This window comes from Corallococcus caeni (assembly GCF_036245865.1).
Taxonomy (GTDB): Bacteria; Myxococcota; Myxococcia; order Myxococcales; family Myxococcaceae; genus Corallococcus; species Corallococcus caeni.
The window spans coordinates 114,354-170,923 of record NZ_BTTW01000001.1 but is presented as its reverse complement, the minus strand read 5'-3'; the positions used below and the strand labels follow the sequence as shown (position 1 = coordinate 170,923).

Genomic DNA, 56,570 nt, shown 5'->3' with positions numbered 1-56,570 from the left:
GCGGCCATTCCCGTGCCCGCGCGCCGCTCGGTGTCCATGCCGGCGGTGGCCCCCCTCTCCGCGGCGCCGGTGGTCGTGCCGCCGCCGGCCATGCCGCCTCCACCCGCGCCCGTGCGCGCGGAGCCCGAGGTGGCGGGGATGTTCGGTGGGCTCGCGCCGGGACAGTTCCTCAGCGATGAGTCGGAGGATCAGGACGCCGACGCGGACCTGGCCGAAGCGGCCATCGTCGGCGAGGAGCTTCCGGACATCGTGATGGGGGAGCCGGTGCGTGCGCCGCCTGTCGTGGAGATGGCTCGGCCCGGGGGGAGTCCTCCGGCCGGGCCGCCCCGGTTGGCCATGTCGCCGCAGCCTCCGGGCATGGTGGCCCGCCAGGGTGGGGTGCCTCCGGCTGGGATGGGCGGGCCCGTGGCTCCGGGGGTGCCGTCGGCGCCTGTGCCCGGCGTCCCTGCGCAGGCGGCGGGTCTCCCGAGTGTGCCTCCGCACGGGGCCGCGCCGTCGGCCGCTGCTCCGGGCATGCCTCCGCATGGGGCCGCGCCGATGGGCGCTCCTCCGGGGGGGCCTCCTCCTGGAGCCGGAGCGCCTCCGCGCGCGGCGCCTCCGCCGGGGGCTCCGGGCGCACAGCCTCCTGGGATGATCGGGCGGGGTGGGCCGGTGCCGCCGGGGGCTCGGCCTTCAGCGACTGGGATCCCTACCGTTCCGAAGACGCCGCCTCCGGGCATGCGTCCCGCCGGGCCGGGGACTCCCGGTGCACCGGGGCCGCGTCCGGTGGGCCCTCCGGGGGCGCCGATGCCGCCGGGGATGGTCCGGGCCGGACCTCCGCCGGGAGCGCCCGGCATGCCTCCGGGTGCGGCGCCTCGGCCGCCTCCGGGCATGCCTGGGCCCGCGATAATGGCTCCTGCTGGCGCGGGGCCCGTGCCTCCGGGGCAGCGGCCTCCGACCGCTCCGGGTGTCGCACCCGTGGGCGCGCGTCCGATGGGGCCTCCCGGTGTGCCGGGTGCCGCACCGCCGAATGCCGCGCAGGGAAGGCCTGGAGGCCAGCCGCCTCCACCTGGAACTCCACCGCGCCAGGGGCCTCCGTCTGGAGCCATGCCCCCGGTTGCCGTTGGCGCCATGGGCGCCGTGCCTCCTCCGGGTGTCCCGGCGTCCGTTCCGCCGCCGCGTCCAGGTGCGGCGGGTCCCGTCGCTGTGCCTCCGCCGGGGAACCCGGCTGCGATGGCTCACGGCGCGGCGGGAGGCCCGTCTGCTGTGTCTGTCCAAGGACATGCTGGCCCCATGACCGCCGCTCCCGGGAGCGTGCCGCCCGCCATGGCTGACGGCTCGGTCGGGGCGACGAATGCCTCTCACGGTGGTGTTCCAGTCATCGCGCCTCAAGGCCTGTCTGGCGGAACGAATGCCACGCTGGGGCCTGCTCCAGACGTCCAGGCTTCGTCCGAACCCATCACTGACCTCGCGAAGGCTCCGGTAGGGATTGCCGGGGCTGAGACGGCGGCCCCGAATCCTGTCGTCGAGCTGTCTTCAGGTGCAGCCCAGCCCCCCGTGGCTCAAGCAGTCACGGCCTCGGACGTCCCGGCCGCCAGTGGAGGGGGGCTGGACCTTGGAGGAACGTGGGCGGATGCATTCTCGGACGCCCCGTCGAATACGAAGGCGGACGCTCCCACCGCTCGGCCTTCCCAGACCTCATCGCTGTCCGAGCTGGTGCTGGATGCCGAGTTCGTCGAAGACGCCGACGTCAGCCTGAGCCCCGAGTCGTTCGATTCCGCGCCCGTCGCAGCCGCAGCCGTGAAGGCACCCGAAACCGCGGCGGTCCCGACCGGTGATGATCTCTCCGACGACGACATCCTCGAAGACGTGGATGCTGTGTCGGCGGAGCCGCCCAAGGCCGCCGTTGCCGAGGCCTCGGATGTCCTCGAAGACGTGGACGTGATGTCCGCGGAGCATCACGAAGAGGCAGCGGCCCCCGAAGCCACGGACGTCCTCGAAGACGTGGACGTGATGTCCGCCGAGCCGCACGAGACCCCGTCGATTCCCGAAGCAGAGCCGGTCCTGGCCTCAGCTCCCGAAGCACTCACGCCCGCGGCTGAATCGAAGGACGCCCCTCCGCCGGAGCCCATCTCCACGCCGGCCATCGCTGACGCTCCAAAGTCCGATGGGCTGCTGGAGGCGATGGAGTTCAAGGACCTCCCGGAAACGCCCGCCGCTGTCGAAGCCGCGAAGCCGGAGCGCGTGGAGGCTGCGACGGCGTCTGTCATTGCCGCACCCGTCAAGCAGGACGCCGAAGCGGACGCGCTCGAATTCAGCCTGGCGGGAGACTCGCCCAGGCCCTCCGCCACGCCTGCTGAAACCGCCGAGTCCTGGCAGGTCGCCGCCGCCCCCAAGGCCGACGCAGTGTCCCCCGCGCCTCTGGAGGAGACCCCCAGCCCCGCGCCCACCGAGGAGCGCCGGACCGACCTCCCTCCGGAGTTCGAGGTCGCCCTCGTCTCCAGCGCGGAACCCGCCCTCAAGCCCGTTCCGGAGCCCGCGCCCGAACCGGCCTCCCCGTCCGCGGCCGACGCGACCCCCACGGAAGCAGCGGAGCCCGCGGCCCCACCCAAGCCGCGCCTCGTGGCCGCCCCCCCGGCCCCGGTCCGCGACCGGACGCCCATCGCCCTCGACGACCTGCCCACCTCCACGGAAGAACCCATGCAGCTCGCCTCCACGTGGGAGTTCGTGGGCTGGCAGGGCGGCGGGGAAGGGGAGGGCGCCGTGGGCCACAGCCCGGAGACCACCTGGGCCGACCGTGTCGTGGACCTGGACGTCCCTGCCGCCGCGCCCGCCACCTCCGAGGACGGCGTGGCCCTGGCCTCCGCGTGGGAGTTCATGCAGCAGCCGTGGCAGCCGCAGGCCGTCGCGAACATCGACCCGGCCCAGGCCCTGCTCGCCGCCGCCAGCGCGTCCACCGACACGCCCGTTGACGGCCCCGCCGTCACCGCCGAGCAGGTCCTCTCCGCGCTCGACACCGCGGACTCGCAGGGCATGGTCGGCAAGGTGCTGCTGGCCTACAGCGCGGGCCGCTTCCGCCGGGCCTTCCTCCTGGGGGACAGCTTCGGCCTCGCGCGCGTGGGCCGCGCCTGGGGCCCGGGCAGCGACCGTCCGGAGGTCTCCGCGCTCAAGGTGGACCTGGACACGCCGTCCCTCTTCACCTCCGCGCTGAACGGCCCCAGCCCCAGCGTCTTCAGCGCTCCGCAGGCCCCCCAGGACGAGGCCATCTTCTCCGCGCTGTGCGGCGAGTCCGAGCACCACCTGCTCGTCTTCCCGCTCCACTCGCGCGGGCAGCCCGTGGCCTTCTTCGTCGCCGAGCACGGCCCCGCGCCCGTGGACGTCGCCATGCTGGAGGAGCTGGGCCGCATCGCGGATCGCGCGGTGGAGATCTGCACGCGCCTGCACCGCTTCCCCTGAAACACGAAGGGCCCCGGAGCCTTGAAGCCCCGGAGCCCTTCTTCACTTCACCCTACGACCGCGGCGGCCTTCAGCTGCAGCCGCTGGTCGTGCCGCAGTTCGCGCACTTGTAGCAGGCGCCGCTGCGCACGGTGATGGCGCCGCACTGGTGGCAGGGCGGAGCGTCCGCCTGGTTCAGGTACGTGTTGCGCGAGTTCATCGCGGACAGCTGCAGCGTCCCCGCCTGGGCCGGCACCGCCGCCTGCGTCACCGGCTCCGGACGGGCCTCCTCCACCGGCGTCACCTCCGCGTCGTCCGCGCAGGGCTCCGTGGGCAGGAACTTCAGCGACAGCCACCGGAAGATGTAGTCGGTGATGGACTTGGCGATGGGGATGGCCGGGTTGCCCGTGAAGCCGCTCGGCTCGTAGCGGGTGTGGCAGAACTTGTCCGCCAGCACCTGGAGCGGCACGCCGTACTGGAGCGCCAGCGACACGCTGGTGGCGAAGCTGTCCATCAGGCCGCTCACCACCGAGCCCTCCTTCGCCATCACGACGAAGAGCTCGCCCGGCTTGCCGTCCTCGTACATGCCCACCGTCAGGTAGCCCTCGTGGCCCCCGATGGAGAACTTGTGCGTGATGGACTGCCGCTCGTCCGGCAGCCGGCGGCGGAGCGCCTTGGGCTCGGGCATCACGGCGGGGATGGGCTCCGCGGCCACCGCGCGCTTCGCCTCCGGGGCCTTGTCCTGCGACGTGTTGAGCGGCTGCGTGCGCTTGCACCCGTCGCGGTACACGGCGACGGCCTTCAGGCCGCTGCGCCACGCCTCGATGTACGCCTTCTCGATGTCCTCCACCGTGGCGTCATTGGGCAGGTTCACCGTCTTGGAGATGGCGCCGGAGAGGAACGGCTGCGCCGCGGCCATCATCTCGATGTGGCCCATCCAGTGGATGCTGCGCTGGCCCTTGGACGGCTTGAACGCGCAGTCGAACACCGGCAGGTGCTCCGGCTTCAGGTGCGGAGCGCCCTCGATGGTGTCGTGCTTGTCCAGGTACGCGATGATGTCCTGCGCCTGCGTCTGCGGGTAGCCCAGCTTCTCCAGCGCCAGCGGCACCGTCTGGTTGACGATCTTCAGCATGCCGCCGCCCACCAGCTTCTTGTACTTGATGAGCGCGATGTCCGGCTCGATGCCGGTGGTGTCGCAGTCCATCATGAAGCCGATGGTCCCCGTGGGCGCCAGCACCGTCACCTGGCTGTTGCGGTAGCCGTGCTCCATGCCCTTCGCGAGCGCGTCGTCCCACGCCTCCTTCTGCGCCGCGTGCAGCTCCGCGCTCACGCCGTCCGCTGGCAGCTGGTACGCCGCCTTGCGGTGCTTGCGGATGACGCCGAGCATGGGCTCCGCGTTGTTGCCGTAGCCCGCGAACGCGCCCTGCTTCTCCGCGATGCGCGCGCTCGTCGCGTACGCCTCGCCGCACATGAGGGACGTGATGGCCCCCGCCAGGTTGCGGCCAGCGGGGGAGTCGTACGGCAGGCCGGACGCCATCAAGAGCGCGCCCAGGTTCGCGTACCCCAGGCCCAGCGGCCGGTAGTCGTGGCTGTTCTTCGCGATGCGCTCGGTGGGGTAGCGGCTGAAGCCGACGATGATCTCCTGCGCCAGCAGCACCACGGACACCGCGTGCTTGAAGGCGGCCACGTCGAAGCCACCCTCCAGCGTGCGGAAGTGCATCAGGTTCAGCGACGCCAGGTTGCAGGCCGAGTCATCCAGGAACATGTACTCGGAGCAGGGGTTGGACGCGTTGATGCGCGCCGTGCCGGAGCACGTGTGCCACGCGTTCACCGTGGTGTCGTACTGGAGGCCCGGGTCGCCGCACAGGTGCGCGGCTTCGGCAATCTCCCGGAACAGCTCGCGGGCCTTGTACGTCTCCATCACCTGTCCGTCGCGCACCGCGCGCGTCTGCCACGGGCCGTCGTTCACCACCGCCTTCATGAAGTCGTCGGTGACGCGCACGGAGTTGTTGGAGTTCTGGAAGAACACCGACCCGTAGGCCTCGCCGTTGAAGGACGGGTCGTAGCCCGCTTCAATCAGCGCCCAGGCCTTCTTCTCCTCGTTCGACTTGCAGCGGATGAACTCGAGGATGTCCGGGTGCTCGGCGTTGAGGATGACCATCTTCGCCGCGCGCCGCGTCTTGCCGCCGCTCTTGATGACGCCCGCGAACGCGTCGAAGCCGCGCATGAACGACACCGGGCCGGACGCGGTGCCGCCGCCCGCCAAGAGCTCCTTGCTGCCGCGGATGCTGGACAGGTTGGAGCCCGTGCCGCTGCCGTACTTGAAGAGCATGCCCTCCGTGCGCGCCAGCCCCAGGATGGACTCCATGTTGTCGTCCACGCTGTTGATGAAGCACGCCGAACACTGCGGATGCTCCTCCACGCCCACGTTGAACCAGACGGGCGAGTTGAAGGCCGCCTTCTGGCGCAGCAGCAGGTGCGTCAGCTCCGCGTGGAACGCCTCGCGGTCCACTGCCGACGCGAAGTAGTGCCCGTCCTCGCCCCAGCGGGTGAGGGTGTCCACCACGCGCGCCACCAGCTTGCGCACGCTCGTCTCACGCTCCGGCGTGCCGGGCGTGCCCCGGAAGTACTTCGACGCCACGACGTTCGTCGCCAGCATCGACCAGGACTTGGGGACCTCGATGTCCTTCTGGTCGAAGACGACCTTGCCGTCCTCGCCCTTGATGCTCGCGCTGCGGTACTCCCACGCCAGCTCGTCCGCCGGATCCACGCCGGGCGTCGTGAAGAACCGCTCGACGGTCAGCCCCGTGGAGGCCGTCGCCGCCTTGCCCTTCGCGCGGCCTCCGCGACGCGGCTCCCTGCCTCCGACCACCGGCTTCCCACTCAGTTCCTTCTCCATGACGCCCACCTCCAGATTCACTGAGAGTGATGATGCAAAGTTTGCAAAATGGCCAACGCCGCGAGATCCCAGGGGATCCGTTGATCAGTTCCAGGCACAGGGACGGCAGCGTTGAGAATGTCGGGGACGGGCAGAGACGAGGGGACGCACCCCTGGAATCCGGGCCCGGGCCTGACTGCCCTCCCGCCGGGCGGGCGGATCCATATGATCGCTGGTGGGGTCCGTCAACATCGCCTGCGCCCCCATATCTAGTGTCAGAATCCTGCTTACACACTTCATTTGGTACACATTTCGACACGGCCTGATCTTGCGCCCAAGGCTGATCTAATAACCCTCTGCCCGGTGGCAATGGCAGCTGTGGCTGGCAATGTATCGTCATGGCCATGCAAAATCGGCCCATGAGGGAAGGGGGCCTGTCCAAGCGCTTGTGATCACTCGCGGATGTTTGCTGTCAGTCCGTGTAGCGAGCGTAGGAGCGCTCCCGGGCCCACGCGACAAACGGGCCGGGTGGGGTGGGCCTGGACGGTCGCCTGCTGAACGGGGGCATCGATTTCGACGCTCGGCCGCGTTAGGAGGCGAACCATGCCGCCTCCCTTCGAACGCCACGTCTTCGTCTGCACCAACCGCCGCCCGGACGGACACCCCAAGGGGTGCTGCGCCACCAAGGGGGGAGAGGAGGTGCGGGCCGCCTTCAAGGAGGAGCTCGACAAGCGCGGGCTCAAGCGGAGCATGCGCGCCAACGCGGCGGGCTGCGTGGACACGTGCGCGTTCGGCGTCTCCGTGGTCGTCTACCCGGAGGGCACCTGGTACGGCGGCGTGAAGGTGGAGGACGTGCCCACCATCGTGGAGGAGCACCTGGTGCAGGGCCGCCCCGTGGAGCGGCTGCTGATGCCCTTCAACAAGAAGGCGGAGCGCTGAAGGCGGTTGCCCGCCTCGCGCCCCGCCCTCGGGGAACTCCGTTGAGCCCTACCGCCCGAAGCTAGTCGCGGCGGTTGCCCAGCAGGCGCAGCAGCGACAGGAACAGGTTGATGAAGTCCAGGTAGAGGGTGAGCGCGCCCACGATGCTCACCGCGGTCGTGCTCTTGAAGCCGGTGCCCGCGTGGTACTCGCGCAGCTTCTGGACGTCGTACGCGGTGAGGCCCGCGAACACGAGCACGCCCGCGCAGGCGGTCACGAACGACACGGCGCTGCTCTGGATGAAGAAGTTCACCACGCTGGCGATGACGATGCCGATGAGCCCCATGAAGAGGAACGTGCCCCAGCCGCTCAGGTCCTTCTTCGTGACGGTGCCGTAGACGGCCATCGCGCCGTAGGTCGCGGCGGTGATGAAGAACACCTGGCCGATGGAGCTGGCCGTGTAGATGAGGAAGATGACCGACATGGTCACGCCGGTGAGCGCCGCGTAGCCCGCGAACATGACCGCGGCCACCGGACCGGACAGCCGGGGCGCCAGGATGGACAGGCCGAACACCACGCCCAGCTGCACCAGGAACAGCACCATCCGGTTCTGCACTGCCATGCGGAGCAGCGTCTCATTGGCCAGCGTCACCATCGCCATCACGCCGGTGAGCGCCAGGCCCGCGAACATCCAGCCGTGCACGCGCGACATGAACGCGCGCTGCGACTCCTGCACCAGGACGTCGTCTACCCGGGCCGCCTGCCCGCCCTGCCAACCACCTGATGATTCCCACGCCATGTGTTCCGTTTCCTTTCGGGCCGGGCCCCGCTGCGCCCTGGCCTCTGTCTAACGAGGAGCCTTGGGGGACGCCTTAAAGGGCCTTCCAGGCCAACAAAAGCTTTGAAGCCACTTCCGTCGTGATGAGCGGCAGGACACCCCCGCCGCCCACGATGTTGACGATCTCCGACATGGACCCACGGCACACCCCGCCCCACGCGGGCTGCTTCGCGAGCCCCACGGAGGCATACGCCGAGTAGTCCACGAAGAAGGAGGTCGGCAGCACGCTGTTCTGGCCGCAGAGCAGGTGCTCCTCCGGCTGCGTGTCCACCACCTCCTGCACCACGTAGCCGCCACCCTGGGGGGCCGTGGCGGCGAGTTCGCACAGCTCGGCCCACGTCTTGGACTCGCCGAAGGCGCCCTTGACGCGCTCCTCGTAGGGCACGGTGCCCACGGAGCGGCCCAGGAAGACGGCCTTGCCGCCGTAGTCCCACGCGCGCTTGAGCACGAAGCGCGCGGGCTCCTCCGCCACGCGCGCCACGATGTCGTCCACCGGCGCGCCGTCGGGGCCCACGCCGGGGCCGTGGCGGAAGGGGCGCGTCCACGGCACCGCCGCGCGCACCGCCTCCAGCTCGTCGGGGGTGAGGTCCGCGGCCTGCGCGAGCGCCGCGTCCGTCACCGCCTGGGACAACAGCGCGAACGTCGTCTTCACCTCCACCTGCGAGGCGGGCGGGTTGAGGAACACGGCCTTCTTCCCGGGAACGACGCCCAGGAAGTCCTCCACCCACGGGGCGGGGTTCTGCTCCAGCCGGCGCACGAAGAGGTGGCGGTAGACCAGGTCGTACTTCTTGCCGTTCACCGTGAAGGCGTCGTCCCCGGACACGTCCTCCGGGTGCACGATGTCCGCGTCCGCGCCGAACTCGCGGAAGCGCTCGCACAGCCAGCGCAGCTCCGTGATCTGCGCGTCGTTCTTGCGGCAGAGCAGCGCCACCGTGTCCGGCATCTTCCCGTCGCGCTCGGCCGCGTAGCCGTCCAGCAGCGCGCGGTAGAGCGCCAGCGCGTTGTTGCCGTTGAGCGTGATCAGCGCCGCGAGCGCCTTCTCCGGGTAGCGCAGGTGCTGCGCCACGACCTCGATGAAGGTGCGCGCCGCGATGTCCGAATAGCCCTGCATGGCCGGGATGGTGGCGTTCACCTCCAGCGCCCAGGGCCGGCCCGCGGACACGAAGTAGTCCACGCGCGTGGTGACGAGCTTGCGGCTCGCCTCCCAGGTGGCCTGCGCCAGGCGGCGCTCCAGCGGCGACAGCGCGCCCAGCAGCACCTCCGCGTCCGGGCCGCCCAGCATGGCGCGCGCCATCTTCATCGTCGCGGAGGCCAGCGTCGCGGACAGCAGCGCGCGGCGTTTGATCTCCTCCGCGTCCAGGATGACGGGCGTGGCGGTGATGGGGATGGGCTGGGTGCTGCCATCCGGCTTCGTCACCGCGAGGCCGCGCTGGTAGGCGGTCTTCGCCAGCTCCGGTCCGAAATAGTGTGCCTGCCTGCGCAGGACATCCATGAGCTCGTGCACGCGCGGAACCTACGACCCCAGGGGCTCGTGGGTCCACAACCCGCGACCCGCGCCGTTGTTCCCCATGTCCGCCACCTCGCCCTGCGGCCCGGGTCCTCTCTGCGTCCAGGCTTGCACCAGGGCCGCGAGGTCGCTTAAAACAACTCAGTTGCTTTACGAGACCGGGTAGACGTGAGCCGCCTCCGCCGCCACCCCAGCACGATCCGCTCCCTGCCGCGCCTGCTGGCGCTGCCGTGGGTGCTCGTGTGCGTGCTGGTGTACGTGGGCAGCGTGCTCCACTTCGCGCTCGTGCAGCACACCACGTGCCTGGAGCACGGGGACGTGATGCACGTGAGCGAGGCCTCGCACGCCGGGCCGTTGGAGGAGGAGCTCTCCTTCGACGATGCGCGCGTGGCGCGGGCGCCGGTGGCGAAGGCCGCGCCCCACGGCACGGAGGCCCACTGCCACCATGCCTTCTTCCGCCGTGAGGCTCCGCCTCCGGCCGGGTCCGCGCCCGTCGTGGCTGCGGTCTCCACGCGCTCGAGCCCGGCGCTGGCGGTGTTCCGCTTCCACGCGGCCCCCGTCGCGCTGCTGAGGCTCGCGCCCAAGTCGTCGCCGCCGCGCGCCTAGCCTCCGCCGTCGAAGCCCGCCCTCCCGGCCCCACGTGTGTTCGTGGGACGGGGTGCGCCGTGGCCACCGGAGTCCGGGTCGTGCGCGTTCCCGTTCACTGAACGGATCCGCCGCACGCGCGCGGGCGCTCCATCGCCGCGCGCACCCGCGCGCTTCGTGCCGCGGTCCCTCCTTCCAGTCCCGCCCGGTCCTTGCGCGCTCCCTCCTCTTGGGAGCGGTGCGCGTGGGGGCCGGGGGCTGGAGTTCCCGCAGTCCATCCCCGTGTCCATGGAGTCCCCATCATGAAGAAGAAGCTTCTGTCCGCGCTGCTGCTGTCCACCGCCCTCCTCACCGCCGGTTGCGGTGGTGACGACGAGGAGGCCCACGTCGACGAGGAGGGCTGCGAGCACCTGCAGAAGGGCCCCGCCGTCAGCGTCACCGCAGCCACCAGCGGCAACGGCCCGGCCGTGAGCAACGATCACAAGCGCTACGACATCGCGCTGGTGGACGTCGCTGGCGGCAAGGGCGGCGCGGTGTCCTTCGCCGTCTCCGAGGCCACGGACTACGTCCTCTATGCCAGCGCCCCGGTGCCGGTGAAGGTCACCAACGGCAGCGGCGCGGCGGTGGAGTTCGAGGAGAGCGCGACCAGTTCCTCGCTCTGCACGGACATCCAGGGCCGCTACGTCGTGCCGCTCACCGTGGGCACGCACACGCTCACCTTCGGCCCTTCGACCCTCTCCTCGGTGTCGCTCGTCATCGAGGAGTCGGGCGAGCACGACCACGACCACGAGTAGCCACCGCTTCACCTCTTTCCAATGAAGCCCGAGGCGCCCCATGTCCAAGGCCTCTTCTGGCAGTGCTCCATCCCTGCTTCCCTGCGACGTGCGCCGCGATGGCGACCGTCTGTTCGACGTGGCCATGTGGTGCCTGGGCCAGGACGTGCGTTGCCCGGACGGCAACGTGCTGCTCCGTCATGGCCTGGTGCGCGAGGCGCGTCCGCCGGGCGTGGAGGGACAGAGCGCGTACCAGGGGAGGCTTGGGGACGGGGGGCGCCTCACGCTGTGGGGCTTCGGCGCGCTGTGTGACGTGTGCGGCGCCGCCCTCTTCGTGCCGCGCGACGGCTTCGTGCCCCGGTGGGTGGAGGGCGCGCGCGGCACGGCCTTCCGCGTGGAGGACGTGGGCTTCCGGCGGGACGTGGCCACGGGGCCGGAGCGCAGGGCGGCGCGGGCGGGGCTCGCGCTGCTGGCGGACTGGCTCGCGGAGTACGAGGCGTGGGTGGCCCGCGACGTGGGCCTGGCCTGGCGGCGCGAGTGTCTGGCGGCGCGGCGCAAGGCCTCTCCCATCCCCGCGGAGGAGCTGTCCACCGCCTGGAGGCGGCTGGCCGTGCGAGTGCGCGCGACCGACGCCTCGGTACAACACCCTGTCGCTCCGATGACCGGAGCGTGAGGAGGACACCATGCTGGCACGTCTGTTCCGAGCCGATGCCCCGTCCGTCCATGCCCACGTCGCGTGGGAGGACCTGCCGGACGAAGCCCTTCCCACGCCGCCGCTGCGAGACGGACTGGGAAGCGCCCACCTGCGCGTGACGACGCGGGTTCCCCTGGCGCAGGCGTACTTTGATCAGGGCCTGCGCCTGCTGCACCTGGGCTGGGCGCTGGAGGCCCGGCGCGCCTTCGCGGAGGCCGCGCGGCAGGATGCGTCCCTCGCCATGGCGTGGTGGGGGCTCGCGCTGGCCCGGGGCGTGGGGCAGCGCTTCGCGGCGGACCGCGCGGAGGCCATCCGCAAGGCGCTGACGCTGGCGGAGGGCGCCACCGACGTGGAGCAGCGGCTGGTCGTCGCCGCCAGCCTCCTCGCGGAGAAGGGGCCCGCCAATGGCAGACACGCCTTCGTGCGTGAGATGGAGTGCCTCGTCGACCGCTTCCCCGAGGAGCCCGAGCCGCGCCTGCTGCTCGCGGGCTTCCTGCTGGACGGGTACGAATCCGACGGACGTCCCGGGCAGGGACAGCCCTATGCGCAGATGCTCCTGCGCGACCTGCTGCGCACGCACCCGGACCACGCGGGCGTGCACGTGGCCTGGGTGCAGGCGTGGCTGCCCAGCGCCCGGCCGGAGACGGCGCTGGAGAGCGCGGAGCTGCTTCCGTCGCTCGTGCCCGCGGGAAGCCCCGCGCTGCTCGCCGCCGGACGGCTGCTGCTGCGCGTGGGCCGGGCGGCGGAGGCGAACCGCATCCTGGAGGCCGCGGTGACGGCGGACGACGCGTACCTCGCGCGGGAGTCGCTGCCGCTGGACGTGGCGCCGAGCGCGGACACCGCCCTGCGCCTGCTCAGCGAAGGCTGCGTGGAGGTGGGGCAGTACCGGGGCGCGCAGGTCTGGGCCCGCAAGCTGCGTCAGCGCGTGGAGGCCTCGGGAGGCCAGCCGCAGGCGGTGCTCTTCGCCGCCACCACGCTCGTCGCCGCGCACCTGCGCTTCGGCTTCAGCCGGGCGGCGGCGGAGGTCCCCATGGAGCTGGGAGACAAGGCCACCGTCGCGGAAGCCGGGCTGCGCGACGCCGTGCGCCTGTACACGCGAGGCGTCTGTGCCCTGGAGACGGGACGGCTGGGCGACGTGGAGCGCGCGTGCGGAGCCCTGGACGCGCGGGTGCTCACGCTGTCGGAGGCGCCGCGTTCAGAAGGCCGCGCCCTGTGCCCTCGCGACGTGGCGCGCACGGTGGAGGTGGCCGCGCAGGAGCTGCGGGGCACGCTGGATGCGCGGCGCGGAGACTCCGGCCGCGCGGAGGCCGCGCTCACGCGAGCGCTGCGCCTGGAGCGCCGCCTGCGTCCGGTGGGCCCCGCGCTCTTCTGCCGTCCGCCCCGTGAGACGCTGGCCCGCGTGCGCCTGCGCTCCGGCCGCGAGGAGAAGGCCCTGGAGCTGGCGCTGGAGCGGGCAGGGGAGCGGCCCGGATGTGGCCACTGCATGTTGCTGGTCGCGGAGGCCCACGTCGCCTGCGAGTGCATGTCCGAGGCGGCGCGGGACTTCGCCGTGGTGCTGGACCTGTGGCGCGACGCGGATCCCCACCTGCCGGGCCTGCAACGCGCGCGAGGCTTCGCGGCCCATCCGGGTCGGGGCCGCGCCGCGCTCCGCGGGGTGCCGGACGCACCGGTGGACACCGCGCCCGCACCCCGGGGCGGGAAAGCGACCTGGACCGTTCACGGCGGCTGAGCGCACGCGCCGCCGCGCTTGACGGGAGGCGCGGCGTTCGCGTCACTAGGGGCCATCCTCCAAGGAGCCGCCCATGCCGTCGTTCCGCCTGAAGCCCGAGCAGGCCGCGCTGCTCGTCGTCGACATCCAGGAGCGCCTGTGCGCCGCGATGGACCGCGACGCCCTGGACCGCATGCTCGCGCGCACCGGCGCCGCCGTCGAAGGCGCGCGGGCCCTGGGCCTGCCCGTCATCGTCACGGAGCAGTACCCGCAGGGGCTGGGCCGCACGCACTCGCTCCTCAAGCTGCGCCTGGGGGAGTTCAAGCCGCTGGAGAAGATTGAATTCTCCGCCGCCACGCCGGACGTGCTCTCCGTGCTGGGGGACCGCAAGCAGGTGCTGATCACCGGCATGGAGACGCACATCTGCGTCTTCCAGACGGCGCGCGACCTGGCGGACAGCGGCCGGGAGCCGTGCCTGCTCGCGGACGCCGTGCTGTCCCGCGCGGAGGAGGACCGCCGCGTGGGGCTGGAGCTGTGCCGCGACGCGGGCGCCCGCATCCTCACCGTGGAGTCGGCCCTGTTCGACATGCTGGGCCGCGCGGGCACGCCCGAGTTCAAGAAGGTGTCCGCCGCCGTCCGCTGAACCCCGGGACGACGGCGGAACCGCCGCTCACGCCCTGCGCTTGAAGGGCACCTGCACCAGGCGCACGAGCATCATCAGCAGCACCAGCACCCCGGACAGGACGGTCTGCGAACCGCCCACCGGGAAGTCGTAGAAGTACGCGAACAGGTACCCGCCCGCGCCCGCGATGCCGCCCAGCACGGTCGCCGTGAAGAAGGTCCACGGCAGCCGCAGGTCCAGCACCAGCGCGGCGATGGCCGACAGCGTGGAGAACGCGAAGACAGGCAGGGCGCCCAGCGCCCGCGCGCACACGCCCACCATGATGCCGATGGACACCATCAACACCGTGTCCAGCAGCTTCACCGGCAGCCCCTGCACGGTGGCGCCGATGCGGTCGAAGCTCACGAAGGCGATGCCCCGGAACCACCACAGGTGCAGCACCATCAGCACCGCGCCCGCCACCGCCACCGCCTGGAGTTGATCCGGCGTCACCAGCACCGCGGTGCCGAAGAGGATGCCCTGGATGTCGTGCGCCTCCTGCGCGATGCGGTCGCCCACCAGGATGGCCGCGCCGCCCGCGAAGGCGAACGCGCACCCCAGCAGGCTCTCCCGCGACAGCCGCAGCCTCGCGGGCTCCACCATCAACAGCAGCGTGGCCGCCACCGACAGCACCACCGCGCCAATGAGCGGATCCACGTGCACGCCCAGGTGGATCTCCGCGAAGAAGGCCAGCGCCACGCCCAGGCCGGCGGTGTTCGTCACCGCCGCGCTGACGAACACCATGCGCCTGAGCACGACGTAGACGCTGAGGAAGCCCAGCACGCACCCGGCGATGAGCGCGCAGAGGATGGGGTCGCGGAACAGCTCCCAGCCCGCCTGGAACTGTTCCCACTTCGAGGGCTCAAGCAGGGTTGTTTCCACGGTGGGGTCCCTGGGGCGCGCTGTGGCAGTAGTCGTCGCCGTACTGGCGGCGGAAGGCGGGGTGGCAGAATACGGTGCGCGCATCGCCCATGACGAAGCAGCGGTGCTCGCGGTCCACGAAGAGGATGACGTCGGCGTGCTCGGCGGCGACGGACATGTCGTGGCTCACCACCACCACGCCCAGGCCCCGGTCGTGCGCGAGCGCGCACAACCGCAGCATCGTCTGCTTCTCCGCCACGGCATCCATCGCGGCGGTGGGTTCATCCAGCAGCACCACGTCCGCCTCCGTGGCGATGACCCGTGCCAGCAGCGCGCGCTGCTTCTCGCCGCCGGACAGGTCGCGGAAGGGCCGCTTCGCGATGCCGCGCGCGCCCGCTGTGTCGAGCGCCGCCTCCACCTTCTGCCGGTCCGTCTTGCTGGGGAAGGGCCGCAGGAAGTTCCATCCGGACAGCCGTCCCCAGCTCGTCAGCTCCCGCGCATGCACGGGCAGCAGCGAGTCGATGGCCGACATCTGCGGCACGTACGCGCTGCGGATGTTCGGCCCGGCCAGGGTGATGCGGCCGGACACCGGAGGGATGAGCCCCAGCAGCGTCTTGAACCAGGTGCTCTTGCCGGAGCCGTTGCGGCCCACCACCGCCACGAACTGGCGGCGGCGCACCACCAGGTCCATGGGCGGCAGGATGTCCTTGCCCCCGTAGCCGATGACGAGCTGCTCGCACTTCAACAGCGGCTCGCCCGGCTCCACTGGCGCCGCGGCGCGGTGTCCCCGGTCCAGCTCCGTCTCGTGCTCACCGTGAGCCACGGTTCACCTCCGCGGTGGGGCTCAGTGCGGCCACCTTCTCCAGGAGCGCGGCGCGCACCGCCGCGTTCACGGGCGCGTCCAGGTCCACCACGCCGTCGGCGCCCGGCGTCGCGGCGGCCCAGTCCACCGCGTCGAAGAGGGCCGGCGTCAGCTCCAGCTTCAGGCCCAGCTCCACGCGTGGGGCGTTCTCGCGGTCGGACGGCACGTCCAGGTCGCCGGTGAGCACCGCCACCGGCGTGGCCTCCGCGCCCGCCACCGTCGCGGTGAGGCGGAAGGGCAGGGCCCCGGCGAAGCGCGCCGGGACGCGGCCATCGCGCACGCTGCCCGTCATGCGCAGACCGGTGACGGACCAGCGCCCGCGCGACAGCGTCGTCCTCCCCAGCTCGCACGCGGGCTCGCAGGTGAGGCCGCGCGCCGCGGGCGACAGCAGGTCCAGCTCCGCGTCCACCGGCAGGTTGGCCACCGTGACGGTGGTGCTGCCACCGCCGCCCAGCTCCGCCTCGATGTCCTCGTAGTCCACGAGCGCCCCGGAGTCGCTGTGGCAGTGCCCGTTGTGGCACAGCGTGTAGCCCGGTGGCGGCGAGGAGGGGTCGAACGTCGTGCTGCCGCCCCCGCCGGAGCTGGCCAGCAGGTCGATGCTGCCCAGGCTCACCGTGCCGGTGTCCATGCGCACCTGGAAGTCGGAGGCGAGCGCCTGGTAGCCGTCGCCCGCGTTCCGGCCGGACAGCGGCGTGTACGCGGCCTCGACGGAGGGCTCCAGCACCGCGAAGCCTTCGCCCGCGTCGAACGCGCACCCGGACACGAGCGCGAAGGGGAGCAACCATGCTCTGGAAGAGAAGCGCTTCATGGCGTCATCCCCCCTTCCCGGCGAGGCCCTGCTCCAGCCGGGTCACCATCAGCTCCATGCGCTGCACGTACGTCTGGCTCGAGCGGAAGTCGGTGCCGCCGGGCAGCGTGACGAGCGCGGCGGGGATCTTCGACGCCACGAGCTTCGCGATGTTGTCCGGGTAGTAATCCTCCCGGACCACCAGCTTCACATTGCTCGCCTTGCCCTTCGCCAGCACCTGCGCGACGTGGGACGGGTTCGGCGGGATGCCCGGCTTGGGCTCCAGGTACGCGAGGGTGTTGAAGCCCAGCCAGTCCTGCAGGTACGCCGTCGTGCGGTGGTACGCGATGACGGGCACGCCCTTGAGGCCCGCCAGCCGCTTCTCCCAGCCCGCCTGCGCCGTCTGCACCTCCTGCGTGAACTTCGCGAGGTTGGCCTTGTAGGCGGCGGCGTTCTTCGCATCCAGCTGCGACATGCGCGCCTCGATGGCGGCCGCGACCTTCAGGGCCTGCCGCGGATCATAGAGGTAGTGCGGGTTGCCGCCGGGGTGCACGTCACCCTGGCTGCGGTCCACCTGCCCCGCGGGCACCTCCTGGAGGTTCACGGAGCGCGACGCGTCCAGGTAGCCCGGGTTGCCCGTCTGGATGCGGCTGTTGCGCGCGCCGAGCTGGAGCGTGGGCAGCCAGCCGATCTCCAGGTCCAGGCCCGCGGCGATGAGCAGGTCCGCGCGGTTGAGCGCGAGCGCCAGGTTCGGCTTGGCGTCCACGAAGTGCGGGTCCTGCGTGGACAGCGCGAGCGCGGTGACGTCCGCCTTGTCCCCGCCCACGGCCCTGGCCAGCGCGGCCAGGTCCGGGAGGGTGGCGACGACCTTCAGGTCCGCGCGGGCGGGAACGGCGGTGAGGCTGACGACGGCGGCGCACACGGCCGCGAACAGGCGAAGGGAACGCATGGAAGGGCTCCGGAAGAAGGGGTCAGAACGCATGGGCACCGTGGGCGCCGGTCACGACTTCAAGGGCGAGGAAGGCCGAGTAGTCCGGCGAAGTGCGCCAGCCCACGCGGTCCGTGGCGGCCTGCAGGCGCAGGCGGGAGAACTCCGTGGGCCAGAACGTCACCTCCGCGGTGATGCGGTGGCGGTCGGAGATCCACTCGGGGTCGAGCGGATCATTCGCGACGCGGCCCTCCTGCGTCTTCGCGGCCGAACCGAACTCGTAGCGCAGACCCGTGGCCCAGCGGTTGGAGAAGCGCCACACCGTCTGCGCATAGCCGCCCCAGTCCGACAGCACGTCCTCCGGGACCTGCCGGCGGCGGTAGAGCACCTCCGCCTGGAGCACCAGCTGCTGCGCGCTCTGCGACGTGATGGGCCGGAACTTCAGGTAGACGTCCGTGCCGTAGAGGGTGGTGCTGTTGCGGTAGCCCGTGGCGTTGGGGCCCGTGGCGGCGGACAGGCCCCACAGGAGCGACAGGTCATCCGACAGCGCGAAGAACTGCTTCACCGCGCCGGTGAGCTGGAAGTCCAGCGGCGACAGCACACGCTCGTTGGCGGCGCCGAAGAAGCTGCGTGCGGTGGCCTCGCCGTTCGCGTCGGTGGCGCTGCCCACCACCTCCACGTACCAGGGCAGCGGCGTGAGCCACGAACCCTCCACGCCCAGCCCGCGGTTGCCCTCCGCGCCGAAGTAGCGGCTCATGATGAAGGGCTGGTCCACGAAGTCCCACGCGTGCGGGTGCGTGGCGTTGATCCGGCCGAAGCGGGTGAGGAACTGGCCCGCGCGCACCTGGAGGTTGGCGGGCAGGTCCAACGTGGTGACGTAAGCCTCCTCGATTTCGACGCCGAACTGGCTGAAGACGAGGTTGCTGTCGAAGCGGAAGTACGGGTCGACCACGGAGCCGACAGACAGCTCCAGTTGCTGGAGGTTGAAGCCGTTGCGCGTGGGGTCGTGCGCGCCGCCCTGCAACGGCTCCTTGGCGGTGAAGGCCGCCAGCGCCATGTCCAGGATGAAGCTCAGGTTGAGGAAGTTCGTCCCACCGGAGATGGCGTTGGGCAGCTTGAGCGGCGTCACGCCGGAGTCGTTCGTCGCGGTGGGCGACGCCGGGGAGGTGTCGCCGGACGGACGCGCGCGCGTGCTCGTGTCCGTGCCCAGCGCCTTCTCAATCTCCTCCATCTCCTCCGGACTCAGCGCCGGTGCGTCCTCGGCGGGCGCGGCCTGGGCAGGGGCAGGGGATTCAGCGGGAGGGGGAGACGCGGTGGAGGGAGGCGATGACTGCTGGGCCCAGGCGGCGGTCGCGGACAACTGTGCGGCGAGCACGACGGCGAGGGCGCGGGGATTCCTGCGCGGAAGGGATGACACGGGGGGTTGCTCCTCATGACCGGCCGGTCGAGGAGCATGCGCATGCGCGCTCCACGACGACCGTCGACCTGATGACCTGCTTCACGGACACGACACGCGGGCACTACGCGTGCGTCGGAGGCGAGGCCTTGGGCGCGATGTCGAGGACGGCGAGCGGCGCGAAGGAGCGAGGCGGCGCGGTGGCTGGGTGCTGGCTCTCCACGCACACCGAAGCGGAGGCGACGGCAGCGCCCGCGAGCGCCTCCACCTGCGGGGCGGCCGTGAGCAGCGGGCACGTCTCGTGGTTGAGGCCCGTCGCATCCGCCACCGCGGGCGGCACGGACGCGATGACGGGGGCGCGCTCGGTGAAGCGGGACAGCGCCGGGTTCGCGCGCCGCGCGTCCTCTTCGAACGTCTGGTGCTGCGGACAGAACCGGTGCGCGTGCTGCTCCACGTGCAGCGCCAGACCCAGCGGCTGGGCACCCCAGAGCGCGACGAGCAGCATCGCGGTGAGGCGGGCAAGGGTGTGGGCGCGCGAGAGCATCAGTGGGTCCCGGCTGGCTTACTGTCGCCCCCCGGGAGTGTCAAGGCAGGCAGGGGCATCCCTCTTTCTGACGGGTATGTCTGACACGGACGGGTCGTTTTCATTCCGGACGTCCCTCGTGGCCGCATCGGTTAGGTTGAAAGGGCTCCACCGTCACCGCCCCCGCGCCAGGAGTTCCGCCGCCCGTGCCTCCCTCCCGCCCCCGCCGCCGCGCTCCTGTCGCCAAGGCCCCGGCCCCTCGCGCCGTGCGCCCCGATCCCGCCGCCATGGCCCGGGCGGTCCGCGACTTCCTCACCGCCGCGGGGCTCGACCTCCAGGACGTGAACCTGGTGGACACGCCCACGCGCGTGGCCGACGTGTGGGCGAACGGCTTCCTCGACGGCTACGGCCGCACGCCCGAGGAGGCGCTCGGGAAGACCTACCCCGCGCCCGCGGACTCCTCCGGGGAGCTGGTGGTGGTGACGGACCTGCGCTTCCATTCCATGTGCCCGCACCACCTGCTGCCCTTCACCGGCCGCGCGCACGTCGCCTACGTGCCGGGTTCGCGCGTGGTGGGCTTCGGGCGCATCGGGGCGCTGGTGGACTCCTTCGCGCACCGGCTCATCCTCCAGGAGGACCTGGCCCGGCAGGTGGCGCGCTCGCTCGCCCGCGTGCTCGGAAGCCCCGCCACCGCCTGCATCCTGGAGGCGGAGCAGGCCTGCTTGCGGCTGAGGGCCGACCACCAGCGCGACGCCGTCACCCACGCGGAGGCTTATGAAGGGCGCCTGCGGCGCGACGGCCCGCTGCGCCGCGAGCTGTGGGCCCGCCTGGGGGCGCGGCCGGGGGCGGGAAGATGAACCCCGCGGCCCAACGCTTCGACCGGGTGGCGCCCGAGCGCGTGGCGGAGGTGCTGGAGGCCCTGGCGGGCGTGCTGTCCGAAGGCCAGGTGAAGCGCGACGCGGACACGCTCGACGCCTACGCGCGCGACGAGTCCGACAGCGGCGTCTACCGGCCCGACGCCGTCCTCCTTCCGGAGACGACCGCGCAGGTGTCCGCCATCTTCAAGGCGTGCCAGGCGCACGGCGTGCCCTTCACCCCCTGCGGCGCGCGCAGCGGCAAGAGCGGTGGCTCGCTGCCCCTCAAGGGCGGCATGGCGGTGAGCCTGGAGCGCATGAACCGGATCCGCTCCATCTCCACGGAGGACCTCACCGCGGTGGTGGAGCCCGGCGTGGTGACGGGCGACCTGATGAAGGCCGTGGAGGCCCAGGGCCTCTTCTATCCGCCCGACCCGAACTCCTGGGAGTTCTGCACCCTGGGCGGCAACGTGGCGGAGAACGCCGGCGGCCCGCGCGCCCTGAAGTACGGCGTCACGCGCGACTACGTCATCGGCCTGGAGTGGGTGATGCCGGATGGCGAGGTGCTGCGCGTGGGCCGGCGCACCATCAAGGGCGTGGCCGGCTATGACCTGGTGGGGCTGTTCGTCGGCTCCGAGGGCACGCTCGGCGTGGCCACCGAAATCACGGTGCAGCTGATTCCGCTGCCCCGCCAGGTGATGACCGCGCTGGTGGTGTTCCCCTCCGTGCTGGAGGCGGCGCGGGGCGTCTCCGCGGTGCTCGCCGCCGGCATCCTGCCGCGCTGCCTGGAGCTCATCGACGAGGTCGCCGTCCAGGCCATCGTGCACCGGGGCAGCTTCCAGTTCCCCCCGGGCGCGGGCGCCGCCCTCATCGCCGAGGTCGACGGCAACACGCCCGAAGGCGTCTTCGCGGAGCTCCAGCTGCTGGGGGGCATCTGTGAACGGCACGGCGCCACCCAGACCCTGGTGGCCCAGGACGAGTCCCAGCGCGAGAAGCTGTGGGCCGCGCGGCGCGTGATCTCCCCGGCCCTGCGCGCGCTCAAGCCAGCCAAGATCTCCGAGGACATCGTGGTGCCCCGCTCGAAAATTCCCGAAATCATCGAGCGGCTGAAAAAAATGGGCGGAGAGCTGGGGCTCACCGTCGCCACGTATGGCCACGCCGGGGACGGCAACCTGCACGCCAACATCCTCTACGACGGCCCCGCCCAGCGCCCCCTCGTCGACGAGGCGCTGCGCCGCATGCTGATGCTCACCGTGGAGTTGGGCGGCACCATCACCGGAGAACACGGGGTGGGGCACGCGAAGCGGGAATATCTGGCGCTGGAGCAGTCGCCCGCGCTGCTGGAGCTGCAGCGCCGCCTGAAGGCCTTTTTCGACCCATCAGGCCTGCTCAACCCCGAGAAAATCTTCCCCGCCGCCAAGCGTTGAAAGCTTCGTGGCCGGAAACGTAGGTGCTGTCCCACCCGTCGCGTCGCACGCCCTCAAAGGCCCGGAAGGGCAGGTGCGTGACGGGCTTTTGACAAGGGTAAGCGGGCGAAATGCCCTTCTTGGAAGGAATGAGAAACCCTTTCCGTCGTTGCGCGTCCTAGTGACAGATGGACGCGGTTCGTCGGGGGATTCATCGCGTCCGGCAGTTACGAACGGAAGGACGGGAAATCATGGCCAACTCGACGAAGTACGCGGCAGAGGGCCTTTCGCATTACCTGCGTCACCTGGGCGGGCACCAGCAGCTCACGCGTGAACAGGAGTACGAGCTGGCCCGCCAGGCCCGCAAGGGTGACGAGAGCGCCCGACAGACGCTCGCCAGCTCCAACCTCGCTTTCGTGGTCGCCGTGGCGAAGAAGTTCGCCAACCGCGGGGCCCGCCTGGACGACCTCATCCAGGAAGGCAACGTGGGCTTGATGAAGGCCATCGAGCACTTCGACCCGAAGAAGAACGTGCGCTTCGCCACCTATGCCGTGTGGTGGATCCGCGCCTACATCACCCGCTACCTGAAGGACAACCGCAGCCAGGTGCGCGGAGGTGAGGCGGAGCGCGGCAGCATGGTGGACTTCTCGCTGGACGCCACCATCGACGAGGAGGGGGAGACGACCTTCCTCGACCGCATCGAGGACGGCGGTCCCTCGCCGCAGGAGACCTTCCTCTCCCGCGAGCAGGACACCGAGATCCAGGAGGCCCTGGCCAAGGTGCGCAAGCGCATTGGCGACCTGGGCTGGGACATCCTCCAGGAGCGCCTCACGCAGGACAAGCCGCTGACGCTGGAGGAGCTGGGCCAGCGCTGGGGCGTGTCGCGCGAGCGCGTGCGCCAGGTGGAGCTCAAGACGAAGAACTTCCTGGAGCGCTACCTCATCGCGTTCAACGAGAACGAGGAGCACACCGCCACGGCCGACGCGGCCTGAAGCGGCCCGGGATGTGTTGCTCCGGTGACGGGGTCTGGCGGGGTGTTCGCACCTTGCCGGCCCCGTCTTCTTTTTTGCCGCGCCGCGTCTGGCGCGTTCGGTTGATGGTGGGCGAGCGTGCGTGCTAAGGCATTTCGATGCGCTTGAAATTGCTTGCCCTTTGGATGCTTTGGGCGGTCCCGGCACACGCCGCGGATCCCGCGCTGCTCGACCAACTCGACGCGTTGTACGCCAAGCGTGGCGACGCTGAGTCGGTGAAGGCGCTGGACAAGGAGGTGTCCGAGGCGCTGAAGGCCGCGCCGGACGACTTCGACCTGGCGTGGCGCAAGGCGCGCGTCCTCCAGTGGCAGGCGGACGGCGCCACGGAGAAGAAGCTCAAGATGGTCCTGGGCAAGCAGACCTGGGAGGCCGGGGACAAGGCCGCGAAGCTCCAGCCCGCGCGCGTGGAGGGCTACTACTTCGCCGCCTGCGGCATCGGTTCGTACTCGCAGGCCGTGGGCATCATGAAGGCGCTGGGGGACGGCCTGGAGGGCAAGTTCAATGAGCGCCTGGACACCGCGCTGAAGATCGACCCCACGTACGAATACGGCGGTCCCTGGCTGGTGAAGGGGCGTTACTTCTACGAACTGCCCTGGCCGAAGCGCGACCTGGGCAAGTCCGTGGAGTACTACCAGAAGGCCATCGCCAAGTTTCCGCAGTCGCTGCGCGCGCACTACTACCTTGCCGAGACGCTTCTGAAGGACGGCAAGGCGAAGGAAGCGAGCGCGGCCATCGAGAAGGTCAAGCAGGGAAGCACCGCGTACAACCCCGCGGAGGGGCAGCGCGTGCAGCAGTGGGCCAAGAAGGTGGATGCCGACATCCAGGAGGAGCTCAAGTGAGGGCAGAGAGTCAGGTCACGACGGCTCCCGCGGCGGGCGGGACGCAGGAGCAGAACCTCGTCCAGTTGCTCGTTCAGCGGGCCCAGAACGCCTCCAAGGTGGGCGTCACCCACAAGAAGGACGGGCGCTGGCAGGACGTCACGTACGCGCAGGTGCTGGAGGACGTGAAGGCGCAGGCGGCGGGCCTCATCGCCCAGGGTGTCCAACCCGGGGACCGGGTGGCCATCTTCGCCAACACCAGCCTCCAGTGGATCATCGCGGACCTGGCCATCAGCGCGGCCCAGGCCATCACGGTGCCCATCTACGGCTCCAACACGCCGGATGAGTGCCACTACATCCTGAACCACTCGGAGACGAAGCTGCTGCTCGTCGACTCCGACGAGAAGGACGCCAAGCAGGCTGGACGCCTGTCGCGCGTGCGCTCCAAGCTGGCGAGCATCCCGGCGCTCCAGAAGATCGTCGTCTTCGAGGGCCCCATCTCCGGCGACAAGGAGATGACGCTGGCGGACATGGTCGCCTCCGGCAAGGGCCACCCGCAGGCCACCGAGGCCGCGTTCGCCGAGCGCGTGGGGCAGGTGAAGTCGGACGACACCAACCTGCTCATCTACACCTCCGGCACCACGGGCGCCCCCAAGGGCGTCATCCTCACCCACGGCAACTGGGCCTATGAAGCGAAGGCCACCCAGGCCATGGGCATGATGAAGCCCGAGGACTCCGTCATGCTGTTCCTGCCCCTGGCGCACGTGTTCGCCCAGGTGGTGAAGGCCGCGTGGCTGTCCATGGGCTTCCGGCTCATCATCGCGGAGTCGGTGGACAAGCTGCTGGCGAACCTGGCGGAGACGCGCCCCACGGTGCTGCCGTCCGTGCCGCGCGTGTTCGAGAAGGTCTACAACAACGTCGTGGCCAACGGCTCCGCGGCCCCCGGCATGAAGGGCAAGCTCTTCAAGTGGGCCTTCGGCCTCTTCGACGAGTACGCCGAGGCCAAGGGCCAGGGCCGCGAGTACAGCTCGCTCCAGTTCTCCCTGGCGAAGAAGCTGGTGTTCTCCAAGGTGCGCAAGACGCTGGACGAGAAGCTGGGCGGCAACATGCGCATCTTCATCTCCGGCGGCGCGCCGCTGTCCCGGAAGATCGCCTACTTCTTCGACCTGCTCGACCTCAAGGTGCTGGAGGGCTACGGCCTCACGGAGACGAGCGCCCCGTGCAACGCCAACCGGGTGGAGAAGATCAAGATCGGCACCGTGGGCCCGCCGGTGCCGGGCACGGAGATCAAGATCGCCGCCGACGGTGAAATCCTGGTGCGTGGCCCCTGCGTCATGAAGGGCTACTACAAGAACGAGGAGGCCACCAAGGAGGTGCTGGATCCGGACGGCTGGTTCCACACCGGTGACATCGGCGAGGTGGACTCCGACAACTACCTGCGCATCACCGACCGCAAGAAGGACATCATCGTCACCGCGGGCGGCAAGAACGTGGCGCCGCAGAACATCGAGAACACGCTCAAGACCTTCCCGCTCATCAGCCAGGCCATGGTGTACGGCGACAAGCAGCCGTACCTCGTCGCGCTCGTCACGGTGTCGGAGGATCCGGCGCGCAAGCTGCTGGAGGACAAGGGCGCCCCGGTGGGCAGCTACGAGCAGAACTCCCAGCGCCCGGAGATCCGCGCCGCCATCGAGGAGATCTTCAAGAAGGTGAACGCGGAGATCCCTCCGTACTCCACCATCAAGAAGTTCCAGGTGATGACGGCGGACTTCACGCAGGAGTCCGGCGAGCTCACTCCCACCCTCAAGGTGAAGCGCAAGGTGGCCAGCCAGAAGTACATGAAGTTCATCGACGCCATGTACGCCAGCGGCAAGGGCGGCGGGGACTGAAGCACGCCCCAGGCGCACCCCCGTGACTTGAGGTCGCGGGGGGCGCGTCCGGCTGAAACGCCCGACGCCCGTCCATGGCCGCTTGAGAGCGGACCAGGGTACGGGCGTCACGGGTGAACGGCGGTGATGTTTTCTTCCGTCAGGGGCGGGGCCTTCCCGGGCCCACCCGGACGGCGTCAGGCGTGGTGGCTGGGCGACTTGGCGGCGACGTCCTTGTCCACGCTGGTGGACGCGGACAGCGTGCCGGGCTTCTTGTCGCTGGCGTCGTCCTTGTCGTCGTCGCTGGAGAAGCCGCGCTTGAAGTTGCGCAGCGCGCTGCCCAGGGACGAGCCCAGCTGCGGCAACCGCGAGCCGCCGAACAGCAGCAGCAGCGCCGCGAAAATCAGAAGAATCTCAGGAAGCTTCAAACCCATGGCTTCGCTCCTCGCGAAATGCGCGGGGGAGCATACCGGTGGGAGGTGGGTCGCGCTAGCAACTCCCGCTTCCGCGACTCACGCCTGCCAGCCCGCTGGATGCCCGACTTCTTCCTCCAATGACACCGGCAGCGTGAGGAAGAGGGTGGTGCCGCCCACGTCCGCCTGGGCACCGACCTGGCCGCCATGCGCCTCCACCTCCTGCCGGGCCAGGAAGACGCGCAGCGGATCCTCCAGCTTGCGCTCGCGGAAGGCGCGCTCCTCGCACTGGAAGACGGCGGTGATGTCCTCTTCCGGAACGGCCGCGCCGTCGCGGCGCACCTCCACCCGCACCTGATGTCCCAGCCGCGCGGCGCGCACGTGGAGCGACTCACCGGGCTGCGCGCGGCCCAGCAGGTGGTGCACGAAGGCCTCCACCGCGTGCTGGATGCGGCCCGCGTCCACCTGCACGTCGGGCAGCTCCGGCAGCTCGTCCAGCACCAGCCCCACGCTGGCGGCGGAGGCGGCGGCCCGCGTGCGCTCCACCGCGGCGTCCAGGATGGGCAGGAGCGGCTGGCGCTCGCGCTCACACGCGAGCGCGCCCAGGTCCGCGCGGCTGGAGTCGAAGAAGTCCTGGGCGAAGGAGAGCGCCCGGTCCGCGTTGCGCAGGATGGTCTCCAGCCCGCGCTGCGCCTTGGGCTCCAGCGGGATGCGCCCGTTGAGCAGCAGCGCCGCGTACGAGCGGATGTTGGCCAGCGACCCGCGCAGGTCATGCGACGCGAGCGACAGGTAGCGCACGCGGTCCGCCACGCGCTCGCCCGTCAGGGACGCCTGGGACGTGGCCTGCCCCGCGCTCCAGGGCACTGGCAGCGCCCACACCAGCCGTCCGCCGTCCTCCAGCGGCTCCTCGCCCACCAGCAGGGTGCGGTCCTCGCGCTCCCACAGGTTCCGCTCGCCTTCGCGCCGGCGGAAGCCCGCGGCGGCCATCAGCCCGTCAATGCCCGCCACGCCCGGAGCGGGCGGCAGGGCCTCCAGCCCCAGGTAGTCCAGCAGCAGGGGACCGAGCAGGCGTGGCGTCCCCTGGCGGGGCAGCAGCGCGAGCCCCGGCGCCGCCTCGTTGCTCCCAGGTGTCTCCCCCATCCACGTCACGCGGACCTCCCCTGCCCGTGCCACGAATCACCGGAAGGGTGGGCAGTGACTGTCGGTTTTGCAACGGGCTCCCGCTCTGGGGAGAACGCCCTTAATTTCTTGCGCCAGGAGGGCCGCTGATGGTGGATGATCCCCCCTTGGTAGCGGTATCGAGGAGACACCTCTGACCTCGCTCAACGCACAGCACACTGGCGCACCCGTGGTTCTGGTCGTGGACGATGATCCCGACATCCTGGAGGCCCTGTCGGAGATCCTCGAAGCCGAGGGCTTCGAGATCCGCCGGGCCCGCAACGGCAAGGAGGCCCTGGAGCGCCTGGAGCCGGACCCTCCCCACCTCATCCTGTTGGACCTGATGATGCCGGTGATGGACGGCTGGGAGTTCGCCCAGCGCATGCGCCAGAAGCCGGCCTTCGCGGGCATCCCCATCATCGTCCTCAGCGCGGACCGCAACGTCGGCAGCAAGGCGAAGGACATTGGCGCCATGGGCCACCTGGCCAAGCCCTTCGAGCTCAACGACCTGCTGTCGATGGTGCGACAGTCACTCAGCCCCCCGGTGGACACCTCGCGCGTCTGAGGACGCCGCACAGGGCCGTGCTTGACCCGACGGTGGGGCGCCATTACGGTCCGCGCAGGCTTGATTCACCAATCAACGCTGATCAAAGGAGCGAGTCATGGCGACCGCGAAGGAAATCATCGAGACGGAGATCCCCAACCGGCTGCAGGCCAAGCCTGAGCTGGCGAAGGAGATCAACGCCGTCATCCACTTCGACGTCTCGGGTGAGGGCGGCGGCAAGTGGACGCTGGACACCACCAAGTCCGAGGGCTGGGTGTCCGAGGGCATCAACGGCGCGTCGAAGATGACGGTCTCCGTCAGCAACGACGACTTCGTGAAGATCACGGAGAAGAAGCTCAACGCGCAGATGGCCGCCATGCAGGGCAAGCTCAAGTTCAAGCCCATGGACATGGGCCTCGCCATGAAGCTGGCGAAGCTGCTGGGCTGAGCCTCTCCGTATCGTGTCGTACCGACGGCGCGTCACCCTCGAGGGGACGCGCCGTCCGCATGTCTCCACCTCCCCCTGGAGCCCCCTTTCATGCCTGAGCCGTCTTCCCCCCTCGCCGGCCTGCGAGTGCTGGACCTGTCGCGCCTGCTGCCTGGCCCGTACGCGACGCTGGTGCTGGCGGACCTGGGCGCCACGGTGGACACCGTGGAGGATCCGGACGTGGGGGACGCCACCCGCCACATGCCGCCGCACCGCGACGGCGAGGGTGCGCTCTACTACGGGCTGCATCGCAACAAGCGCTCGCTCACGCTGAACCTCAAGACGCCGGAGGGCCGCGACGCGCTCTTGCGCCTGGTGTCCCGCTACGACGTGCTGGTGGAGAGCTTCCGCCCCGGCGTCATGGACAAGCTGGGCGTGGGCGAAGCGGTGCTGCGCCAGCGCAACCCGCGGCTCATCTACTGCGCCATCTCCGGCTACGGCCAGACGGGGCCGGACCGGCTCAAGGCCGGGCATGACCTCAACTACGTGGCCCGCGCGGGCCTGCTGGGCTACGGCGGCGAGGCCGGCGGCGCGCCCGCGTTCCCGGGCGTGCAGATGGCGGACATCGGCGGGGGGAGCCTCTTCGCGCTGGTGGGCATCCTGGCCGCGCTCTACGAGCGCGAGCGCACCGGCGTGGGCCGCTTCGTGGACGTGTCCATGACGGACGGCGCGCTGGCGTTCCTCCACCTGCACCTGGCCTCGCGCCTGTTCATGGGGAAGGAGGGCGCGCCGCTCCAGCGCGGAAGCGAGCCGCTCAACGGCGGCTATCCCAGCTACGGCCTGTACCGCACCGCGGACGACCGCTGGCTCGCGGTGGGCGCGCTGGAGCCCAAATTCTTCGGCGCGCTCTGCGCGAAGCTGGGCCGCCCGGAGCTCATGGACGACGCGTACACCGGCGGTGAAGCCAGCGCGCGCGTGAAGGCGGAGCTCACCCGCGTCTTCGCGGGCCAGCCCCTGGCGCACTGGCGCGAGCAGCTCTCCGGCGCGGAGTTCTGCGTGGAGCCGGTGGCGGAGGGTGACGAGGTGCTGGCGGATCCGCAGCTGCGCGCGCGCGGCCTCTTCGTGGAAGTGGATGATGCGCAGCGCGGCATGCGCGTTACGCACCTGCTCACGCCGCTGCGCATGGGCGACGTCGCACTGCGTCCACCGCCCACGCTGGGCCAGCACTCGCGTGTCATCCTGGAAGACGCGGGTTTCACGGCCGAGGAAATCTCGCGCCTGATTGCATGAGTACCGCGTGATACGACCCGTGAAGGCGGGTTCGTACGCGGATCCGAAGTGACCCGTTGCTGATTGACAGCTCTGGGGCCACAGTTAGATCTTTCCTGTTTTCTGACTGGAAAATCGACTTTCAAGCCCTGGGAAGGAAGGTCCCCCGTGCCCGACGCGCAGGAGCTCGAGTCCTACATCCGAAGGAAGTTCGCAGAAAACGTGGGTCTCACGGAGGCAGAGCTTTTCTCCGAGGACCTGAGCCTCTCGGCGCTGATTACACGCTCCGAGCGGATGACCAACAGCGTGGACTTGATGGAGGCCTTTGCCCGCACGTCCAACGGGCTGCGCAAGGACTTTGGACTGCGGGTGCGGCTGCCCGCATTGTCCCTGGATACCCCCGTGTCGAAGGTCCTGGCGGTATTCATGGGCGAAGTCACGAACCCGGAGCGAAAGTCGGCATGAGCGTCCTGGCGCGAAGCCTCGAGCACGAAGAAGCGACCGTCGCCTCGTCCCCCCTCCCGCCGTCCGAAAGCCGCCCGGCCATCCAGTTGGAGCTGTACGAAGCCTTCACGCAGCGCGGCCTGTCGCTGGTGGACGTCACCTGGGAGCAGCAGCGGCTGCACGAGTCGCGGCGCTGGAGCGTGGTGGAGCTGCTCTCCCAGGTGGACTTCACGCAGATCGGTGAAGCCGACCGGCACCTGGTGTGGAACGCGGGGCGCGCGGAGCTGACGACGAAGCCGGGCGCGGACCGGCTGGAGCGGCTGGCGGACCTGGAGTGCCGCCGGTGGCAGGAGACGAACCCCACGGTCGCCGCCATCATGCAGGCGTGTGGCACGTGGAGCCGGTACTGGAACGAGGAGGAGGCGCACCACGAGACGGCGTTCAACCGCCTGTCCACGGTGCTGCGGCTGGAGCCCGTCTCCGACGCCACCTTCATCGAGTTCCGCAAGGTGTTCCCCGACGACGACATGCTGCGCACGCTCACGCTGCTGGCCATCTCCGAGGTGGTGGCGGCGGTGGACTACGGCCAGTGCTCGCAGATGGTCCAGGACCCGGGCCTGCGGGCGCTGTTCAAGCAGGTGGCCGCGGACGAGGTGCAGCACATGACCTACTTCATCGCCTTCGCGAAGGCGCTGGTGGACAGCGGCGCGTACAAGGCGAAGGAGGCGTTCGCGGTGGCGCACCTGTTCCTGCGCGACGGCGGCGAGGTGCACGGCAGCAAGCGCGAGCGCGTGGAATCCCGCGACACCCACGTCAACTGGTGGGATCAGCTGGAGCACCGCGAGGGCTTCTACGCGCCGGACGCGCTGCGCAAGAAGGAGCAGCTCATCTTCCACGCCCTCAAGCGCATCACCGGCATCACGGTGACGTCGCGCGAGGAGGTGGAGGACACCTGGATGGACCTCGTCGGGTGCTGATGGGCCTGGGCCACGACCTCCAGTCCATCACGGAGCTGGAGGCCGCACGGGCCCTGCGGGAGCCGGACGTCTTCTTCACCGCCGCGGAGCTCGCCCACTTCGAGCGCGCGGCGAACCCGGAGCAGAGCCTGGCGGCGGGCTTCAGCGCGAAGGAGGCCCTCTTCAAGGCGCTGCCCGCCGTGGACGGCTGGTTCTGGACCGACGCCGAGCTCGTCCACGACGCGCGGCACGCGCCGCGCTTCCGGTTCCACGGCACGCTCGCGGCGCACGTGGCGCGCGAGGGCCTGCAGGTCGCTGTATCGCTGTCGCATAGCGGAGGGTTCGTCTCGACCGTGGTCCTCGTGACGCGCGCTCCGTCCCCCTGAAGTCGCTGCCACCCCCCCGGCAGCCAGAAGGACATCTCCCCGTGCACTTCGAAGAGTCCTCCCTCACGTTGCGCGTGCGTCCCAACGACCTGGACGTCCTGGGGCACGTGAACAACGCCACCACGCTGGAGTACCTGGAGGCCGGCCGCTGGGCCTGGCTGGAGCGGCAGGGGCTGACGCGCGGCGGTCCGGTGGTGGCAGTGGTGTCGCGCGTGGAGGTGGACTACCGCCGGGAGATTCCCCCGGGCGACGTGGTGGTGCACACGGAGCTGGAGTCGCCCGCCGCGGACGAGCTGGAGGCGGACGGCCTCAACTACCGCGCCCGGTTCCGGCAGCGCGTGTTCCTGGCGGCGGACGGGCCGCTGGCGGTGGAGGCCCTGGTGAGCGTGGCCTTCCTGGACGCGCGGGCCCGGTCGCTCGCGTCGCTGCAGCAGTTCCTGGACGGCGCGCGCGTCCCGGCGGCCACCTCCGCCCAGGAGCCTCTCCCATGAGCACGAACGCGAAGCCGGAGTTCGCCTCGCAGGAGCTCTGGGTCCCCACGTCCCAGGCGCACGCGCTGCACGTCGTGGAGGCGCGCACGTCCGCGACGCCCGCGACCGCGCCGGGCATCCTCTTCGTCCCGGGCCTGTTCTCCGACGGCCGCTTCTTCCTGGGCGGGCAGGGCGATGGGCCCGCGCGCTACTTCGTGGACGAGGGCTGCGTGGCGTATGTCGTGTCCCTGCGCGGCCATGGCAAGAGCCGCTGGCCCGCGAAGCGCGCGTATGACTGGAGCTTCGACACGTACGTGCGCCACGACATCCCGGACCTGGTGCGGGCCGTGCGCGCGCGCCACACCGGGCCGCTGTTCCTCCTGGCCCACAGCATGGCGGGCTACGCGGCGCTGGCGGCGCTGGGGGTGGACCCGTCGCTCCAGGCGTCGCTGTCCGGCGTGTGCACGCTGTCCTCGGCGGTGAACGACTACAGCGATGGCGGGTTCAAGAAGCGCTTCCAGCTGGGCATCTCCTCCGCGGTGGCGGGAGTGCTGGGGCGCTTCCCGGCGAAGGCGCTGAAGCAGGGGCCCTGGGACGAACCCGCGGGCGTGATGCGGCAGTTCACGGACTGGGCGCCCACGGGCGCGTTCCGCAGCGCGGACGGCGCGACGGACTACTGGAGCGCGCTGGGCCAGGTGACGCTGCCGGTGTTCGCGGGCGTGGGCGCGGCGGACGTGTTCCATGCGTCCCCCTCGCGCGCGCAGAAGCTGGTGGCCCACCTGGGCAGCGCTCGCAAGGAGCTGGCCGTCCTGGGCCGAGCGCAGGGGCTGAGCTGGGAGGCGGGCCACTTCGACGTGGTGCGCGGAGAGCGCGCCCGCGCCGAGGTGTTGCCCCGCGTACTCGCGTGGATGCGCCAGACGGCGCCCGCGCACTGAAGAACACGAGGAGGGGAGGTCTGCATGCTCGACATCATCCAGCGGCTGGAGGCGGTGGATCCGCGACGCGGCCTGTTTCTCTACGACGACTTCGTCGGGCCGCCTGAGTTCTTGCCCTACCGGGAGTTCGCCTCCCGGGTGGCCGGGGCGGCGGAGCACTTCCGCGCGCGCGGCATCACGCCGGGCACGCGCGTGGTGCTGCCCTTTGAAACGTCCGCGCCCGTCATCTTCGCGTTCCTGGGGCTGATGGAGCTGGGCGCGGTGCCCCTGTCCGTGAAGCCGTACATCCTGAGCACGCCGAAGGGGCCCTACCGGGACTTCCTCGCGCGCATCCGGGAGCGCTACGGCGCCTCGCTCGTGCTGGACGCGCCGAGCCTGGCCGGGCTGGAGCTGCCCCTGGAGCGGCTGCCGCTGCCGCCCGCGGGGGCGAAGCGCTCGGGCGTGAAGCTGCGCGAGGTGGCGCCCGGAGAGCTGGCGTTCGTGCAGTTCTCGTCGGGGTCCACGTCGTTCCCCAAGGGCGTGCCCATCACCCAGGAGAACCTGGCCGCGAACCTGCGGATGATCACCCGGCACGACGGCCGTACGTCCGAGGACCGGGTGACGAGCTGGCTGCCGCTGTACCACGACATGGGGCTCATCGGCGGGCTGCTCACCTGCCTCGCGGTGGGCAACGACCTGCTGCTGTCGCAGCCCGCCTCGTTCCTGATGGATCCGCTGGGCTGGCTGGAGCTCATCTCCACCGAGAAGGTGATGGGCTCCGTCATCCCCAACTTCGCCATCGACTACGCGCTGAAGTCGCTCAAGTCGGCGGACGCGGACGACCTGAAGCGGCTGGACCTGTCGCGCGTGCGCAGCATCTACCTGGGCAGCGAGCCCATCAACATCCCCAACCTGGAGCAGTTCCTGGAGATCCTCGCCCCGTGCGGTCTGCGGCGCGACGTGTTCATGCCCTGCTACGGCATGGCGGAGACGGTGCTGATGGTCGCGAGCGTGCCGCCGGGTCAGACGGTGCGCGTCATCACCGCGCCCAACGGCCAGCCCGCCATCTCCGTGGGCCAGCCGCTGACGGAGTTCGAGGTGCGGCTGCGCACGGAGGACGGCCGGCTGTGCGGCGAGGGGGAGATGGGCGAAATCGAGCTGCGCGGCGGCAGCCTGGCGCCGTCGTACTTCCTGGACGACCGGCCCCTGCGCGGCGCGGAGGGCTTCTACGCCACGGGCGACCTGGGCTTCCAGAAGGGCGGCGAGCTCTTCATCACCGGGCGGATCAACGACCGCATCAAGGTCAACGGCCAGAGCTTCTTCTCCGCGGACTTCGAGCAGGCCGTGGAGCGGCTGGCCTTCATCCGGCCGGGCCGCACCGCCGTCATCCAGGTGAAGGGCCGCCTCGTGGTGCTGGCGGAGGTGAACCACCCGTCCGCGCTGGAGCGCCTGACCGAAAGCCGCAAGCAGGTCTGCCAGTCGGTGCTGGAGACGGTGGGCGTGACGCTCGCGCAGGAGGACGTCCTCTTCATCCGCTACGGCCAGCTCCAGAAGACGAGCAGCGGCAAGCTCCAGCGCCGCGCCATCACGGAGGCCTACGAGCAGGGCCGCATCCGCACCGTGACGCCCATGGAGCTGCGCGCGGACCTGCTCCAGATGCGCGCCCAGCGGCTCGTGCTGGGCTCGGTGATGGTCGCGCGGCAGCGGGGCCGCCGGTGGATGGCCTCCGGGAAGGCCGCCCTCTCCGCGGGCCTCCAGCGCCTGCGGCCGGGCGGACAGCGTCAGGACGGGCCCTGAAGCTCGGGCTGACGCTCGGGCCGACGCCCGTGACTCACCGGGCCTTCGCGGAGGCCCACAGGTCCCAGCCGCGCGCCGCGTGGCACGCATCGCCCACCAGGTCCAGGGCGAGCTGGGGCTGCGTCCGGGCCAGGCCTTCCGTGTCGCGGAATGCGCCGGTGGCCTCCAGCCGGAGCGTGGCGCTCTCCAGCGCGGCGCGCGCCCCCTCCACCGCGCGGGCCTGCGCGGGCGTGGGCTTCCAGCCCGTCTCGTCCCGGTAGCGCCCCAGCGCCTCCAGGAAGTGGCCGTAGAACTTCACCATCTGCACCAGCACCGGTACGCGGTACGCGGGCGCGGCGGTGAGCGCGGCCTCGTACTGCCGCGTCTCCGAACCCAGCCGGTACACCAGCACGTCCACCTGCGCGTCCAGCCGGGAGCCCCACGCCTTGCGCACGGCGGGGAAGCGCGCCCAGCCCGCGACGGCCTGGAAGAAGTGGAGCCCGCCACACGGGTGCGCGTAGATGCCCTGCTTGTTCTTGGGCACCTGGGGGAGGCCCGCCTTCATGCCCCGGGTCAGCTCCGCGTTCGCGGCCTCCAGCGCGGCGAGCGCGGCGTCCATGACCGCGTCGATGCGCACCGTCTCTCCCGCGCCGTTGACGAACGAGCCCCCGGGCTCCAGCACGTGCGACAGCGCGTCCAGCGCCCACGCCCCATCCGGCGAGGCGGCGAGCGCGGGACGGAAGTCGTGCTGGAGCGACGCCACCAGCTCGCGCAGCGTCACCTTGCCCCATGCCGTGGGGAAGGCATGCGAGCGCGGGTATCCCGCGAGCAGGAAGGTCTTCACCTGGAGCGCCGGGTGCGGCTCCACGGGCGTGCCGTCCGGGGTGAAGGCGTCGAAGAAGTAGCGGGCCGTGGCCCCCGCGTCCGGGGCGTCGCGGCGCAGGAAGCCCGCGACGATGGCGTCCGAGGCCGGGCGGCCGTCCCGAGCGCGGAAGGCCCTCCCATCCAGGTCCATGCCGTGCGCGAGCGCCCAGGGACGGGCAGGGTCCGCCGCGTGCGTGCGGCACTGCGCGTGGAGCACCGCGGAAGCGGGGGAGGGTGGGGGAGCGGCGCTCAGGCCAAGCCCGAGCAGGGCCACGAAGGAGGGGAGCATGGGCGCGGGCAGTGTCGCAGCCCGCGCCCCTCCACGCACCTGCCGTGCCCTTCAGCGCGGCGGGGCGCCGGCCTTCATGCGGGCGAGCATCCGCTCGATGATGCCGAACAGCGCCTCGCGGTCGTCCTCGGGGAGCAGGCCCATCAGGCGACGGATGCCTGCGTCCGTCATCAGCTGGATGACGCGGTAGATTTCACAGCCCCGCTCGGTGAGCTTCGCGGTGACGGCGCGGCGGTCCTCCGCGTCCCGGCCGCGCTCCACCATGCCCATGTCCTCCAAGCGGTCCACCACGCCGGTGATGGTCTTCTTGGTGATGCCGATGCGCTGGGCCAGCACCCCGACCTGGATGGGGCCGTCCATGCCCAGCCACCCGAGCGCGTGCACCTGGGTGGGGGTCAGCCGCATGTCGTCGCAGAGGCTCGCCAGCGGGTCCCTCAGGGAGCGGAAGTGGGCCAGCTCCCGGATGAGCCCCATGAAGCGGCGTGAGTCCGGCGTGGACTGGTCCCCTTCCTGGAGCAGGCGCTCCATCGCGGCCTTTTCTTCGACGGCCTCATCCTTCCCCTCGGAGCGCGCTTCGGACTCCGAGGGGGAGGTGATGGAGGTGGGGCGACGCATCAAGCCGTCTCCACCCGCGCCGCGGCGGCCGCGGCGGCTTCCCGCTCGCGGTCCTCGTTGCCCGGGCCATGCGCCGTGCCAGAGCCACCCGCGAAGCCCGCGTCGCTGCCCTTGTTGCGCTTGAAGCGCGCGGCCAGCTGATCCATCAGCGAGTACACCACCGGCACCACGCCCAGCGTGAGGAACGTGGAGGTGATGAGGCCGCCGATGATGGTGATGGCCATGGGCGCGCGCGTCTCCGCGCCGTCGCCCTTCGCCAGCGCCACCGGGATCATGCCGGCGATCATCGCGATGGTCGTCATGAGGATGGGGCGCAGACGGACCGGGGCGGCCTCGAGGAGCGCCTCGTGCGCCGTGCGGCCCTTCTCACGGACCTGCAGCGTGAAGTCCACCAGGAGGATGCCGTTCTTCACCACCAGACCCATGAGCATGATGACGCCGATGAGGGCGAACATGGACATGTACTGGCCGGTGATGAGCAGGCCGCCAATGGCCCCGATGAACGCGAAGGGCAAGGACAGCATGATCGTGAACGGGTGGATGAGGCTCTCGAACTGGGCCGCGAGGATCATGTAGATGAGGATGATGCCCAGCAGCAGCGCCGTGCCGAACGCGGCCACCGACTTGCCCAGCTCCTTCGCGTTGCCTTCCAGCTCGCCCGTGACGCTCTTGGGCAGCTCCTTCGCCGCGTAGCCCTGCATGTAGGTGATGGCGTCGGACAGCGCGTAGCCCTCCTTCAGGTTCGCCAGCATGGTGACCTGCCGCTTCTGGGCCTGCCGGTCGATCTGCACCGGGCCCTCCGCCGGGACGATGCGCGCCAGGTTGCGCAGCTCCACCAGCTGCCCCGTGGGGGCGCGCACGGCCAGCTGGCCGAGCGCGTCCGCGGAGGCCAGCGTCTCCGGAGGCAGGCGCAGCTTCACCTCGTAGGTGTCACCGCCCTCGCGGTAGTCCAGCACCTTGTCGCGGCCCAGGTAGGCGCGCAGCGTGGCGCCCAGGGACGCGGCCGGGACGCCCAGGAGGGCCGCGCGGTCGCGGTCCACCTGCACGTCGTACTGCGGCTTGCCGGAGCGGTACGTCATGTCCACGTCGGTGAGGCCCGGGTTCTTGAGCATCGCCTGGCGCATCTTCTCCGCGGACTCGGTCAGCTCCTTCCAGTTGTCGCCGCGCAGGTTGAACTGCACCTGCTGCGAGCGCGCGCCACCACCGGACACCGCGGCCACGTCCTGCACCGCCACGGTGACGCCCTTGGGCGCGTGGATGTTCTGGCGCAGGTAGGCCTTCAGCTCGCTCTGCTTGAAGGCGCGGTCCTTCACCGGCTTCAGGTTGATGAGCACCTCGCCCTTGTGGACCTCCTCCTGCACGCCGCCGCCCGCCGTGGTGAACGTGGACGCGATGCCCGGCAGCGCCCGGACCTGGGACGCGAAGGTGTCCAGCTGCGTCTGGGTCTCCTGGATGGTGGACCCGATGGGCAGCTCCACCGTGAGCTTGATGTTGCCGTTGTCCTGCTCGGGGATGAACGTGAACTTGAGGAACCGCATCATCCCGAAGGTGAGGAAGAGCACGCCCACCGCGACGATCATCGTGATGAGCCGGTGCCGGAGGATGCCACCCAGCATCTTGCGGTAGCCGTTCTCCATGCCCACCAGCACCTTCTCCACCGCCGCGGAGATGCCCGTCGGGTGCCCGTGCTCACGCAGCAGGCGCGAGGACAGCATGGGCGTGAGCGTCATGGACACCACGTAGGAGATGAGCGTCGCCACCGCCACCGTGACACCGAACTGGTAGAAGAACTTGCCGATCATGCCGTCCATGAAGGCCACCGGGATGAACACCGCCACGATGGCCAGCGTCACCGCGAGCACCGCGAGGGCAATCTGTCCGGCGCCCTCCAGCGCGGCCTGCATGGGCGTGGCGCCCTCTTCCATGTGACGGACGATGTTCTCGATGACCACGATGGCATCGTCGATGAGCAGACCGATGGACAGGGTCAGCGCGAGCATCGTGATCATGTTGAAGGTGAAGCCCAGCGCCGCCATCACCGCGAACGTACCCACCACGGACACCGGCAGCGCGATGGCCGCCACGATGGTGGAGCGCAGGTTGCGCAGGAACACCAGCACGATGAGGACCGCGAGCACGCCGCCCAGGATGAGGTCCTCCTGCACCGCGTGGATGGACGAGCGGATGAACCGCGCGTTGTCCGTCACCGTCTCCACCTGGATGCCGGCGGGCAGCGACTTGTTGATCTCCCCCAGCGACTCCTGCACCAGGTCCGCCACCTGCACCGTGTTGGAGCCGGACTGCTTGCGCACCACGAGCGCCACCGCGCTGCGCTCGCCGCTCTTCGCGCCGGAGCGCTGCTCCGCGGGGCCGTCCACGACCTCCGCCACGTCACGCACGCGCACCGGCGACCCGGCCGTGCTGGTGATGATGATGTTGCGGATCTCCTCCACGCTCTTCGCTTCGGAGGTCAGGCGCACGATGCGCTCACGGCCGCTGTCCATGCTGCGGCCACCCGGCACGTCCAGGCTCTGGGCCTTGAGCGCCTGGCTGACGTCGCTGATGGCCAGACCGAAGCCGCGCAGCCGCTGCGGGTCCACCACGAGCTGGATCTCCCGCTCGCGGCCACCGACGATGTCGATGCTGCCCACGCCCGGCTGGCGCTGGAGGGCCGGCTTCACCACGTCATCCGCGACGCGCGTCAGCTCCTCCACCGGCATGGCGCCCGCGAGCGCCAGCGTGATGATGGGGGCCGCGCCGATGTCGAACTTCTCGACGACGGGGGTCTCCACCTCGTCCGGCAGCTTGCTCAGCGTGGCCTGCACGCGGTCGCGCACGTCCTGCGCCGCGACGTCCACCTTGGTGGACAGCTTGAACTGCACGACGATCTGCGAAACGCTTTCGACGTTGATGGACTTGAGCGTGTCCACGCCGTTGAGCGTGTTGAGCGCCTCCTCCAGCGGGTCGGAGACGTTCTTCTCCATGGACTCCGGGTCCGCGCCCGGGAGCACGGTCGTCACGGTGACGACGGGGAAGTCGACGTCGGGGAACTGGTCCACGCCGATTTTTGGATAGGCGAAGAGGCCGAACACCACCACCGCCAGCATCAGCATGGCGGTGAAGATGGGCCGGGAAATGAAGGTCTTGAGCGGACTCATTCAGGTTCCTGAAGGGAAAGAGGAGAGGGGGAACCGCTACTGCGCCACGCGCACCGCGGTTCCCTCCTTGACGTCCAACGAGGCGTCGGCGAGCACGCGCTCCTCCGCCGTCAGGCCCTGCAGCACCTTCACGTAGCCCGGCAGCACGCGCTGCACGCGCACGTCGCGCTTGCGCACGGTGCCGTCCTGCACCACCCACACGTAGCCCTCCTGGCCCTTGCTGCTGACGGCCTGGGCCGGCAGGAACAGGCCGTTGCCCGTGTCGCCCGCGGCCTTGGAGAAGTCCATCTCCACCAGCGCGCCGGGGCGCAGCGGGTGCTCCGTCTTGCCCGTCACGTCCGCCAGCACCTCCACGGTGCGGCTCTGCGCGTCGATGACGGCGCCCACGTTGGCCACCTTCGCCTCGAAGCGCATGCCGCTGGGGTTCACGGTGCCCGGCGTCACGGTGCCCGGCGTCACGTTGTCGATGACGGACTCCGGCACCATCATCCGGATCTCCAGCCCGTCCGCGTCCACGATGGAGAACACCGGGGTGGAGGGCGTCATCGCCACCGAGTCACCCACGTTCTTGTTGCGCGCGGTGATGATGCCGTTGAAGGGCGCCACGATGGAGTGGTCCCGCAGGTTCTCCACCGCCAGCCGGTAGGCCGCGCCGGCCTGGGCCGCCTGGGCCGCGGCCTGCTTCTGGCCGATCTCCGCCTGCTCCAGCGCGCTGGCCGCGACACCGCCGGACTCGGCCACCTTGCGCGTGCGCTCCAGGTTGCTGGTGGCCAGCTGGAGCGCGGCCTCCGCCATCTCCTTGGCCGCCTTCGCCTGATCCACCGCGATGCTCACGTTGGACGTGTCCAGCTGCGCCAGCACGTCGCCCTTCTTCACCTTGTCGCCCACCCGGACGTTCACCTTCGCCAGCGTGCCCGTCGCCTGGGGACCCAGGACGGCCTCCTGCTTGGAGCGGACCTGGCCGGTGACGCGCGTCACGTTCTGCTCCAGCTCCGTGGCCGGCGTGATCGCCTTCACGCCCAGTGCGTTGGAGCCTTCCTGCTGAGTCGGAAGCTGCGCCTTCTCCGCGCCCGCCTTCGAGCACCCCGCCGTCGACACCGCCACGGCCACCACGGCAGCCAAGATTCGCTGATTCACGCGTCCGAACTCCTGCCGGGTCGCCGGCGGGACACCCGCCCTGGCACCTGCTCCGGCTAATTCTTTGTGGGCTAGAAATTACCGACACTCGATTATCTGTCAAGAGGATACTCCGGAGTGCGGACTATCCACTCCCCAGTCATCCTGCGGGCTTGGCTGCCTGCCCCCCAGGGCTCAAGACTTCTTCACAACACCGTCACCGGTGCGCTGCGTCACCAGGGAGGCGGGCGGCGCGGGCGGCAGGGACGGGGTGCGTCGCTTGTGGCTGACGGTGGGCGCCTGCTATTGACTCGCGAATCAACCCACAGCGGGACAACCCCCGAGGACTCGCGATGCTCAACCCGTTCACCGAGGAGCACGAGGCGTTTCGCAGGACGGTGCGCGCCTTCGTGGAGAAGGAGATGGCGCCCCATGGTCTGGACTGGGACCGGGCGGGCATCTTCCCCCGCGAGCTGTTCAAGAAGTGCGGCGAGCTGGGCTTCCTGGGCATCAACCACGACCCGAAGTACGGCGGCAGCGGCCTGGACTACTGGTACGTGACGGCGTTCGCGGAGGAGCTGTCGCGCAGCCGCAACGCGGGCGTGAACATGGCGCTCCTGGTGCAGAGCCAGATGGCCACGCCCATCATCAATGAAATCGGCACCGACGAGCAGAAGCGCGAGTTCCTGGAGCCCGCGCTCAAGGGCGAGCGCATCGCGGCGCTGGGCGTGAGCGAGCCGGGCTGCGGCTCCGACGTGGCGAGCATCAAGACGACGGCGCGCCGCGACGGGGACGACTACGTCATCAACGGCTCCAAGATGTGGATCACCAACGGCACGCGCGCGGACTTCATCACGCTGGCGGTGCGCACGGGCGAGGAGGGCTACGGCGGCATCTCGCTGGTGACGTTCCCCACGGACGTAAAGGGGTTCGGCGTCTCCAAGAAGCTGGACAAGGTGGGCAACCTGTCCTCGGACACGGCCATCCTCTACTTCGAGGACTGCCGCATCCCCGCGCGCTACGTGCTGGGCGAGGAGAACCAGGGCTTCTACCACATCATGACCAACTTCCAGGGTGAGCGCCTGGTGGGCGCCATCACCACGGTGGGAGGCATGGACCGGATGCTGGAGGACGCGCTCCAGTACGGCAACGAGCGCGAGGCGTTCGGCCGGCCCCTCATCAAGTTCCAGGTGTGGCGCCACAAGTTCGTGGAGCACCTGACGGCGGTGGAGGCGGCGCGGCGGCTCAACTACTACGCGGTGGACCTCTACGACCGGAAGGAGAACCCGGTGAAGGAGATCTCCATGGCGAAGCTGTTCGCAGGCGACCTGGCCCAGCGCGTGGCCTACGACTGCCAGCAGTTCTTCGGCGGCATGGGCTACATCGAGGAGACGCCCATCGCGCGCATGTGGCGCGACGTGCGGCTCATCACCATCGGCGGCGGCACCTCCGAGGTGATGAAGGAGATCATCTCCAAGCTGTACGGCTTCTAGCTACTTCCTGCCGAAGAGGGCCTCCGCGGCGCTGAGCAGCGCGTCGCGGGAGTCCTTCTGGTGCAGGCCGCCTTCGCCCAGCTGGAAGAACTCGCAGAAGTTGGCCTCGTCCTTGTCGCGGGGCGCTTCCGCGAAGGGCTCCTTGCAGGCCTTGGCCACGGACTCGTCGAAGTGCCGGCAGTTGCGGCACGAGCGCAGGTCCTCCTCACAGCCGGGGCACGTGTCGCGCCGGCCGACCTGGTTGGCGATGATGTCGAGCGTGCGTCCGCAGTGCGCGCAGCCGGGCATGGCGGTCCTCCCCGTTAGACAACAACGGGGCGCATCCTGCCAGAGTCCTGGCGGGCTATCGCTGGACGCTGGGCGCGAACGCCGGGGCGGGCAGGGAGGTGGCTTCCTGGGGCCGGCGCAGCTCGCCGGTGGCGTCCAGGAGCTGGTCGTCCAGCCGCTTGAGGAGGAAGAGGACGTAGGCGGACAGGGCGGACAGGACGGCGGCCATGATGCCCAGCAGCATGCCGCGCTGCCAGCGGTGGGCCTGCTCCATCACGCCGCGGCGTTCCTTGAACGTCTTGAGCTGGGCGTCCACGGAGGAGCCGTCCAGCTTCTGGGCGAAGTCGGAGGCCTGGGCGCTGCCCCGGGCCATCAGCCAGCGCCCTTCCGCCTGGAGGGCCTCCGCGCGCGCGTAGCAGAACGCAGCCCCACCCGCGAAGAACAGGGAGATGCACAAGGCCGCTGTCACGCTCCGGGTGCCCATGCCACCAACCCTCCGGATATCCGATGGCGCGGCCAATGAACAGGCCGCGACTGCTCCGGCTTTCCGAAGACAGTAGCGGATGCTAGGGACGGCTTCTGACATGGGCAAGCCCTACCGTCCTAAAGACCACTATTTCCAGAAAGCCAAGCAAGAGGGACTGCGGGCGCGTTCGGCCTTCAAGGTCGACGAGATCCTCAAGCGCTTTCCTACGTCCGTGAAGAAGGGCGCGGCGGTGCTGGATCTGGGCGCCGCGCCGGGCGGCTTCCTCCAGATTCTCGCGGACGCGGTGGGCATGCACGGGCGCGTCGTCGGCGTGGACATCGTGGCCATCCGGCCGTTCTCCCAGAAGTGGGTGACGACGGCGGTGCTGGACGTGCTCGCGGACGACTTCGACGCGAAGCTGGCCGCGATGTACGACGGGCCCTACGACGCGGTCATCTCCGACATGGCGCCCAAGACGTCCGGCATCAAGGGCACGGACGAGGCGCGCAGCCTGCGGCTCGCGGGCAAGGCGCTGGAGGTGGCCGCCGCTCGCGGCAAGCCCGGGGGCACGTTCGTGGCCAAGGTCTTCATGGGCGGCGACTTCGAGGCCTTCCGTGACGAGGTGCGCCAGCACTTCGAGGAAGTGAAGATCGTCCGGCCGGAGGCCACGCGCGGCGCCAGCATGGAGGTCTACGTCGTGGGGCTGCGGCGCCGGGGACCTGCGCCCGCTGCTTCCTGAAACACCGAAGGGAACGCCACGGGCGCGGGCGGCGTCTAGAGTGCCGCCCCTATGTCTGCTCCTTTGCGCCCGCGTACCGCAGCCGTCGTGTTGTGCCTGCTGTCCCTCGCGTTGTCCTCCGTGTCCGTGGCGGCCCCCGCGAAGGCGCCCCCGACGTGGAAGGCCATCGACGCGCTCGTCGAGGACGACAAGGTGGAGTCCGCCGCGCAGGGGGCCGAGGCCCGGCTTGCCGCGGCGAAGGCCCAGGGGGACGCGGACGAGTGGACGCGCGCGCTGATCCGCACGGTGCAGCTGCGCACGCGGCTGCACGGCTACGAGACGACGGTGCGCTTCCTGAAGGAGCAGCCCTGGCCGGAGGGGCTGCGGCAGCAGGCCACGCTCCACCTCTTATCCGCGGCGGTGATCGCCAACTACGTGCAGGCGTACCGCTACGAGATTGGCCAGCGCGAGCAGGTGGTGTCCTCCGGGCCGGTGGACCTGAAGGCGTGGACGAAGGATCAGCTGGCGGCGGAGATCCAGCGCTCCTACGCCGCGGTCTGGGAGCTGCGCCAGAAGTTCGGCACCGAGCCGGTGAAGGTGCTGTCCGAGTACATCCAGCCCAACACGTACCCGGAGGGCATCCGCTCCTCGGTCCGCGACGCGGTGACGTACCTGTGGGTGGCGTCGCTGGAGGACACGGAGCTGTGGCGTCCGGAGCAGGAGCAGGGCGTGTACCGGCTGGACCTGGGCGCGCTGCTGGAAGGCACGCCGAAGGTGGAGCTGAAGGACCCGTCCGCGCACCCGCTCCTGAAGGTCGCGGCGGTGCTGGGGGACCTGGAGGCGTGGCACCTGGCGGCGGGCCGGCGTGAGGCGGCGCTGGAGGCGAGGCTGCGGCGCTACGAGGTGCTGGCGACGTCGTTCAGCGACGCCGCGGATCAGCGGCGCATCCGGGAGCACCTGGCCGCGCACCTGAAGGGCTTCCGGGACGTGCCCTGGTGGTCCAAGGGGCAGCACCAGCTGGCGACGATGGAGGCGCGTGCGGGCCGTGCCATCACCGCGCACGCGCTGGCGAAGGCGGGCGCGGAGGCGTGGCCGAAGTCGGTGGGCGGCGCGCAGTGCGCGGCGCTGGTGGCGAGCCTGGAGGCGCCAGAGCTGTACGCCACCGGGATGCAGGTGGACGGGCCGGGCAAGCGCTCCATCCTGGTGGGCCACCGCAACGTGGGCCCGCTGTACCTGCGGGCGTACGCCATGGACGTGGAGGCCCGGCTCGCGAAGCCCGACCCGGACATGTCGCTGTACGCCTCCGAGGCGGAGGTGCTCCGGCTGGTGGCGGGGCGCAAGCCGGACGCCGCGTGGAGCACGGCCCTGCCGCCCACGCCCGACTTCCAGCGGCACCAGACGTTCGTGACCACGCCGGCGCTCAAGCCGGGCGCGTACGTCATCGTGATGTCCACGCGCGAGGACTTCGCGAAGAAGGACAGCAAGCTGCTCTCCCTGTCGATGTCCGTGTCGCCCTGGGCGATGACGGTGCGCAAGGCGGACCCCCACCAGGCGGAGCTCCACGTCGTGGACGGGGCCACGGGGGCGGGCGCACCGAACGTGGAGGTGCGGCTGGTGAAGCCGGACTACGTCACGCGCCGCTTCAGCGTCGTCAGCCGCCGCACCGACGCGAATGGCGACCTCTTGCTGGTGGGCAAGGACGCCGACCGCTACGAGGACATGCTGCTGGTGGTGGGCAGGGGCAAGGGCGCGATGGTGTTCCCGGGCTCGGTGTACCTGTCACCCCTCTACGAGTCGTCTCCGCAGGACCAGACGCTCATCTACACGGACCGCGCCGTCTACCGTCCCCAGCAGAAGCTGCTGTGGAAGGTGGTGGCCTACCGCCCGGAGGAGCTGTCGAAGCGCTACCGCGTCCTGCCGGATTCGCCGGTGACGGTATCGCTCGTCGACCCCAACGGCCAGGAGGTGGCGAAGCGCGAGGCGCGCACCAACACGTTCGGGTCGGTGGCGGGAGAGTTCGACCTCCCCTTGGGGCGGCCGCTGGGCCAGTGGACCGTGCGCACCAGCCCCAACGGCTACGCGGGCGTGCGCGTGGAGGAGTACAAGCGGCCCACCTTCGAGGTCACGCTGAAGGACGCGCCGGAGGCGCTGCGGCTCAACCGGCGTGCCAGCTTCCAGGGCGAGGCGCGCTACTACTTCGGCCTGCCGGTGACGCGCGGCGCGGTGAAGTGGCGCGTGTCGCGCGAGCCGGTGCTGCCCCGCTGGTGGTTCTGGGAGCGCGTCCCGGCCACCACGGAGCTGGTGGCCTCCGGCACGGCCACGGTGGGCGAGGACGGTGGCTTCACCGTGGCGTTCACCCCGGAAGCGGATGAGCGGCTCGCGAAGGCGGAGGGCATGTCGTGGCGCTACCGCGTGGAGGCGGACCTGACGGACGAGGGCGGGGAGACGCGCTCCGCGAGCCGTGCCTTCCGTCTGGGCTTCGTGTCCGTGGAGGGCCGGGTGGAGTCCGACGTGGGGTTCGTCCGCGAGGACTTCCCGTCGGAGGTGCGGCTCGTCCGCGCGAACCTGGATGGCGCGCCGCAGGCCGGACCGGGCCGCTGGCGGCTCGTCGCCTTGAAGGCTCCGGCCCGCCCGCTGATGCCGTCGGAGGTGCCGGTCGAAACGCCCCGGCCCCTGGACGCGGACGCGCGGGAGCCCAAGGAGGTGTCCCCCACGCCGGGTGACGCGCTCAAGCCGCGCTGGGACGCGGTCTACGACGTGGAGCAGACGCTGCGACGCTGGGACGACGGCGCGGAGGTGGCGCAGGCGGCGGTGACGCATGGCGCGGACGGGGTCGCCGCCGTGAAGCTGCCGGCGCTGCGCGCGGGGGCGTACCGCCTGCGCTACGAGACGACGGATGCGTTCGGCCAGAAGGCCACCGCGCAGCGGGACTTCGTGGTGGCGGGGGTTCGGGCTCCGGCGGGGCTGCCGGCGGTGCTGGCGGCGGAGCGTGCCTCCGTGCGCGTGGGCGAGATGGCGCGGTTGATGGTGGCCTCCGGCTTCGAGGGCCAGCCGCTGGTGATGGACGTGTACCAGGGGCGCCAGCGCGTGGAGCACCGCCTGCTGACGGCGGGGCAGGGGCGCGCGGTGGTGGAGCTCCCGGTGACGGAGGCCCTGCGCGGCGGCTTCACGGTGGTGCTCTCCATGGTGCGCGACTGGCAGGCGCTGAACTTCCAGCAGACGGTGTCCGTGCCCTTCGACGACAAGGAGCTCAGCCTGGAGTTCGCCACGTTCCGCGACACGCTGAGGCCCGGCGCGAAGGAGACCTTCCGAGTCACGGTGAAGGGGCCGAAGGGCGCGAAGCTGGAGGCGGGGGCCGCGGAGCTGCTCGCGTACATGTACGATCAGTCCCTGAACGCCTTCGGGCCGCACACGCCGCCCCAGGTGGCGCAGCTGTATCCGCAGCAGACCCTCTACGTGGACTTCCGCGCGTCCGGTGGCGTCTCCGGCGCGGACTGGCTCTTCGACGAACTGGACCGGGACCGGCCCTCCGCGCCGGAGCCTTCCGACGACACGCTGAAGTTCGGGGACGGCTACGGGCTGGGCGGGCCGGGCTACCGCAACTACTACGGAGGGGTGCGCCGCATGCGCGCCACGGCCGCGAAGCCCGGGGCCGTCCAGCGGGAGTCGGCCGACGCAGCACCGCCGCCGCCTCCGCCGCCCGCACCCGCGCCGTCCGCCGCGAAAGCCGCGCCGCCGGGCGGCCGGGTGCTGGAGCAGAAGCGGCGCGAGATCATCCAGATCATCAAGGGCACCCCCGGCGCCCCGGAACCGGGAGCGCCGGAGGAGCCGCTGCGCTCCAACTTCGCGGAGACGGCGTTCTGGATTCCGCAGCTGCTCACCGGACCGGACGGGGCCGCGGTGCTGGAGTTCACGGTGCCGGACTCGGTGACGGCGTGGGACGTCTGGGTGCACGCGCTCACGCGCGACCTGCGCGGTGGCTCCACGCAGCGCTCCACCCGCAGCGTGAAGGAGCTGATGGTGCGCCCCTACCTGCCGCGCTTCCTGCGCGAGGGGGACCGCGCGGAGCTGGAGGTCGTGGTGAACAACGCGGGGGCGCAGACGCAGCAGGGGCAGCTCACGCTCGACATCGTGGACCCGGACACGCAGAAGAGCCTGGCCGCCGACTTCGGCGTGAAGACGGCCACGCAGGCCTTCACGGTGGCCGCGGGGAAGGGCACGCACCTGCGCTTCCCCATCACCACGCCCGCGCGCGTGGGGCCGGTGGCCTTCCGCGTGGTCGCGAAGGCGGGGGTGTTCAGCGACGGGGAGCTGAGGCCCCTGCCGGTGCTGCCCGGCCGCATGCACCTGTCCCAGTCGCGCTTCGTGACGCTGCGCGACCAGGACCGCAAGACGCTGACGTTCGACGACCTGAAGCGCTCGGATGACCCCACGCGGGTGAACGAGCAGCTCGTCGTCACGGTGGACGCGCAGCTGTTCTACTCCGTGCTCCAGGCGCTGCCGTACCTGGTGGACTACCCCTATGAGTGCACGGAGCAGACGCTCAACCGCTTCGTGTCCACGGGCATCGTCTCCAGCCTCTTCGACAAGTATCCGTCGGTGGCGAAGGTGGCCAGGGACCTGAGCCAGCGGAGCACGCGCTTCGAGACCTTCGACGGCGTGGACCCGAACCGGAAGATGTCGCTGGAGGAGACGCCCTGGCTCAACGAGGCGAAGGGCGGGACCGGCACCGACGACGCGCTCCTGCGCGTGCTGGATCCGAAGGTGGCCCGGGCCCAGCGCCTGTCGTCCCAGGAGAAGCTGCGCAAGTCACAGAACGCGGACGGTGGCTTCCCCTGGTGGCCGGGCGGCCCGTCGTCGCCGTACATGACGCTCTACATCCTGCACGGCCTGTCGCGCGCCATGGAGCACGGCGTGGAGGTGTCGCCCGCCATGACGGAGCCTGCGTGGGGCTACCTCACCACGCACTTCCGGAGCGACTACGCGAACCGCCTGATGAAGAAGGACCTGGGCTGGGAGTTCCTCACGTTCCTCAACTTCGTCGCGTCGGCGTATCCGGACGCGCGCTACACGGGCGAGTCGCTCACGGCGGCCGAGCGGCAGCGCATGCTCGACTTCTCCTTCAAGCACTGGAAGGAGCACTCGCCGTACCTCAAGGGGTACCTGGCGCTCACGCTGAACCGGGCGAAGCGCACGAAGGACGCGCAGAAGGTCTGGGACAGCGTGATGGACTCCGCGAAGACGACGGAGGACCAGGGCACCTTCTGGGCCGCGGAGGACCGCAGCTGGCTCTGGTACAACGACACCACGGAGTCCCATGCCTTCGCGCTGCGCACGCTGTCGGAGCTGCGCCCGAAGGACGCGCGCCGCGCGGGCCTGGTGCAGTGGCTGCTCCTGGACAAGAAGCTGGGCCACTGGAAGTCCACGCGCGCCACGGCGGAGGCGCTCTACGCGCTGGTGAACTACCTGGAGGCGGAAGGGGCGCTGGCCGTGCGCGAGGAGCTGAAGGTGACGGTGGGCCCGAAGGTGGTCCCCATGAGCTTCTCGCCCGACGTGTACACGGGGAAGAAGAACCAGGTGGTGCTCACCGGGCCGGAGGTGAAGCCGGACACGGCGACCACGGTGGTGGAGAAGACGACGAAGGGCTTCGCCTTCGCCTCCGCGACGTGGCACTTCTCCACGGAGGAGCTGCCGAAGGAGGAGCGCGGGGACTTCTTCCAGGTGTCGCGCCGCTACTTCGTGCGCATCCGCGAAGGCACCCAGACGCTGCTGCGCCCGCTGGCGGACGGCGCGACGCTGCGGCCCGGCGACGAGGTGGAGGTGCAGCTGTCCCTGCGCCTGAAGCACGCGGCGGAGTACGTGCACCTGCGTGACCCGCGCGCCGCGGGCCTGGAGCCGGAGAACGCGCAGTCCCGCCACAAGTGGGACCTGGGCATCGTCTGGTACGAGGAGACGCGCGACTCGGGGACGAACTTCTTCTTCGAGGCGCTGCCCGCGGGCGAGTACACGTTCAAGTACCGGCTGCGCGCGAACCTCGCGGGCAGCTTCCGCGTGGGCCCGGCGACCGTGCAGTCCATGTACGCGCCGGAGTTCACCGCGTACTCCACGGGCACGGTGCTCACCGTGGGCAGGGCGCCGTAGGCCGTCAGCGGGGCAGGGGGCCCGCGTCCTTCAGGGGCGCGGGTTCGCTACTCCGCGCAGGTGGCGGCCTCTTCGGTGGGGTGCAGCGTGGCGATGCCGTAGGTGCCGTTGCGGGTGCCGCACCAGATGCGCCAGTTGCCGCCACCGATGTCCGGCGCCGAGTACACGCCGCCTTCCTTCTTCGCCCCACCGCGCGCACAGCAGCGCGCGAACGCACGGGTTCCGATGGCGGCGATGGAGACCGCGTCCTGTGACGTGGAGAAGCCGCCCATCCGCTTCACGCCGCAGGACCAGGGCGCCAGGCCCTTGAAGCTGATGAGGTACTGCTCGCCCTGCACCGCGTCCTCACCCTTGGCCGGGCCCTGGTAGCAGACCTTCCCCTCCGCCTCGAGCTGCGCGTAGCGGGGCAGGAAGTGGAGGCCGCCAATGGGGCCGCGCTGCCAGTCATCTCCGCAGAAGACGTGCGTGAACGCGTTGCGCGGTCCGGTGCTCACCCACAGGCCCGTGAGCCACTCGATGTTCGCCTGCCGCGAGCCCGGCCGGCCCGCCGCGGAGAGCGCGCGCTGCACCCGCGCGTCGTCGTAGTGCTTCGCGAAGAAGCGCTGCACGTCCCCGGCGCTCACGCTCGCGTCGGGGCGCGCGGGGCACAGGTCCAGCACCTCGCGGTCGAGCGCGGACAGGGCAGGCGCCTTGGCGAAGAGGGGCGGCTGCTCACAGGTGCTCGCGCACGCCGCTGCGTCGCCCGGAGCCGCCGCGCGGCCCGCGGGGGCACGCACCACCGACACCGCGCCAGCTTCTTCGTCATCGGGGGCCGTCGTGGGCGCGCCCGCGCCAGCGCCGCTTCCCACCGGCCCTCTCTCCGCGAGGGCTCCGCCACCGCCCCGGGACGCCTGCTGCTGGCGCGTGTTCTCATGGTCCGCGCGCACGAGCGCGTCCGTGCCGGGCGCCTTCTGCACGGCGTCCGTGGGCGTGCCATCACAGAGCACCCAGCCTTCGGCCTTCGGTCCCTGGAGCTTGCACCACGCGCGGTCGGGGCCGCCCTTCTTCACGAGCGGATAGGACACGCCCGGCTGCACGGCGAAGACGACCTTGGAGGACTCGGGCTGCTCCACCGCGTCCACGGACTCCTCGGTGACGAAGACGCCGCTGCCCGCGAGGGCGGCGGTGGGGGCCATGGAGATGGCCAGGAAGAAGCAGGCGAGCGACCCGGAGAGGCGCATGGTGCACGCGACTCTAACAGGGGTGCCCGAGGCCCGCTGTTCCCCGGTTGCGCCCGGCGCCGCACCGCGAAATAAGAGCGGCCGACATGAAACCGATGAATTTCCGAGGCCGCTGGGTGCTCATTACCGGCGCGTCGTCCGGCCTGGGGCTGGAGATGGCCCGCCTGCTCGCGAAGGAGCACGGCGCCCACATCATCGCTGTCGCCCGGCGCGAGGACCGGCTCATCGCCCTCAAGGCGGAGCTGGAGGCCGCGCACGGCGTGCAGGTGCTGCCCCTGTCCGCGGACCTCTCCCGGCCCGGCGAGGCCACGCGCGTCTTCGAGACCGCCACGGCCGGCCGCACCGTCGACGGCGTCATCCTCAACGCGGGCGTCACCTACTTCGGACATGCGCTGGAGCAGCAGCCCGAGTCCTTCGACGCGATGCTGGCCACCAACATCACCAGCGTGGTGCGCATGTCCCAGCTCTTCGGCGCGCACTTCGCGAAGCAGGGCGGGGGAGGGGCGCTGATGCTCGTCGCCAGCACCGCGGGCTTCGCGCCGCTTCCGTACCAGACGGCCTACGCGGCGACGAAGTCGTTCGTCATCAGCTACGGGCGCGGCCTGGCCTACGAGCTGCGCAAGGCGGGCGTGTCCGTCACCGTCTTCGCGCCGGGCGGCATCGCCACGGAGATGCTGTCGGTGTCCGGCCTGGACCGGAAGTTCAAGGCGGGCGACATGGGCATCATGTCCGCGGAGGCCTGCGCGCGCATCGCCGTGGACGCCTTCGAGCACCGCCGCGAGCTCGCCGTGCCCGGCGTCCTCAACCGCTTCCTCGCGACGATGATGAAGCTCTTGCCCCACGGCTTCATGATGGGGCGCTCGGCCGCGCTGTACGAAGGCGCGCTGCCGAAGGAGCCGCCCGCGCCGTGACCCCAGCGCGGGCGGTGCTCAACGGCCTCAGGCCAGCTTCAGTCGCGCGGCCTTCAGCCTGCCCACCTGCACCGTGTACTCGCCGGCCCCCAGCTCCGCCTTGGGGTCGGTGACCTTCTCGCCGTTCACCCGGACGCCACCCTGGGTCATCAGCTTGCGCGCCTCCGTGGAGGAGGCCACGAGCTTCGTCTCCGGCAGCACCTTCGTCACCAGCAGCTTCTCCGCGCCCGCGAGCGACACCTCCACCAGCGGCAGCTCCTCCGCGGACAGCTCCTTCTTGGCGAAGCGCTTATCGAAGTCCTCGGCGGCCTTGCGCCCGGCCTCTTCACCCTGGAAGCGCGCGGCCATCTCCTGCGCGAAGGCGACCTTCGCGACCTTGGGGTGGGCGGCGCCAGACTTCGTCTTCTCCTCCAGCTCCAGCACCTGCTTGAGCGGCATGGAGGAGAGGAGCTTGTAGTACCGCCACATCAGGTCGTCCGTGATGCTCATCAACTTGCCGAAGATGCTGTCCGCCGGCTCGTCGATGCCCACGTAGTTGTCCAGGCTCTTGGACATCTTGTCGCCGGTGATGACGCCGTCCACCAGCTTCGCGTCCAGGCCCTCCAGGATGGGGCCCGTCATGATGACCTGCGGCTCCAGCCCCTCCTCCTTCATCAGCTGTCGGCCCACCAGCAGGTTGAAGAGCTGATCCGTCGCGCCCAGCTCCACGTCCGCCTTCAGCGCCACGGAGTCGTAGCCCTGCAGCAGCGGGTAGAGGAACTCGTGGATGGAGATGGAGCGGTTCTCACGGAAGCGCTTCTTGAAGTCGTCGCGCTCCAGCATGCGCTGCACGGAGTAGCGCGCCGCCAGGCGGATCATCCCCTCGGTGCCCAGCGCGTCGAGCCACTCCGAGTTGAACTTCACCACCGTCTTGTCCGGGTCCAGGACCTTGAAGACCTGCTGCTTGTACGTCTCCGAGTTGACCTTCACCTCGTCGCGGGTGAGGGGCGGACGCGTGACGTTCTTGCCGGTGGGGTCGCCGATGAGGGCGGTGAAGTCCCCGATGAGGAACACCACCGTGTGGCCGAACTCCTGGAAGCGCCGCATGCGCGTCAGCAGCAGCGAGTGGCCCAGGTGCAGGTCCGGACGGCTGGGGTCGAAGCCCGCCTTGATGACCAGGGGCTTGCCCTTGTCATACGAGCGCTGGAGCTTCTTCTTCAGGTCCTCCGGCACCTGCAAATCCACGGTGCCGCGAGTGACTTCTTCGAACTGTTCTTCGGGGGTCGCCTTGCGCAGTGCGTCCGGGTTCATGGCGCCGCGGACACTAGCCCAAAAAAGACAACGGGCAGGGCGGGACTTCTCCAGTCCGCCCCACCCGTGAAGGTCCGGTCGTCCGCCTGACGACTCAGGTGTCCAGGAAGTCGAAGCTGCGGCACAACCCGCGCAGCGTCTGGCTCTCCGTGACGATCTGGTCCATGTCCACGTCGTCGCTCGTCGTGGGCAGCGCCTGGACGATCTGGTCGTTGAAGGCCAGCCCCACCCGGCGGCTGCGCGAGCTGGCCGCCTTGAGGGTGGCGTCGTAGTAGCCACCGCCGCGCCCCAGCCGCTTGCCGTCCGGGCTGAAGCCCAGGCCGGGCACCACGAACAGGTCGATCTGATCCACGGCGATCAGGTCCGAGGAGTTCGTGGGCTCGCGGACGCCCAGGCGTCCCGGCTCCAGCTCGCTCTCCGACTTGATGGCCCGGAAGGCCAGGATGCGCCCATGCACGTGGGACAGCGGGTAGCAGACGATCTTCTCGTCCTGCAACGCCGCGATGAGGATGTCCCGGGTGGGCACCTCGCCCCGGATGGGGGCGTAGAGCGCCACCGTCCGCGCCTTCTGATAGTAGGGCGATGCCAGGAATCGAGACTGGACCTTGAGGCCCCGCTCGTCGATGAGGTCGTTGGTCATCGCCTTGCGGCGCGCCGTCAGTTCCTCACGAAGCGTGACCTTCTTCTCCGCCGCCGCCGCCACCGTATCCGCCGCCGTCTCGCTCACCGCCGCCGCTCCAAAGAAAGAGTCCCCCGCCGAGCCGTGTGTCCAGCGTCCATTGAACCCTTAGAAGCCAGGTGGGGACCGAAATCATGTCACCGCAGGCTTCCCTCATCCCCGGTGAAGGGGGAGGGCTTGCACATGGCGACCGAAACGGACCCCGGAATGGACGTATCGGTTCGAATTTCTGCTGGGCATCACGCACCCCGCAGGGAACAGACCTTTTACCGCTCAAATCTCGCTACAAGTCCTTAGAATCACTGGGAAAATCCCAGGGCGTTCTGGGAAAATGATAAGGATGGAGAAGCGTGCGGTCAAGCCGTCCTCGCGCGTTTACAAGCCGCCCCGTGGACTTCTATGATGCCCGGGTCCCCGACATGTCGCTCCCGACCTCAACATTGGCTCTCGCGGCGGTAGCCTGCCTCGCCTCCGGATTCGCCTGGGCGGGTCCGCAGCTGAACAGTACCTACCAGGGAGATGCGTTCGGCCCCATCGAGTTGCGCTCGGACGGGGACCATCTCGTCGGCACCGCGCCGGCCGGGGGACCCTGCCAGCGCCCGGTCGCCGAGCAGATGTTGACGGGCGACTTCCAGGGCAACGTCTTCCTGGGGGAGATCACGCTCTGTCAGACGGGCGACACCTGCACCCCGTCCCGGAGCTTCCCGCTGATGCTCGTCTACAACGTGGAGGAGCGCGCGCTTGCGGGCGTGGTGAAGCTGGAGGGCGGCTGCGAGTCCCCGGCCCTGCCCAAGAGCGGCATGCTGGTGCTGCGGCCCCCGGACCAGGGCGCGGCCCTGACGCCCGTGACGGCGCAGGCGACCGAGCAGCGTCAGGCGCAGGCCCCCTCGCCGCCGCCGTCCGGTGGCGCGGCGCAGGTGGCGGCGCAGCGCCGGCTGGAGCCGGTGGACGTGGCGGCGACCCTGAGGCAGGGGCAGGCCCATCTGTTGGCCCAGAACCCCATCGCCGCCTCGCAGCAGTTCCAACTGGTGCTGGCGCAGGAGAAGGAGAAGAACAACGCCTGGGCGCTGACCGGCATGGGGGTGTCGCACTTCCTGCGGCACCAGCAGCAGGAGGCGCTCAAGTACCTGGAGCAGGCGCGCGGCGTGGGCCCCGGCCCGGCACGGGCGGAAGCCTGGTTCTGGATGGCCTGCGTGAAGCGCGCGGCCCAGGAGTCGCGGGTCGCGCAAGAAGCGCTGCGCCGCGCGCTGGCGGAAGGGTGGTCCCCTCCGGAGGGCAACGCGCTGGTGGAGCGCGAGCTCCAGCAGTTCGCCAGGGAAGGGGCGCTGTACGAGCAGCAGTTGAAGCAGGCCCGCGGTCGCAAGCGGGTCCAGGGCCGTGAGTCGCAAGGAGCTGGAAGCGCCAGCCCGTGAACGCGCCGAACTCCGTGTCGAAGCCTGTTCGCGTCTTCGGCAACTACGAAATCCTGTCGTTGCTGGGCAAGGGCGGCATGGCCGAGGTGTACCGCGCGCGCGTGCGCTCCGGTCCGTACGAGGGCTGGACGGTGGCGCTCAAGCGGCTGCTGCCCGCGCTCACCCGCGACCCGGCGTCGGTGGACCTCTTCCGCCGCGAGGCGCAGCTGTCGCGCCAGTTGGACCACCCGAACATCGTGAAGGTGCTGGACGCCGGGATGCTGGACGACGTGTCCTTCCTGGTGATGGACCTGGTGGACGGGCGCGACCTGGGCCACATCCTGCGCCGGTGCAAGGCGCGCGGGATTCCGCTCCCCGTCGACTTCGCGGTGTACCTGGCGAAGGTGCTGCTGGAGGCTCTCGCGTACGCGCACACCGCCACCGGGCCGGACGGCAAGCCGCTGGGCATCGTCCACTGCGACGTGTCCCCGTCCAACCTGTTCATCTCCCGGGTGGGGGAGATCAAGCTGGGCGACTTCGGCGTGTCGCGCGTGCTGGTGGACGGGAAGCTCCAAGGCGGCGAGGTGCTCGGCAAGCCGTACTACCTGTCCCCGGAGTCGCTGCAGGGCGCCGTCACCCCGGAGGCGGACCTGTGGGCCGCGAGCGTGGTGCTCTATGAGCTGCTCACGCTGGGCCGCCCCTTCGTGGGCACGACGCCCGAAGAGGTCTTCGCGGGCATCCTGTCGCGCAAGTACCGGCTGTTGAGCTCGGTGAGGCCGGACATCCCGAAGGCGCTGGACGCGGTGCTGGCGCGCGCGTTCGCGGAGAACCCCGAGGACCGCTTCCTGTCCGCGGAGGAGTACGCGAAGGCCCTGTCGCCGCACTTCGACGAGAACGTGGGCACGCCCCTGGCCATCGCGGCGGTGGTGCGCGGCCTGTTCGGCACCACGGATGAGATGCCCGTGTACCGGGGCGGGCCGCCCAACGGCTCTTCCGACGGCAACGGGTAGCCAGGCGGGCAGGGCCCTGGCGAGCGGGCTCCCGGACGGTGGAGCCCGCTGCGGCCCATGCCCCGGATGATGACCTTTCCTCCCGCGAACATGCACCGGGAGGAATCCATGGCGACCGAGCGAAAGCAGCAGCAGCCCGAGAAGGAGCAGCCCGCCCGCGAGACGCGGCACGGCGACGAGCGACTTCCGCCCAAGGCCGATGAGGCCAAGGAGGGGATGCCCGGCTACGGACAGCCCGACCCGGAGGTGCGCGAGAAGAATCTGCCCGAACAGAAGTGGTGATCAGCCCAGCGCGCGCACAAGGGGCACGTGCGTGCACAGCGCTTCCACCACGCGCTCCACGTCGGCGCTCGTGGTGGAAGGACCCAGGCTGAAGCGCAGGCTTCCGCGCGCCTGCGCGGGCGAGAGGCCCATGGCGCGCAGCACGTGGGACGGGGACAGCGTGCCGGACGCGCAGGCCGCTCCCGACGACACGCGGATGTCCTCCAGGTCCAGCGCCATCAGGAGCGCTTCACCCTCCACACCGTCGAAGCGCAGGTTGCTGGTGTTGGGCACCCGGGGTGCCTGGGCTCCGTTCACCGTCACGCCGGGCAGCCGCTGGAGCACCTGTTGTTCGAAGGCGTCGCGGAGGGCCGCCACCTTCGCGGCGGCGCTGGACTGCTCCGCCGTGGCCAGCTCCAGGGCCAGGGCCAGGGCCTCCGCGTAGGGCACGTTCTGCGTGCCTCCTCGCCGGCCTCCCTCCTGGTGCCCCGGCGTCAGCGCCCGCACGTCCACTCCCTTGCGGACCACGAGCACTCCCACGCCCTGGGGACCGCCGAACTTGTGCGCGGAGAGGGAGAGGAGATCCGCGTCCACTTCGCGCAGCGACAGCGGCA

49 protein-coding genes and 1 other RNA gene (2 of these 50 cut by a window edge) are annotated in these 56,570 nt (G+C 70.5%); 28 read left to right on the top strand and 22 right to left on the bottom strand.

Going from position 1 to position 56,570, the window contains the following annotated elements; translation table 11 throughout:
* On the top strand, positions 1-3,435 hold the 3' portion of the coding sequence (locus AABA78_RS00725) for a GspE/PulE/PilB domain-containing protein (protein ID WP_338261146.1). It extends 450 nt beyond the left edge of the window; only the last 3,435 of its 3,885 coding nucleotides appear in the window; the start codon falls outside the window, past its left edge; its stop codon occupies positions 3,433-3,435.
* 70 nt (positions 3,436-3,505) lie between these two features.
* Here the strand turns inward: AABA78_RS00725 and AABA78_RS00720 are convergent, their stop codons facing one another.
* Positions 3,506-6,313 (bottom strand): vitamin B12-dependent ribonucleotide reductase, encoded by a 2,808-nt coding sequence (locus AABA78_RS00720; RefSeq protein WP_338261145.1) that lies wholly within the window; start codon positions 6,311-6,313, stop codon positions 3,506-3,508.
* Between the two features lie 582 nt (positions 6,314-6,895).
* On the opposite strand from AABA78_RS00720, the gene AABA78_RS00715 reads away from it, so the two are divergent.
* Complete coding sequence (locus tag AABA78_RS00715) at positions 6,896-7,231, top strand: (2Fe-2S) ferredoxin domain-containing protein (protein WP_120530529.1); 336 nt, start codon at positions 6,896-6,898, stop codon at positions 7,229-7,231.
* A 61-nt stretch (positions 7,232-7,292) separates the two neighbouring features.
* Here the strand turns inward: AABA78_RS00715 and AABA78_RS00710 are convergent, their stop codons facing one another.
* Positions 7,293-8,009 carry a Bax inhibitor-1/YccA family protein gene (locus AABA78_RS00710; protein ID WP_338261143.1) on the bottom strand — a complete coding sequence of 239 codons (717 nt, stop codon included), beginning with the start codon at positions 8,007-8,009 and terminating at the stop codon, positions 7,293-7,295.
* 73 nt (positions 8,010-8,082) lie between these two features.
* Positions 8,083-9,540 carry a hypothetical protein gene (locus AABA78_RS00705; protein ID WP_370469441.1) on the bottom strand — a complete coding sequence of 486 codons (1,458 nt, stop codon included), beginning with the start codon at positions 9,538-9,540 and terminating at the stop codon, positions 8,083-8,085.
* A 183-nt stretch (positions 9,541-9,723) separates the two neighbouring features.
* On the opposite strand from AABA78_RS00705, the gene AABA78_RS00700 reads away from it, so the two are divergent.
* From AABA78_RS00700 to AABA78_RS00680, 5 genes are all read left to right on the top strand, one after another.
* The gene (locus tag AABA78_RS00700; protein ID WP_338261141.1) at positions 9,724-10,161 is read left to right on the top strand and encodes a hypothetical protein; all 438 of its coding nucleotides are present in this window, start codon (positions 9,724-9,726) and stop codon (positions 10,159-10,161) included.
* A gap of 281 nt (positions 10,162-10,442) precedes the next feature.
* Positions 10,443-10,934, top strand: coding sequence for a hypothetical protein (locus AABA78_RS00695; protein WP_338261140.1), 492 nt, complete (start codon positions 10,443-10,445; stop codon positions 10,932-10,934).
* 40 nt (positions 10,935-10,974) lie between these two features.
* The gene (locus AABA78_RS00690; RefSeq protein WP_338261139.1) at positions 10,975-11,586 is read left to right on the top strand and encodes a hypothetical protein; all 612 of its coding nucleotides are present in this window, start codon (positions 10,975-10,977) and stop codon (positions 11,584-11,586) included.
* Between the two features lie 10 nt (positions 11,587-11,596).
* Positions 11,597-13,336 carry a hypothetical protein gene (locus AABA78_RS00685; protein WP_338261137.1) on the top strand — a complete coding sequence of 580 codons (1,740 nt, stop codon included), beginning with the start codon at positions 11,597-11,599 and terminating at the stop codon, positions 13,334-13,336.
* 73 nt (positions 13,337-13,409) lie between these two features.
* Positions 13,410-13,958, top strand: coding sequence for an isochorismatase family protein (locus tag AABA78_RS00680; protein WP_338261136.1), 549 nt, complete (start codon positions 13,410-13,412; stop codon positions 13,956-13,958).
* A gap of 27 nt (positions 13,959-13,985) precedes the next feature.
* On the opposite strand, the gene AABA78_RS00675 is transcribed toward AABA78_RS00680, so the two are convergent.
* The 6 genes from AABA78_RS00675 to AABA78_RS00650 all read right to left on the bottom strand — a co-directional run bounded on the left by AABA78_RS00675 (position 13,986) and on the right by AABA78_RS00650 (position 19,354).
* Positions 13,986-14,858: a metal ABC transporter permease gene (locus tag AABA78_RS00675; RefSeq protein ID WP_171418142.1), complete on the bottom strand. Its 873-nt coding sequence runs from the start codon at positions 14,856-14,858 to the stop codon at positions 13,986-13,988.
* Positions 14,839-15,660, bottom strand: a complete 822-nt coding sequence (locus AABA78_RS00670) for a metal ABC transporter ATP-binding protein (protein WP_370469436.1) — start codon at positions 15,658-15,660, stop codon at positions 14,839-14,841. Before AABA78_RS00670 ends, AABA78_RS00675 begins: the two co-directional genes overlap by 20 nt.
* Positions 15,647-16,507, bottom strand: a complete 861-nt coding sequence (locus AABA78_RS00665; RefSeq protein WP_338261133.1) for a hypothetical protein — start codon at positions 16,505-16,507, stop codon at positions 15,647-15,649. The genes AABA78_RS00670 and AABA78_RS00665 overlap by 14 nt, the downstream gene beginning before the upstream one ends.
* A 4-nt stretch (positions 16,508-16,511) precedes the next feature.
* Positions 16,512-17,435, bottom strand: a complete 924-nt coding sequence (locus tag AABA78_RS00660) for a metal ABC transporter substrate-binding protein (RefSeq protein WP_338261131.1) — start codon at positions 17,433-17,435, stop codon at positions 16,512-16,514.
* Between the two features lie 22 nt (positions 17,436-17,457).
* A complete protein-coding gene (locus tag AABA78_RS00655) occupies positions 17,458-18,831 on the bottom strand; it encodes a zinc-regulated TonB-dependent outer membrane receptor (RefSeq protein ID WP_338261129.1) in 1,374 nt (457 codons plus the stop codon).
* A 103-nt stretch (positions 18,832-18,934) separates the two neighbouring features.
* Positions 18,935-19,354, bottom strand: coding sequence for a hypothetical protein (locus tag AABA78_RS00650; protein WP_338261128.1), 420 nt, complete (start codon positions 19,352-19,354; stop codon positions 18,935-18,937).
* A gap of 266 nt (positions 19,355-19,620) precedes the next feature.
* Between AABA78_RS00650 and folE the strand changes: the two genes are divergently transcribed.
* From folE to AABA78_RS00625, 5 genes are all read left to right on the top strand, one after another.
* Positions 19,621-20,190: a GTP cyclohydrolase I gene (gene folE, locus AABA78_RS00645; protein ID WP_338262357.1), complete on the top strand. Its 570-nt coding sequence runs from the start codon at positions 19,621-19,623 to the stop codon at positions 20,188-20,190.
* On the top strand, positions 20,187-21,614 hold the full coding sequence (locus AABA78_RS00640; protein ID WP_338261127.1) for an FAD-binding oxidoreductase: 1,428 nt from the start codon (positions 20,187-20,189) through the stop codon (positions 21,612-21,614). Before folE ends, AABA78_RS00640 begins: the two co-directional genes overlap by 4 nt.
* A gap of 230 nt (positions 21,615-21,844) precedes the next feature.
* Positions 21,845-22,585: a sigma-70 family RNA polymerase sigma factor gene (locus tag AABA78_RS00635; RefSeq protein ID WP_120528004.1), complete on the top strand. Its 741-nt coding sequence runs from the start codon at positions 21,845-21,847 to the stop codon at positions 22,583-22,585.
* Positions 22,586-22,722: 137 nt separating this feature from the next.
* Positions 22,723-23,463, top strand: coding sequence for a tetratricopeptide repeat protein (locus AABA78_RS00630; RefSeq protein WP_338261126.1), 741 nt, complete (start codon positions 22,723-22,725; stop codon positions 23,461-23,463).
* Positions 23,460-25,331: an AMP-dependent synthetase/ligase gene (locus tag AABA78_RS00625; RefSeq protein WP_338261125.1), complete on the top strand. Its 1,872-nt coding sequence runs from the start codon at positions 23,460-23,462 to the stop codon at positions 25,329-25,331. The genes AABA78_RS00630 and AABA78_RS00625 overlap by 4 nt, the downstream gene beginning before the upstream one ends.
* A 176-nt stretch (positions 25,332-25,507) precedes the next feature.
* On the opposite strand, the gene AABA78_RS00620 is transcribed toward AABA78_RS00625, so the two are convergent.
* Positions 25,508-25,744, bottom strand: coding sequence for a twin-arginine translocase TatA/TatE family subunit (locus AABA78_RS00620; protein ID WP_171418864.1), 237 nt, complete (start codon positions 25,742-25,744; stop codon positions 25,508-25,510).
* 78 nt (positions 25,745-25,822) lie between these two features.
* Positions 25,823-26,863 carry a sensor histidine kinase gene (locus AABA78_RS00615; RefSeq protein WP_338262356.1) on the bottom strand — a complete coding sequence of 347 codons (1,041 nt, stop codon included), beginning with the start codon at positions 26,861-26,863 and terminating at the stop codon, positions 25,823-25,825.
* 208 nt (positions 26,864-27,071) lie between these two features.
* Between AABA78_RS00615 and AABA78_RS00610 the strand changes: the two genes are divergently transcribed.
* From AABA78_RS00610 to AABA78_RS00570, 9 genes are all read left to right on the top strand, one after another.
* Positions 27,072-27,446: a response regulator gene (locus AABA78_RS00610; protein WP_338261123.1), complete on the top strand. Its 375-nt coding sequence runs from the start codon at positions 27,072-27,074 to the stop codon at positions 27,444-27,446.
* 97 nt (positions 27,447-27,543) lie between these two features.
* On the top strand, positions 27,544-27,873 hold the full coding sequence (locus AABA78_RS00605; RefSeq protein WP_171418861.1) for an SCP2 sterol-binding domain-containing protein: 330 nt from the start codon (positions 27,544-27,546) through the stop codon (positions 27,871-27,873).
* A gap of 90 nt (positions 27,874-27,963) precedes the next feature.
* Positions 27,964-29,142: a CaiB/BaiF CoA transferase family protein gene (locus tag AABA78_RS00600; RefSeq protein WP_338261121.1), complete on the top strand. Its 1,179-nt coding sequence runs from the start codon at positions 27,964-27,966 to the stop codon at positions 29,140-29,142.
* 147 nt (positions 29,143-29,289) lie between these two features.
* On the top strand, positions 29,290-29,586 hold the full coding sequence (locus AABA78_RS00595; protein ID WP_338261120.1) for a hypothetical protein: 297 nt from the start codon (positions 29,290-29,292) through the stop codon (positions 29,584-29,586).
* A complete protein-coding gene (locus AABA78_RS00590) occupies positions 29,583-30,542 on the top strand; it encodes a ferritin-like domain-containing protein (RefSeq protein WP_338261118.1) in 960 nt (319 codons plus the stop codon). The genes AABA78_RS00595 and AABA78_RS00590 overlap by 4 nt, the downstream gene beginning before the upstream one ends.
* Positions 30,542-30,907 carry a holo-ACP synthase gene (locus tag AABA78_RS00585; RefSeq protein ID WP_338262355.1) on the top strand — a complete coding sequence of 122 codons (366 nt, stop codon included), beginning with the start codon at positions 30,542-30,544 and terminating at the stop codon, positions 30,905-30,907. The genes AABA78_RS00590 and AABA78_RS00585 overlap by 1 nt, the downstream gene beginning before the upstream one ends.
* A gap of 41 nt (positions 30,908-30,948) precedes the next feature.
* Positions 30,949-31,398, top strand: coding sequence for an acyl-CoA thioesterase (locus AABA78_RS00580; protein ID WP_338261117.1), 450 nt, complete (start codon positions 30,949-30,951; stop codon positions 31,396-31,398).
* Positions 31,395-32,312, top strand: a complete 918-nt coding sequence (locus AABA78_RS00575; RefSeq protein WP_338261115.1) for a serine aminopeptidase domain-containing protein — start codon at positions 31,395-31,397, stop codon at positions 32,310-32,312. The genes AABA78_RS00580 and AABA78_RS00575 overlap by 4 nt, the downstream gene beginning before the upstream one ends.
* Before the next feature lie 24 nt (positions 32,313-32,336).
* Entirely contained in the window at positions 32,337-34,088 is a 1,752-nt protein-coding gene (locus AABA78_RS00570) for an AMP-binding protein (RefSeq protein WP_338261114.1), read from the top strand.
* A gap of 34 nt (positions 34,089-34,122) precedes the next feature.
* Here the strand turns inward: AABA78_RS00570 and AABA78_RS00565 are convergent, their stop codons facing one another.
* Genes AABA78_RS00565 through AABA78_RS00550 form a run of 4 tightly spaced genes read right to left on the bottom strand, consistent with a single transcriptional unit; the run spans position 34,123 to position 40,130 of the window.
* Positions 34,123-35,220: a hypothetical protein gene (locus tag AABA78_RS00565; RefSeq protein ID WP_338261112.1), complete on the bottom strand. Its 1,098-nt coding sequence runs from the start codon at positions 35,218-35,220 to the stop codon at positions 34,123-34,125.
* Positions 35,221-35,271: 51 nt separating this feature from the next.
* Complete coding sequence (locus AABA78_RS00560; RefSeq protein ID WP_171413446.1) at positions 35,272-35,835, bottom strand: MarR family winged helix-turn-helix transcriptional regulator; 564 nt, start codon at positions 35,833-35,835, stop codon at positions 35,272-35,274.
* Positions 35,835-38,993, bottom strand: coding sequence for an efflux RND transporter permease subunit (locus AABA78_RS00555; RefSeq protein ID WP_338261111.1), 3,159 nt, complete (start codon positions 38,991-38,993; stop codon positions 35,835-35,837). The genes AABA78_RS00560 and AABA78_RS00555 overlap by 1 nt, the downstream gene beginning before the upstream one ends.
* Positions 38,994-39,029: 36 nt before the next feature.
* Positions 39,030-40,130, bottom strand: coding sequence for an efflux RND transporter periplasmic adaptor subunit (locus AABA78_RS00550; protein WP_338261110.1), 1,101 nt, complete (start codon positions 40,128-40,130; stop codon positions 39,030-39,032).
* Between the two features lie 332 nt (positions 40,131-40,462).
* On the opposite strand from AABA78_RS00550, the gene AABA78_RS00545 reads away from it, so the two are divergent.
* Entirely contained in the window at positions 40,463-41,602 is a 1,140-nt protein-coding gene (locus tag AABA78_RS00545; protein ID WP_171413443.1) for an acyl-CoA dehydrogenase family protein, read from the top strand.
* On the opposite strand, the gene AABA78_RS00540 is transcribed toward AABA78_RS00545, so the two are convergent.
* Positions 41,603-41,890 (bottom strand): hypothetical protein, encoded by a 288-nt coding sequence (locus tag AABA78_RS00540; RefSeq protein ID WP_338261109.1) that lies wholly within the window; start codon positions 41,888-41,890, stop codon positions 41,603-41,605.
* 55 nt (positions 41,891-41,945) lie between these two features.
* Positions 41,946-42,353 (bottom strand): hypothetical protein, encoded by a 408-nt coding sequence (locus AABA78_RS00535; RefSeq protein WP_338261108.1) that lies wholly within the window; start codon positions 42,351-42,353, stop codon positions 41,946-41,948.
* A gap of 79 nt (positions 42,354-42,432) precedes the next feature.
* On the opposite strand from AABA78_RS00535, the gene AABA78_RS00530 reads away from it, so the two are divergent.
* Positions 42,433-43,074 (top strand): SAM-dependent methyltransferase, encoded by a 642-nt coding sequence (locus tag AABA78_RS00530; RefSeq protein WP_338261107.1) that lies wholly within the window; start codon positions 42,433-42,435, stop codon positions 43,072-43,074.
* Between the two features lie 51 nt (positions 43,075-43,125).
* Positions 43,126-49,194, top strand: a complete 6,069-nt coding sequence (locus AABA78_RS00525; RefSeq protein ID WP_338261105.1) for an alpha-2-macroglobulin family protein — start codon at positions 43,126-43,128, stop codon at positions 49,192-49,194.
* A gap of 47 nt (positions 49,195-49,241) precedes the next feature.
* On the opposite strand, the gene AABA78_RS00520 is transcribed toward AABA78_RS00525, so the two are convergent.
* A complete protein-coding gene (locus AABA78_RS00520) occupies positions 49,242-50,414 on the bottom strand; it encodes a hypothetical protein (protein WP_338261103.1) in 1,173 nt (390 codons plus the stop codon).
* 86 nt (positions 50,415-50,500) lie between these two features.
* Here AABA78_RS00520 and AABA78_RS00515 point away from each other — a divergent pair, with 86 nt between their 5' ends.
* Positions 50,501-51,325 carry an SDR family NAD(P)-dependent oxidoreductase gene (locus AABA78_RS00515; RefSeq protein ID WP_338261101.1) on the top strand — a complete coding sequence of 275 codons (825 nt, stop codon included), beginning with the start codon at positions 50,501-50,503 and terminating at the stop codon, positions 51,323-51,325.
* A 27-nt stretch (positions 51,326-51,352) separates the two neighbouring features.
* Here the strand turns inward: AABA78_RS00515 and tyrS are convergent, their stop codons facing one another.
* The 3 genes from tyrS to ssrS form a co-directional block, all read right to left on the bottom strand.
* Positions 51,353-52,615: a tyrosine--tRNA ligase gene (tyrS, locus tag AABA78_RS00510; protein ID WP_338261099.1), complete on the bottom strand. Its 1,263-nt coding sequence runs from the start codon at positions 52,613-52,615 to the stop codon at positions 51,353-51,355.
* A 94-nt stretch (positions 52,616-52,709) separates the two neighbouring features.
* Complete coding sequence (locus AABA78_RS00505) at positions 52,710-53,342, bottom strand: 5-formyltetrahydrofolate cyclo-ligase (protein WP_120526503.1); 633 nt, start codon at positions 53,340-53,342, stop codon at positions 52,710-52,712.
* Positions 53,343-53,361: 19 nt separating this feature from the next.
* Positions 53,362-53,554: non-coding RNA, 6S RNA (gene ssrS, locus AABA78_RS00500), on the bottom strand.
* Positions 53,555-53,713: 159 nt separating this feature from the next.
* Between ssrS and AABA78_RS00495 the strand changes: the two genes are divergently transcribed.
* The 3 genes from AABA78_RS00495 (at position 53,714) to AABA78_RS00485 (ending at position 55,977) form a co-directional block, all read left to right on the top strand.
* Positions 53,714-54,706, top strand: coding sequence for a tetratricopeptide repeat protein (locus AABA78_RS00495; protein WP_338261098.1), 993 nt, complete (start codon positions 53,714-53,716; stop codon positions 54,704-54,706).
* Entirely contained in the window at positions 54,703-55,695 is a 993-nt protein-coding gene (locus AABA78_RS00490; RefSeq protein WP_338261096.1) for a serine/threonine-protein kinase, read from the top strand. Before AABA78_RS00495 ends, AABA78_RS00490 begins: the two co-directional genes overlap by 4 nt.
* A gap of 108 nt (positions 55,696-55,803) precedes the next feature.
* Positions 55,804-55,977: a hypothetical protein gene (locus tag AABA78_RS00485; protein WP_171413433.1), complete on the top strand. Its 174-nt coding sequence runs from the start codon at positions 55,804-55,806 to the stop codon at positions 55,975-55,977.
* Here the strand turns inward: AABA78_RS00485 and AABA78_RS00480 are convergent, their stop codons facing one another.
* Positions 55,978-56,570 carry the 3' portion of a cysteine desulfurase family protein gene (locus AABA78_RS00480; protein ID WP_338261095.1) on the bottom strand. Its footprint extends 550 nt past the window's final position, so only the last 593 of its 1,143 coding nucleotides appear in the window; the start codon falls outside the window, past its right edge — the gene reads right to left on this strand; the stop codon is at positions 55,978-55,980.

What these genes read in the sequence shown, in the direction of transcription:
- AABA78_RS00720 (WP_338261145.1), bottom strand. Translation starts at nt 6,313, where the DNA reads ATGGAGAAGGAACTGAGTGGGAAGCCGGTGGTCGGAGGCAGGGAGCCG.
- AABA78_RS00715 (WP_120530529.1), top strand. Translation starts at nt 6,896, where the DNA reads ATGCCGCCTCCCTTCGAACGCCACGTCTTCGTCTGCACCAACCGCCGC.
- AABA78_RS00710 (WP_338261143.1), bottom strand. Translation starts at nt 8,009, where the DNA reads ATGGCGTGGGAATCATCAGGTGGTTGGCAGGGCGGGCAGGCGGCCCGG.
- AABA78_RS00705 (WP_370469441.1), bottom strand. Translation starts at nt 9,540, where the DNA reads ATGGATGTCCTGCGCAGGCAGGCACACTATTTCGGACCGGAGCTGGCG.
- AABA78_RS00695 (WP_338261140.1), top strand. Translation starts at nt 10,443, where the DNA reads ATGAAGAAGAAGCTTCTGTCCGCGCTGCTGCTGTCCACCGCCCTCCTC.
- AABA78_RS00690 (WP_338261139.1), top strand. Translation starts at nt 10,975, where the DNA reads ATGTCCAAGGCCTCTTCTGGCAGTGCTCCATCCCTGCTTCCCTGCGAC.
- AABA78_RS00685 (WP_338261137.1), top strand. Translation starts at nt 11,597, where the DNA reads ATGCTGGCACGTCTGTTCCGAGCCGATGCCCCGTCCGTCCATGCCCAC.
- AABA78_RS00680 (WP_338261136.1), top strand. Translation starts at nt 13,410, where the DNA reads ATGCCGTCGTTCCGCCTGAAGCCCGAGCAGGCCGCGCTGCTCGTCGTC.
- AABA78_RS00665 (WP_338261133.1), bottom strand. Translation starts at nt 16,507, where the DNA reads ATGAAGCGCTTCTCTTCCAGAGCATGGTTGCTCCCCTTCGCGCTCGTG.
- AABA78_RS00660 (WP_338261131.1), bottom strand. Translation starts at nt 17,435, where the DNA reads ATGCGTTCCCTTCGCCTGTTCGCGGCCGTGTGCGCCGCCGTCGTCAGC.
- AABA78_RS00650 (WP_338261128.1), bottom strand. Translation starts at nt 19,354, where the DNA reads ATGCTCTCGCGCGCCCACACCCTTGCCCGCCTCACCGCGATGCTGCTC.
- folE (WP_338262357.1), top strand. Translation starts at nt 19,621, where the DNA reads ATGGCCCGGGCGGTCCGCGACTTCCTCACCGCCGCGGGGCTCGACCTC.
- AABA78_RS00640 (WP_338261127.1), top strand. Translation starts at nt 20,187, where the DNA reads ATGAACCCCGCGGCCCAACGCTTCGACCGGGTGGCGCCCGAGCGCGTG.
- AABA78_RS00635 (WP_120528004.1), top strand. Translation starts at nt 21,845, where the DNA reads ATGGCCAACTCGACGAAGTACGCGGCAGAGGGCCTTTCGCATTACCTG.
- AABA78_RS00630 (WP_338261126.1), top strand. Translation starts at nt 22,723, where the DNA reads ATGCGCTTGAAATTGCTTGCCCTTTGGATGCTTTGGGCGGTCCCGGCA.
- AABA78_RS00620 (WP_171418864.1), bottom strand. Translation starts at nt 25,744, where the DNA reads ATGGGTTTGAAGCTTCCTGAGATTCTTCTGATTTTCGCGGCGCTGCTG.
- AABA78_RS00615 (WP_338262356.1), bottom strand. Translation starts at nt 26,863, where the DNA reads ATGGGGGAGACACCTGGGAGCAACGAGGCGGCGCCGGGGCTCGCGCTG.
- AABA78_RS00605 (WP_171418861.1), top strand. Translation starts at nt 27,544, where the DNA reads ATGGCGACCGCGAAGGAAATCATCGAGACGGAGATCCCCAACCGGCTG.
- AABA78_RS00600 (WP_338261121.1), top strand. Translation starts at nt 27,964, where the DNA reads ATGCCTGAGCCGTCTTCCCCCCTCGCCGGCCTGCGAGTGCTGGACCTG.
- AABA78_RS00590 (WP_338261118.1), top strand. Translation starts at nt 29,583, where the DNA reads ATGAGCGTCCTGGCGCGAAGCCTCGAGCACGAAGAAGCGACCGTCGCC.
- AABA78_RS00585 (WP_338262355.1), top strand. Translation starts at nt 30,542, where the DNA reads ATGGGCCTGGGCCACGACCTCCAGTCCATCACGGAGCTGGAGGCCGCA.
- AABA78_RS00575 (WP_338261115.1), top strand. Translation starts at nt 31,395, where the DNA reads ATGAGCACGAACGCGAAGCCGGAGTTCGCCTCGCAGGAGCTCTGGGTC.
- AABA78_RS00570 (WP_338261114.1), top strand. Translation starts at nt 32,337, where the DNA reads ATGCTCGACATCATCCAGCGGCTGGAGGCGGTGGATCCGCGACGCGGC.
- AABA78_RS00565 (WP_338261112.1), bottom strand. Translation starts at nt 35,220, where the DNA reads ATGCTCCCCTCCTTCGTGGCCCTGCTCGGGCTTGGCCTGAGCGCCGCT.
- AABA78_RS00560 (WP_171413446.1), bottom strand. Translation starts at nt 35,835, where the DNA reads ATGCGTCGCCCCACCTCCATCACCTCCCCCTCGGAGTCCGAAGCGCGC.
- AABA78_RS00555 (WP_338261111.1), bottom strand. Translation starts at nt 38,993, where the DNA reads ATGAGTCCGCTCAAGACCTTCATTTCCCGGCCCATCTTCACCGCCATG.
- AABA78_RS00545 (WP_171413443.1), top strand. Translation starts at nt 40,463, where the DNA reads ATGCTCAACCCGTTCACCGAGGAGCACGAGGCGTTTCGCAGGACGGTG.
- AABA78_RS00540 (WP_338261109.1), bottom strand. Translation starts at nt 41,890, where the DNA reads ATGCCCGGCTGCGCGCACTGCGGACGCACGCTCGACATCATCGCCAAC.
- AABA78_RS00535 (WP_338261108.1), bottom strand. Translation starts at nt 42,353, where the DNA reads ATGGGCACCCGGAGCGTGACAGCGGCCTTGTGCATCTCCCTGTTCTTC.
- AABA78_RS00530 (WP_338261107.1), top strand. Translation starts at nt 42,433, where the DNA reads ATGCTAGGGACGGCTTCTGACATGGGCAAGCCCTACCGTCCTAAAGAC.
- AABA78_RS00525 (WP_338261105.1), top strand. Translation starts at nt 43,126, where the DNA reads ATGTCTGCTCCTTTGCGCCCGCGTACCGCAGCCGTCGTGTTGTGCCTG.
- AABA78_RS00520 (WP_338261103.1), bottom strand. Translation starts at nt 50,414, where the DNA reads ATGCGCCTCTCCGGGTCGCTCGCCTGCTTCTTCCTGGCCATCTCCATG.
- AABA78_RS00515 (WP_338261101.1), top strand. Translation starts at nt 50,501, where the DNA reads ATGAAACCGATGAATTTCCGAGGCCGCTGGGTGCTCATTACCGGCGCG.
- tyrS (WP_338261099.1), bottom strand. Translation starts at nt 52,615, where the DNA reads ATGAACCCGGACGCACTGCGCAAGGCGACCCCCGAAGAACAGTTCGAA.
- AABA78_RS00495 (WP_338261098.1), top strand. Translation starts at nt 53,714, where the DNA reads ATGTCGCTCCCGACCTCAACATTGGCTCTCGCGGCGGTAGCCTGCCTC.
- AABA78_RS00485 (WP_171413433.1), top strand. Translation starts at nt 55,804, where the DNA reads ATGGCGACCGAGCGAAAGCAGCAGCAGCCCGAGAAGGAGCAGCCCGCC.